The following is a 50,715-nucleotide window of genomic DNA, read 5'->3' as shown; positions in this document are numbered from 1 at the left end:
TCAGCGCCGATGGTAGTCGGGGGCTTCCCCCTGCAAGAGTAGGACATCGCTGGGCACAAGGCCGTCTCCAACCGGAGACGGTTTTTTTGTGTTTGGTTGCCCAGATTCCCTGAATCCGGCGTCTCCGGTATCAGGCAGGGTATTCCGGGCATCATGTTATAATGGGAACCGGAACCTTTACTCTGCAAAGGAGTTTTACATATGTCTGACAGCCAACAGCGGCGTCCGGTGGTCGGGATGCTGGAGGCCTTTGCGAAACGCGGCCCGATCTCCTTTCATGTGCCGGGACATAAGAATGGAGACATTACCGGGCTCCCCGCCGGGATCCGCAGCATTCTCTCCTGGGACGTGACCGAGCTGCCCGGCCTCGACGATCTGCATGCGCCGGAGGAAGCCATTCTCGAGGCTCAGCAACTGCTGGCGGACTGGTCCGGAGCGGCCCGCAGCTTTTTCCTCGTCAACGGTTCAACGACGGGCAATCTGGCCATGATCCTCTCGGTCTGCCGGCCAGGTGACCGTATCCTCGTTCAGCGGAATGCCCATAAGTCGGTGTTCAACGGTCTCTCCCTTGCCGGGGCAAAGCCCGTCTATCTCTCTCCCGAATGGGATGAATGCAGCCTGGCGGCCGGACATGTTCCTGCCGAAATTGTACGGGAAGCGGTTTCCCTGTATCCGGAGGCAAAGGGCGTCATCCTGACGAACCCGACTTATTATGGCGTCGTTTCAACGGAACTTCCGGAGATTTCGGCGATTTGCAGGCAGGCGGGAATCCCCCTCCTCGTCGATGAGGCGCACGGCGCGCATTTTGGAGCCGGGGACGCATTTCCGGTGTCATCGCTCCGTCAAGGTGCAGACATTGTGGTGCAGTCCGCCCATAAGACCCTGCCGGCCATGACGATGGGTTCATACCTCCATATCGCCGAGGGATCACGGGTCTCCCATGAAACGGTTGCCCGCCAGCTCGGCATTCTCCAGTCGAGCAGCCCTTCCTATCCGCTCATGGCTTCATTGGATGATGCCCGTCATTTCATTGCGACGTATCAGCCGGCGGATCAGGAAAGCTTCCTTGCCCGCCGGGCGCAATTCATCCGCGCCCTCGCATCCATCCGATCCCTGAACGTCGTGGAAACGGGTGATCCGCTGAAGCTGCTTGTCCGGTCGGAAGGGCTGACCGGTACGGCCCTGCAGGAGGCTTTTGTCGAAAAAGGGGTACACCCGGAATTGGCCGATCCTTATCAGGTGCTGCTCATGCTGCCCCTTTTAAAGAAGGGGCATGAGGATAATCTTGATGAGGCCGTCCGGCGGATCCGCGAGGCGATGGGCACGATGGGCGAATCCGCCAAGCCCGCTCCGCCTGCACCATCCGGTCATGCCCCGGATATCATGGAAGCGGAACTCCCGCCCGCGGAGGATCCGGGAATTCCCGCCGAATGGATTCAATGGACGGAAGCGGAAGGCCGGATTTCAGCTTCGTCGCTGATCCCCTATCCGCCGGGCATCCCGCTTGTGCTTCCTGGGGAGCGCATCACGGGAGAAACGGTCAGCCGGATCGGCATCCTGCTCGGAGCCGGCGTCCCGTTCCAGGGGCGGCACCGGCTGAAAGAGGGGCTCATCCCCGTCCTATTACAGTCATCGGAGGCATATATTATATGAAGAAAAGTGGATTGTTCGTCACTCTGGAGGGGCCGGACGGTGCAGGAAAAACATCCGTCATGTCCAGGCTCGAGTCACGTCTGAAGGAGAAAGGGATCCGATATACTGCCACACGGGAGCCGGGCGGCATCCGCATCTCCGAGATGATCAGGGAGATCATCCTGGATCCTTCGAACACAGAAATGGACGCCCGGACAGAGGCGCTTCTTTATGCCGCGGCACGCCGGCAGCACCTCGTCCAGGTGATCGAGCCGGCTCTGCAGGAAGGAAGAGTGGTCCTGTGCGACCGCTTCATCGACAGCTCGATTGCCTATCAGGGGGCGGGACGGGGAATTGGCACGGAGGATGTCCGTGAGATCAACCGGTTCGCCATCGGCAATGTGATGCCCGAACTGACCCTGCTGCTGGACCTTCCGGCAGAGGAAGGCCTGGCCAGGATCGAACGGAACCGGGATAAGGGCCGGGAAGTGAACCGTCTGGACGCAGAAAGCCTGGCGTTTCACCGGACTGTCCAAAAGGAATATGCCGCCATTGCAGAAAATGAGCCTGATCGGGTTATTAGGATCGATGCTTCGGGAACATTGGAAGAGACGGCTGAAAAGGCATGGACTGCGTTAAAAAGCCGTCTGCCCTGATGGGTGTTTGTGATATACTATTATAAAAGCAGGCGAGGAGTTGATCCCAATGAAATTGGTCGTAGCGGTCGTGCAGGACCAGGACAGCAACCGTTTATCCGCCGCATTGACGAAAAACGATTTCCGTGCAACGAAGCTGGCGAGTACGGGGGGGTTCCTCCGTTCGGGGAATACGACGTTCCTGATCGGGACAGATGACCCGCTCGTTCCGAAACTGCTCGGTCTGATCCGTGAAAATTGCCGGTCCCGTGACCAAATGGTCGCGCCGGTGTCTCCGATGGGCGGGAATGCCGATTCGTACATTCCGTACCCGGTCGAAGTGGAAGTGGGCGGGGCAACCGTATTCGTCCTTCCGATTGAGCAGTTCCACCACTTCTGATGATTAGCAACAGACGCCCCGTGCCCGGAGTCATTGCCGGACACGGGATTTTTAAAAGAGAGGGGGCATCGGGATGAACATGGGCTATCCGGTCATGGAAACACAGAAAATCGCCGTCGACGGCTTCCGGGCTGCCTTTGCTTCAAACCGGGTTGCCCATGCCTACCTGATTGAAGGGATCAAGGGATCCGGCAAGGAAGCGATCGCCGGGTTCTTCACCCAGCTGCTTCTCTGCCATCACCCCGAAGAGGCTGTCCCGTGCGGGCAATGCCGCAACTGCCGGAGGATCCGGGAGGGCAATCATCCGAACGTGTCGAATATCCATCCGGACGGCCAGGACATCAAGAAAGGGCAGATTGCGGGCCTGATCTATCAATTGAACAAGACCGGACTCGAAGATGGCCGGCAAATCTATATCATCCATGAGGCGGAACGCATGAATACGGCCGCGGCCAATACCCTCCTGAAGTTCCTTGAAGAACCGGAGGGAGAGGTGACTGCGCTGCTTTTGACGGATACCGGATCGGCCATCCTGCCAACCATCCGTTCGCGTTGCCTGGATGTTCTTCTGCAGCCTCCGCCCCGCGAGCAGATCATCGAAGAACTGGTCGCAAAACACGGGCTCACCCGCTCGATGGCCTCCACGGCCACAATGGTGACGGCCGGCCCCGAAGAGGCACTGGAGCTTGCGGGCGGCGAGCAGTTTGGACAGGCCAGGAAAACGGTGTTAAAATTGGTGGAAGCATCGGAAAAAAATATCCAGGAAGCGCTGCTCTTTGTCCAGACGGATTGGGGGCCGGTGTTCAAGGAAAAGGAAGAGGCCGAACTCGGGCTTGACCTGCTCCTGTTTGCCTATCGGGATATTGCGGCAGTCAAGGCGGGCCTCGGAAATGCACTGGCTTATCCGGACCAGCAGGAACTGTGGCAGCAGCTGGCTCTCCGAATGACGTATGGCAGGCTTTCCTCCGTCCTCGGAGCCATTCTCGGCGCAAAACGGAACCTCCACAGCAATATGAACCGCACGCTTCTCATGGAACAGCTGGTGCTCAACATGCAGGAGGTAAAACATGCTCTATAATGTGATTGGCGTCCGCTTTAAAAAAGCGGGTAAAATATATTATTTCGACCCGGGTGAATATGCCTTGCAGAAGGATGACTACGTCATCGTCGAAACGGCTAGGGGCATCGAATACGGAAAAGTCGCGATCCCGCCGAGGCAGATGAGCGGCGACGACGTCGTCCTTCCGCTCCGCCAGGTTGTCCGCCCGGCCACGGCAGAGGACAGCGAGACGGTCTCGGACAACGAGGAAGAGGCGGTCCGGACATTCGGCATTGCGGAGAAGAAGATCGAAGAACACGGTCTCAGCATGAAGCTGGTCGATGTCGAATACACATTCGACCGGAACAAGATCATCTTTTATTTCACAGCCGACGGCCGGGTCGACTTCCGTAACCTCGTGAAGGATTTGGCCTCGGTGTTCCGCACGCGCATCGAGCTCAGGCAGATCGGAGTCCGGGATGAGGCAAAAATGCTCGGGGGCATCGGTCCGTGCGGCCGGATGCTCTGCTGCTCGACTTTCCTCGGTGACTTCGAGCCGGTTTCGATCAAGATGGCAAAAGATCAGAACCTGTCGCTCAATCCCTCCAAGATTTCGGGTCTCTGCGGGCGGCTCATGTGCTGCCTGAAGTACGAAAACGATGAATATGAAGAGGCGAAGCGGCTCATGCCGGATATCGGCAGCCGGATCACGACGCCGGAAGGCACCGGAAAGGTGGTCGGTCTCAATCTGCTCGAACGGATTCTGCAAGTGGAGCTGTCGGGACAGAAAGTGATCGATTATACGCTTGATGAAATCATGCAGTCGGTATAAAGGCTAGGCGATGAGGTGTAGACAATGAAGGACCGGAACTTCTTGGATAAGGTCATGGAATTTGGCCAGCAGCTCGAATCGGCGAACCGCCAGTTTGCGGAACTGAAGGAATCGGTCGCACAGGTGATGGAAGAAAACCATTCCCTCCAGATCGAGAATCACCATCTCCGCCAGCGACTTGAGGAAGTGGAAGCACAAAATGTGAAACGGGCCCAGAAGCCGGGCAAGCGCAAGATGGCGGCGGGAACTGAAATCGGCGAAGGCCACGACAACCTGGCACGCCTTTACAATGAAGGATTTCACGTGTGCAACGTCCATTTCGGAAGTTCGCGGAAAGGTGAGGACTGCCTGTTCTGCCTGTCATTCCTGAATAAACAGAATGGATAAGGGACCGGCCCCGCGCGTGCTGCGGGTTGCGGTCTTTTCTTATGGAAAGGAAGAAGCCTATGGACGGACAACTTGAAGAAAACGAGCGCCTCGATGATCTGCTCGCGGAAGGGCTGAAGATCATCCAGAGCCCGGAGGTCTTCTCGTTTTCCCTGGATGCGGTGCTCCTTGCAAAATTCGCTTACGTCCCGATCCGGAAAGGGAGTGTCGTCGACCTGTGTGCAGGGAACGGGGCCATTCCGCTTTTTCTGAGCGCGCGGACAAAAGCGGACATCACCGCGGTGGAACTGCAGCCGCGGCTTGCCTCGATGGCGGAGCGGAGTGTCCGGCTGAACGGCCTTGACGGCAGGATCCGGATCATCCAGGATGACGTGAAGGGGATCGCCGACCGGCTGGGTCATGAAAAGCACGACACGGTCACGTGCAATCCGCCGTACTTTCCGGCCCATGAGCTCAGCGACCGGAATATGCTCGAAGAAGTCGCAATCGCCCGCCATGAGCTGACCCTGACGCTCGACGAGGCGGTCGCCAATGCGAGCTCGCTCCTCAAGCAGGGCGGAAAGGCCGCATTTGTCCACCGGCCCGGGCGTCTGCTCGATATCGTGACGGCGATGCGCAACAACCGGCTGGAACCGAAGAGGATCCGCTTCGTCTACCCGAAAGCGGGCCGGGAGGCGAACACCCTCCTCATTGAAGGTACGAAAGACGGCAAGCCGGATCTGAAGATCCTGCCGCCCCTGTATGTGTACGGGGAAAACGGCGAGTATACGGCGGAAGTGAAGGAGATGCTGTATGGACCGGACGTCTGAGGAAGCGCATGTTCTCTATGTGCTTGAATGTGCAGACGGATCGTATTACGCGGGCTACACGAACCGGCTCGAACATCGCGTGAAGGCGCACAACGACGGACGTGGGGCCAAATATACCCGCTCGCGGCGGCCGGTCCGGTGCATTTTCCACGAGACGTTCGGGACAAAGCGTGAGGCAATGCAGGCCGAGTATGCATTCAAGCAGCTCAGGCGGGAACAGAAGACGGCCTATATGGACCAAAAGGGAGGATGCGACCGATGAAATCGCAGCGAAGCGTGCAGGACCCGGGAGGAAAGCTGTATCTCGTCGCCACCCCGATCGGCAATCTCGAGGACATGACCTATCGTGCGATCCGGGTGATGCAGGAAAGTGCGGTGATCGCGGCAGAAGATACCCGGAACACGAAAAAACTGTGCACCCATTTCAGCATATCCACCCCGCTCATCAGCTATCATGAGCACAATCTGTCGGCGGGCGGCGACCGGATCCTCGGTATCCTGGAGGAGGGAGGGGATGTGGCGCTCGTCAGCGATGCCGGCATGCCGTGCATCTCCGACCCGGGCGCGGATATTGCCGCAAGGGCGATCGAGGAAGGGTATGCGGTCGTCCCGGTGCCGGGTGCCAATGCAGCCCTGTCGGCATTGATCGCCTCCGGCCTTCCGTCACAGCCGTTCCTGTTCCATGGTTTCCCGGCGAGGAAAAAGGCGGACAGGAAGGCGCTGTTCACCGGGCTCGCGGGGAGACGGGAAACGATTATCTTCTATGAATCCCCCCACAGACTGAAGGAATCGCTCCGAGATATGGAAGAGACATTCGGGCCCGGCCGCCGCATTGCCATCGTCCGGGAACTGACAAAGAAATTTGAGGAGATCCTGAGGGGGACGGTCGGAGAAGCCGCAGCCTGGGCAGCCGGGACCGAACTGAAGGGGGAGTTCTGTCTCGTCGTCGAAGGGACGGACGAGGAACAGCCGGAACCTGAGGATGAGTGGTGGAGCGGGCTCTCTGCAAAGGAACATGTGGAGGGGCTCATGGACCGTGAGGGGCTGCCGCCAAAGGAAGCGGTCAAGGCAGCCGCGAAGGCGCGCGGCGAAGCCAAGCGGGACGTATACCGTGCCTACCATCTGGAAGAATGAAAAACCGGAACGGCATGGGCCGTTCCGGTTTTAGCGTAAAGTCATTGATCAGGCGTGCTGTTTGCTGCCAATGCGCTCCTGGATCTCTTTGACGAGCTGCTCAGCGCCTTCCTGGCTGAGGATCAGCTTGCCGTCGATCAGGCGGAGGTTGTCGTCGGACACGTCTCCCGTGATGGCGCAAGTCATGTTCGGCATGTATTTTTTGAGGATGATCTTCTCGTCGTCCACATAAATTTCAAGCGCGTCTTTTTCTTTGATGCCCAATGTGCGACGGAGCTCGATTGGAATGACTACCCGGCCAAGTTCGTCCACTTTTCTTACGATACCAGTCGATTTCATCTATTACTGCCCCTTTCATCTCCACTTGTTTTCGTCAAAATTCGACATGGAGTATGCCATGTGTCCATCATACCAACAACTCCCATTAGCGTCAATTTGTTTTGATGAAAGTTTTACAGAAACAATCAATTAATTTTCGATAAAGTAGATTTGTGTTAAATAACACCGGCCTCATGCGGGATCTCGATAATGAAGATCAAAAAAGTGTTAATGGGTAAATAGTAACAGATGGAAATACCCGACTGATCTTCGGACATTGAAGAGCCGGCGCCCATCGGCTAAAATGAAAGGAAACGCTTATTCAAAATTGGAGGCTTTGCCATGAGTTCACAGAACACGTTCTACATCACAACGCCGATCTATTATCCAAGCGGCAAATTTCACATCGGAACCGCCTACACGACAGTGGCATCAGATACAATGGCCCGATACAAACGACTCAAGGGATATGATGTCCGTTTCCTGACCGGAATGGACGAACATGGCCAGAAGATCCAGCGGAAGGCAGAAGAGGCAGGCATGGATCCGCAGGCATATGTCGACGGCATCGCGGACGGCGCAAAGAAACTCTGGGACCTCATGGACATCTCCTACGATGATTTCATCCGGACGACGGAACCCCGCCACCAGGAGGGGGTCGAGAAGATTTTCCAGAAGTTCCTCGACAACGGGGACATCTACAAAGGCGAATACGAAGGCTGGTACTGCACGCCGTGCGAATCATATTTCACCGAATCCCAGCTCGTGGACGGAAATTGCCCGGACTGCGGGCGCCCCGTCGAAAAGGTGAAGGAAGAGTCCTACTTCTTCAACATGAAGAAATATGCAGATCGACTCTTGAAGTACTATGAGGAGAATCCCGGCTTCATCCAGCCGGAATCCCGCAAAAACGAAATGATCAACAACTTCATCAAGCCGGGGCTTGAAGACTTGTCGGTTTCCCGGACTTCGTTCGACTGGGGCATCCGTGTGCCGGGAGATCCGAAGCACGTCATTTACGTATGGGTGGACGCCCTGTCGAACTATATCACGTCGCTCGGCTACGGCACGGAAGATGAAACCCTGTTCGACCGGTACTGGCCGGCAGATGTCCACGTAGTCGGAAAGGATATCGTCCGCTTCCACACGATTTACTGGCCGATCTTCCTGATGGCCCTTGACCTGCCGCTGCCGAAAAAGGTATTTGCACACGGCTTTATCATGATGAAGGACGGAAAGATGTCGAAATCCAAGGGCAATGTCGTCTATCCGGAGATGCTGGTCGAGCGTTTTGGCCTGGACGCGACCCGGTACTTCCTTCTCCGCGAGCTTCCGTTCGGGTCCGACGGCGTCTTCTCGCCGGAGGCGTTCGTCGAACGGCTCAACTATGACCTTGCGAACGACCTCGGCAACCTCCTCAACCGGACCGTGTCGATGGTCAACAAATACTGCGGCGGCCTCGTCCCGGTGAATCCGGCGGGCTCTACGGAATTTGACGCGAAGCTGCGGGAAGTCATGGAAGAGACAGTGCGGAAATACGAGCAGAACATGGACAACATGCAGTTCAGCGTCGTCCTCTCGGATATCTGGGCGCTCATCTCCCGGACGAACAAGTACATCGACGAGACAGAGCCGTGGAAGCTGGCAAAAGACGAGACGAAAAAAGGCGATCTTGATTCCGTCATGCGTCATCTTGTCCTCAGCCTCCATGAAGCCGCGGTGCTGCTCCAGCCGTTCATGACGAAGGCGCCGAAAGAGATCATCCGCCAACTGGGTCTCGGAGAATCCGCCCTCGGCTGGGAAACGCTGCTCAGCGAAGAGGCGGTGCCGGAAGGTGTGAAAGTGGCAGAGAAAGGCATCCCGGTGTTCCCGCGCCTCGACCCGGAAGTGGAAATCGCCTATATTCGCGGTGAAATGCAGAAGAGCGTAAAAACCGGAGACCCGCAGGAGGAAGAAGCGGCAGCGGAAGAGGAAAAGCCGGACGAGCCGGAAATCACGATCGATGACTTCATGAAAGTCGATCTCCGTGTGGCGACCGTGACGGCATGCGAAAAGCTGCCGAAGGCCGACAAACTTCTCAAGCTTCAGCTGGATCTCGGCTATGAAACGCGACAGGTCGTGTCGGGCATTGCCAAGTTCTATGAGCCGGAAGCACTCGTCGGTGAAAAGGTCATCGTCGTGGCGAACCTCAAACCCGTGAAACTGCGCGGTGAACTTTCCCAGGGCATGATCCTTGCCGGGGAGAAAGACGGTGTCCTCAAGCTCGCATCCGTCGATTCCGGATTGGCAAACGGAGCGAAGGTAAAATAACAATTTAAATGAAAAGTTGAATCAATATCAGAGAAAAACCGGGAAATTGGTCCCGGTTTTTTCTGTTTTCCAGATTGTGTGAATCAAACCTTTTGACAATTTCAGGTTCTTGAGATACAAATGGCTATGCTCCAAAAGCACTTTATGTTACTGAAGGAAATCAGATATGTAATCTAACTGTAATATGGCTGTGAAATATGAAATTCTTTTTATGTATAGACTTGTAACAATGCTAAGGAGAGTGGCAGACAATGTTGATTGATACTCACGTCCATCTGAATGACAACCAATACGAGGAGGATCTCGATGAAGTGATCCAGCGGGCGCTCGATGCGGGCGTCGGCAAAATGGTGGTGGTCGGTTTTGACCGGCCTACGATCGAACGGGCACTGGAGCTGGCGGATCGATATCCGTTCATCTACCTGGTGATCGGATGGCATCCGGTCGACGCGATCGACTGCACGGAAGAAGATCTGCAGTGGATCGAGCAGCTGGCCGCGGAACACCCGAAAGTGGTCGGCATCGGAGAAACAGGCCTTGATTATCATTGGGACAAGTCACCGAAAGACGTGCAGAAGGAATTGTTCAAAAAACAGATTGCCATGGCAAAGCGCCTTGGACTGCCCGTGATCATCCATAACCGGGATGCCACGGCGGATGTCGTGCAGATCCTCCGCGAAGAAGGGGCGGCCGAAACCGGCGGCATCATGCATTGCTTCAGCGGAAGCGTCGAAACGGCAAGGGAATGCATCAACATGAACTTCCTGATTTCGCTCGGGGGTCCGGTAACATTCAAGAACGCCCGCATGCCGAAGGAAGTGGCGAAGGAAATCGACATCGAGCATCTGCTTGTGGAGACGGACGCCCCCTACCTCGCACCGCATCCAAACCGCGGCAAGCGGAACGAGCCTTCCTATGTGCCGCTTGTGGCAGAGGAAATCGCCCGCCTGAAAGAGATTCCCGTGGAGGAAGTGGCCCGCGCAACAACGGAAAATGCGAAACGGATATATAGATTGGGTGAATAGTTGAGTCGGTTCATTTCCAGACTTCACCCGGAGTCCAACGGTTCCCGTAAGTCGCGAGGGTTGACTTTCCAAAAATGGGACCGATATAATCACTCGGGTGACAAGGAGGAGTTTTTTTGTTAAAAGTTTCAAAGAAAAACATGAATGGCAAGAAAGCCATCATGGCGATCCTGACAGTGGTCCTGTTTGCCGGAGTCATCGGCTATGCCGTATACGAGGGGACAAAGAAGAACGTCTCACTTTCGGCTGACGGAGACAACCAGGAATTCCGCACACATGCAAAGACGGTCGGAGAACTGTTGTCCGAACAGAACATTGCCGTGGGAGAACATGATGATCTGTCCCCCGCCAAAGATGAGGCGCTGGAGGATGGAACATCGATCGAATGGACGAAAGCCCGCCAAGTGACGATAAATGTCGACCAGGAAAGCCAGAAAGTCTGGACGACGGAAAAAAATATAGACGGTCTGCTGAAACAAGCCGGCATTGAATTGACCGAGCACGACGCGGTCGAGCCGGGGCTGGGCAGCGAACTCGGCAGCCTGGACACCGTCAACATTGAGAAAGCGTATGAAGTTGCCATGATCGACGGGGGACAGCAAAGCAAGGTCTGGACCACTTCGACTACGGTCGCTGACTTTTTAAAGAATCAGGGCATTGAACTCGGAAAACTTGACCGAGTGGAACAAAAGCTGGACGAAACGGTCAAGCCGGGTTCTGCGGTGAAGGTCGTCCGGGTGGAAAAGGTCACCGATGTAGTGGAAGAATCGATGAACTTCTCCGTTGAGACGAAAAAAGACGCATCCCTCCTGAAGGGCAGCGAGAAGGTCGTCAAGAACGGAAAAGAAGGAAAAGTGGAACGCACGTACGAAATCGTCAAGGAAGACGGCAAGGAAATTGCCCGCAACATGACAGCAGAGAACGTCAAAGAAAAGCCGGTCAATAAAGTCGTCGCAGTCGGCACGCGCACAGCGGTTGCCGCTGCACCGAAAGCTGCCCCTTCAACTGCTGCCGCCGCACCGGCTGCCAAAAAGCCTGCAGGCAAGGTTGTGCAGGCGTCCAGCAGCAAGTCCGCGGGTGATGCACCGTCCGGCGGCAAAGAATTCTATGTTTCGGCCACAGCTTACACGGCATCTTGCAACGGTTGCTCCGGAATCACGTCCACCGGCATCAACCTGAAGGCCAATCCGAATGCAAAAGTGATCGCCGTGGATCCAAGCATCATTCCGCTCGGCTCCAAAGTCTGGGTGGAAGGCTACGGCTATGCCGTTGCAGGAGACACAGGCGGCGCCATCAAAGGCCATAAGATCGATGTGTTCGTCTCTTCTCAGAGCGAGGCCATGAATTTCGGCCGTAAAAAAGTGAAGATCAAGGTCCTCAATTGACGGACCCCAAGCCCGCAGACATGCTCTGCGGGCTTTTTCATGAGCCGTGCGACAAGTCCTTTATGCGACGCCATTGCAGAATAAGGGCGTCTGCTGAAGAGCAAGGGTGCCGTCTGAAATAAGGAGTGCGGTTGTGATTTAAGGAAGGGCCATTATGCACTAAGGCACGCCGATGATGGACCTCCTTAATGAAATAAGAAGGCCCGTTATGAAATAAGGACATCTGTTGTTGTGGAAGCGTCTGCGCGCCATCAAAGAGAATCAACAGCACAACGCAAATTTCGACAGCATTCTCCAAAAACCGCCCGAATTGGCCGCAGTCGTATCCGCTATCCTGTACATCGCGGCCCGCCCCTTGTAAAATTGGTGAAAACGGACGAAAGAATGGGATCTGACGTGCAAATCGAAGAAATAATTATTGTGGAAGGAAAGTCCGACACGATTGCGGTCCGCCGGGCTGCCGGTGCGGATACCATCGAGACGAACGGCTCGGCCGTCTCACCCGAAACCCTGATGAAAATCCGTCATGCCCAGGAAAAGCGTGGGGTGATCGTCTTTACGGACCCGGATTACCCGGGCCGCCGGATCCGTGCGATCATTGAGGAGCATGTGCCGGGCGTCAAACATGCCTTCCTGCCGAAAGCACAGTCCATTTCGGCGAACGGAAAGAAAGTCGGCATTGAACATGCCACAGATGAAGACATCCGCGCTGCGCTGGCTGCTGTCCGCACGCCCGCCGGTGAACGCCAGGAAGCGCCGGTGACGGATGCAGAACTTGTCCGGCTTCGGCTCGTGGGTCATCCCGATGCCCGGAAACGCCGGAACCGGCTCGGTGAAATCCTGAAGATCGGCCAGACGAACGGCAGAAGCCTCGTGAAGCGGCTGGCGATGTTCCGGATCGGTCGGGATGAATTCATGGCTGCGGTCGCCGCCATTGATGAGGAAGGGGAAAATCATGCATAAAGACATTGCGACACCGGTCAGAACCAAGGAGATCCTGGACAAATACGGCTTTTCATTCAAAAAGAGCCTCGGCCAGAACTTCCTGATCGATCCGAATATCCTGGAGAAGATCACGGGCTTTGCCGAGCTCGACCAGTCATCGGGGGCGATTGAAATCGGTCCGGGGATCGGTGCGCTCACCGAACATCTTGCGCGCAAGGCAGGCAAGGTCGTCGCGTTTGAGATCGATCAGCGGCTCCTCCCGGTGCTCGAAGACACCCTTTCTCCGTACAGCAACGTGACGGTCATCCACTCGGATGTCCTGGAAGCGGACGTCGGGGAAGTGATCAGGCGCGAATTTGAGGGGATGGAGCGGGTCGCCGTCGTGGCGAACCTGCCTTACTACGTCACGACACCGATCCTTATGAAGCTGCTCGAAGCCCGGCTGCCGATCGATTCGATGACCGTGATGATGCAGAAGGAGGTCGCCGACCGGATCAGCGCCCGGCCATCCACGAAGGAGTACGGCTCGCTGTCCATTGCCATCCAGTACTATACGGTTGCGGAGACGGTGATGACCGTGCCGAAGACGGTCTTCATGCCCCAACCGAATGTAGCCTCGGCCGTTGTCCGTCTGAAGATGAGGAAAGAGCCGCCCGTCCAGGTGAAGGACGAGGAATTCCTGTTCAAGGTGACGAAGGGCTCGTTCGTCCAGCGGCGCAAAACGATCCTCAATAACCTGCAGGCTTCCTTGCCGGACGGCAAAGCGCGGAAGGAGGAAATCCTGGCGGCTCTTGGAGAGGCGGGGATCGAACCTTCGCGTCGCGGTGAAACGTTGACGATCGAAGAATTCGGCCGTCTCGCGGACGCGCTTCATCCTGCATTCGGCTGATTTTGATTATAAATTGTTACAGCTTTTTATCAGACGTTTTAAATTTAAAGCAAACTTCACGAAAAACGTTGACATCCAGATTGCTCACTGATAAAATTATAAATTTTAATTGACAGAAATTTATTGGCATGTTATGCTTATACATAGTGAGGTGTAAGCGATATGCCAAAAACATTAGCTGATATCAAGAAGTCGCTGGATTCACACTTGGGGCAACGTCTGCATTTGAAGGCAAACGGCGGCCGCAAGAAGACGATTGAAAGAGCCGGTGTCCTTCGGGAAACGTATCATGCCGTCTTTGTCATTGAGCTCGACCAAGATGAACATGCGTTTGAACGGGTATCGTATAGCTATACCGACGTTCTGACGGAAGCCGTTGAATTGACCTTTTTTAACGGTTCAGAGAAAATGGATTTTGTCGTTAAGTAATCAGCCTTTATTATTTTGGATAGACATCCGGGACTTCCGTTTGGAAGGTATTCCCCGGGTGTTTTTCTTGTTTCCGGCCATACTACGCCTGTCAGCCGAACGAGGAGGAAACCGAATGGCTAGAAACGGCGGAGTAATGTCCCAGCGTCTGAAGGAAGAGATCGCCAAGGAACTTGGGTTTTACGATGTTGTGCAGCAGGAAGGTTGGGGTGGCATCAAAGCTCGAGACGCCGGTAACATGGTGAAACGCGCAATCGAGATGGCAGAACGGGGCGTCAACGGCCAAAACGGCCCGAAATAAACCGGACTCAAAAGACCCGAAATCCAAAAACGGCTGACACCGGAGCAGGCGGATCCCATCCGCCTGCTTTTTGCATGCCTGATCGTAGTCTTTCCCGGTCCATCCCCGGACTTCCCCGCTGGTTTCCCGGTTTTTTCGTTTGGTTCCTACAACCTGATGGGCATGTGGTAAAATAGGGGCACTGAATTTAGATGGGGGTGCCATCCATGCTCCACGAAAAAGCACCGGCGAAAATCAACCTGACCCTTGACGTACTTGGGAAACGGCCGGATGGCTACCATGAAGTCGAGATGATCATGACGACGGTGGATCTGGCCGACCGGTTGTCGATCCGCCCTTCAGAAGACGGGAAGATCCACATTCTGTCCTCGGACCGCTATGTGCCGGATGACCGGCGCAATCTGGTCTGGCAGGCTGCAGATCTACTGCGGAAGAAGGCCGGTATCAGGAGCGGCGTGATGTTTACGCTTGATAAGCGGATTCCGGTGGCCGCGGGCCTGGCGGGCGGCAGCAGTGATGCAGCCGCGGCGCTGCGGGGGCTGAACCGGCTATGGAACCTCGGGCTGTCGCTCGATGAACTGGCCGAAATCGGGGCGGAGATCGGATCGGATATCCCGTTCTGTGTGTTTGGCGGGACGTCGATCGCGACCGGAAGAGGAGAGAAGCTCCGCCATCTGCCCGCCCCGCCGAACTGCTGGGTGATCCTTGCGAAGCCGGCAATCGGCGTTTCGACGGCGGATGCCTACGGCAGACTGAATCTCAAAACGATGGAACATCCGGCAACGGCTGCGATGGAAGCGGCGCTCAAGGCGGGTGACTACGAGGCGATGTGCAGGTCGGTCGGCAATGTCCTGGAGCCGGCAACGATGGGGATGCATCCGGAAGTGGCCATGCTTAAGGACGGGATGAAGCGGTTCGGGGCGGATGCGGTCCTCATGAGCGGCAGCGGCCCGACTGTGTACGGCCTCGTCTCGTCCGAAGCGCGCGTCGCCCGGATTGTCAACGGACTCCGCGGGTTCTGCCCCGAAGTCCATGCGGTCCGGATGCTCGGGGAGATCCCGCTTGCTTAAAGACGGACATTTGTGTTAATCTACAGATAAATCATTCGTGTTTCGTGAGGCCCGGGCTGCAACTGCAGTCGGTAGCCCGGATTGACGATACCAGAGGTGGACATCTTGAAATGGAAGCGCAGTGAACGACTCGTCGACATGACGCAGCATCTGTTGGCAAACCCGCATACCCTCATTCCTCTCACATACTTCTCATCGTTGTATGATGCGGCCAAGTCCTCGATCAGCGAGGACCTGGCCATCGTGAAGGAGACATTTGAAGAGCGGGGCACCGGCCGGCTTATCACGGTTCCCGGAGCGGCGGGCGGCGTCAAATACATACCGGTTGTAGGGGAGCGGGAAGCACGCGACATCATCGGCGGCCTCATCCACTCCCTCGAAGACCCGGACAGGCTGCTGCCGGGCGGTTACCTGTACATGACCGATCTGCTCGGGGATCCGCACCTGCTCGACAGGATCGGCAAGCTGTTCGCTTCCTGGTTCGCCGACCGGCGCGTCGATGCCATCATGACGGTGGCGACGAAGGGAATCTCGATCGCGCATGCCATCGCGCGCCATCTGAATGTCCCGGTCATCGTTGTCCGGCGAGACAGCAAGGTGACCGACGGGCCGACCGTGAGCATCAACTATGTGTCCGGCTCCAACCGGCGCATCCAGACAATGGTGCTTCCGAAGCGCAGCATGAAAAGCGGCCAGCATGTCCTGCTCACCGACGACTTCATGAAAGTCGGAGGGACGATGAACGGCATGAAGAACCTTCTGCAGGAATTCGGCTGTGAGCCGGCAGGTGTCGCCGTGCTCGTCGAATCCGAGGACGTCCAGGAGGAGCGTCTGGTCGAAGACTATCTGTCCCTCGCCAGACTGCGCAAAGTGAATGAGAAAGAACGGACGATTGAACTGATCGAAGGAAACTATTTCACGAAGGGCGGTAACCCACAATGAAAATCATTTCCACCGACAAAGCACCTGCAGCCATTGGACCGTATTCTCAGGGAATCGTGACGGGCGGCCTCGTTTACACATCCGGCCAGATTCCGCTAACGCCGGAAGGTGATCTGGTCGACGGCACGGTCGAGGAACAGACCCACCAGGTATTCCGGAATCTTTCCGCCGTGCTTGAGGCGGGCGGATCTTCCCTGGACCATGTGGTGAAGGCGACCGTCTTCATCTCGGACATGAACAATTTCGGCGCGATCAATGACATCTATGCTTCTTACTTCGGCGACCACAAACCGGCCCGTTCTTGCGTTGAAGCGGCCCGCCTTCCAAAAGATGTAAAGGTTGAAATCGAAGCCATCGCACTTGCCAGGGACTGACAGAGAATCAACCAAAGACGGCAGCAGTTTTCCGGATTCCGGAGAATTGCTGCTTTTTGTGTTGTCCTCAGCATTTTTAAGCGCAAAAATGAATAGTTTAAAAATTTTGTATTGTAAGAAGGAGAATTTCCCTTTATATTGAATGTATATATTTATTGCCGACAGCGAGCGGAAGGTGGTGAAATTATGGAAGTAACTGACGTAAGACTTCGTAGAGTTGAGACTGATGGCCGTATGCGCGCCATTGCTTCCATCACGATCGATGATGAGTTCGTCGTTCATGACATCCGGGTCATCGACGGCAATGACGGCCTGTTCGTGGCCATGCCGAGCAAGCGGACGCCTGACGGCGAGTTCCGCGACATCGCCCATCCGATCAATTCGGGCGCCCGCCAAAAGATTCAGGATGCCGTTCTCGGGGCCTATCATCTTACGAAAGAAGAACCGAAACTTGAGGAGGCGGGAGCCTGATCCCGCAGCAGGCCGTCCCGCTCGGGGGCGGTTATTCTTTTTCCTTGAATCGTTTCTTGATAAGATGGAAAAAGAGAGTAGGGGGATCAGAAGAAATGAAAAAAATCTTGCCGGGAATCCTGTTTCTTTTGTTGCTGGCGGTACTGTCGGCATGCGGAAACAAGGAGACGCCCGAAGAACGGCTTGAAGCATATGTAGGACATTGGAATAAATCCGAATTCACCGAAATGTATCAGGAGTATTTGACGGAGGGAACGAAAACCGCCTATTCCAAAGAAGACTTTGCGGACCGCCAGGAGCAGCTGCAGAAGGACATGGGGGTTGAAAATCTCAAGGTGACCTATACGAAGCCGGAGAAAGGGACCAAATGGGACCAGGATGAGCCGGCCGACTTCACCATCCAGGTCAGCATGGATACCGCTGCCGGTCCGGTGGAGTTTGAAGAGAAGGTGGCGCTTCTCTACGAAGAACAGGAAAAAGAGAAGAACTGGTTCGTCGAGTGGGACCCGTCGTACATCCTGCCGGACCTTGAGCAGGGCGACGAAATCGGAGTCAGCCGGACAAAGGCGAAGCGTGGGGAGATCACGGACCGCAATGGCGTGCCGATCGCCCAAAACGGGACCGGTTACACGATCGGCATCGTCCCGGAAAAACTGACCGACGAATCCAAAAAGCCCGAGATCGCCTCCCTCCTCGGCACGACGGTCGAGGCGATTGACTCGAAGCTGGATCAGGCATGGGTGAAACCGGACCTGTTCGTCCCGATCGGAAAGGCCTCCAAGGACGATGAGGAACGGATCGGAAAACTGGTGGCCATACCGGGTGTCGGTGCCCAGGAAACCGAAATGCGCGTATATCCGTACGGACCGGCGACGGCCCATCTTACCGGTTATATCGGCTCCATTTCAGCCGAACAGCTGGAAAAGCTGAAGGACAAGGGGTATACCCAAACCGACCAGATCGGGCGCCGGGGGCTGGAAAGCCTTCTTGAAGACCGGCTTCGCGGCGAGGACGGGATGAAGATCTTCATCAAAAAGTCGGCAGAGGGCGCGGATCCCGTCACGGTTGCCGAGAAACAGGCGCAGGACGGCGAAACGGTCCGGCTGACGATTGATGCCGTCATGCAGAAGGCGGCCTACGATTCAATGAAGGGCGAACCCGGAACGGCCGCTTCGGTCGACCCTTCAACGGGTGAGGTCCTGGCGCTCGTCTCCTCCCCGGCGTACAATCCGAATGAATTCATCACGGGCATGAGCGGCGATCGCTATAAAGAGCTGGAGGAAGACGAGAAGAACCCGATGTTCAACCGGTTCGCCCAAAGCTATGCGCCCGGTTCCTCCCTCAAGCCGATCACGGCAGCGATCGGAATCGAAGCGGGCACGCTCGACCCGGCGAAGGGACTGACGATCAACGGCAAGACGTGGCAGAAAGATTCGTCGTGGGGAGCCTACCGGGTGTCCCGCCTGCACGAGGATGCCCCGAATCCGATCGATCTGAACAAGGCACTCATTTATTCGGACAACATCTACTTTGCGCAGCAGGCGCTTGCGATGGGCCGGGAGACATTTGCAGAGGGCCTTAAGAAGTATGCCTTCGGCGAAGAGATCCCGCTCGATGCGATGGATCTGACGCCTTCCCAGATCTCCAATGACGGGAAGATCGGATCGGAGGGGCAGCTGGCGGACAGTTCATTCGGACAGGGGCAGATGCTCGTCAACATTCTCCATCTGGCGACCATGTACGAACCGTTCCTGACGAACGGGACGATGTATGAACCGGTCCTCTTCCTCGGTGAAGAGGAACCGAAGGTATGGAAGGAAAACATCCTGTCGGCCGATACCGCGTCGACGATCCGGTCGTTGCTCCGGAACGTTGTCAAGGATGGCTACGCTCAGTCCGCGAATCTGCCGGACATCCCGATCGCCGGTAAAACCGGGACGGCCGAACTGAAGGCGGCAGGAGAGACGAGCGGCAAGGAAAATGGTTATTTCGTTTCATTCAATGCCGACCATCCGTCCTTCATTCTCGCGATGATGGTCGAAAGCGTCGAGGACAACGGCGGCAGCGACTACGTGGCGGCGATGGCCGCGGAGGTATACCGCCAGACGGCCGAGTGACCAAAATGAAAAAGGGCAGGCAGTCCCGTATTTCCGGGGTGCCTGCCCTTTTTTTGAAGGGATGAATTCGGCTGGGATGACTGTTCTGCAGTCCCGGCATCCGGTTTCCGTGCAGGTTTGAAAATGAATCGCAGGGAAAAGTCCTTGTCAAGCTTCCATCCCGAAATTGTTGAAAAAAAGCATGTTTTCGTCTATCGTTAATTAGAAGAAAACGATGATTGGGGACTTGCCTGATGACAAATACATATGCAGTGGTGCTGGCTGCCGGCCAAGGAACACGCATGAAGTCCAAAACGTATAAAGTGCTCCATCCGGTTTGCGGAAAACCGATGGTCAGCCACGTCATTGACCATATAAACGGCCTCGGGGCCGACCGGATCGTCACGGTCGTCGGCTTCGGTGCGGAGCTTGTCGAGGAAGAAATCGGGGACCGCAGTGAGTTTGTCCTGCAGGAGGAGCAGCTCGGCACGGGCCATGCCGTCCAGCAGGCGGAAGGGCTGATCGGCGACCTTGACGGCACGACCATCGTCGTATGCGGGGACACCCCGCTCATCACGCCGGAAACGATGGAGGCGCTCGTCGCCCATCACAACGAGACGGGTGCGAAGGCAACGATCCTGACCGCGTATGCGCAAGACCCGACCGGCTACGGCCGCGTCATCCGCGACGAATCGGGCCATGTGCTCCGCATCGTCGAGCAGAAAGACGCGTCGGAAGCGGAAAAGCAGATCAAGGAGATCAACACCGGGACATACTGCTTCGACAACCGCACGCTGTTCGAGACGCTCCGGAAAGTCAAAAATGACAACGCCCAGGGCGAGTATTATCTGCCTGATGTGTTCGGCATCCTCCAGACCGAGGGCGAGACGATCGCCGCCTACGCGACCGCAGACTTCGAAGAAACACTCGGCGTCAACGACCGGGTCGTGCTGGCGGAAGCGGAACGGGTCATGAAGCAACGCATCGCCGAACGCCACATGAGGAACGGCGTTTCGATCATTGATCCGGCGACCACCTACATCAGCGCGGATGCGGAGATCGGCCGGGATACGGTCCTTCTTCCCGGCACGATGATCGAAGGAAAGACGGTCATCGGAGAAGACTGCACGATCGGGCCGAACAGCCAGATCATGGAGAGTGTCATCGGCAACGGCGCCGTCATCCGGCAGTCGGTCGTCATCGCAAGCAAAATCGGGGAAGATGCGGCAGTCGGGCCGTTCGCCCATATCCGTCCGGACACCGAACTCGGCAGCAGCGTGAAGATCGGCAACTTCGTGGAAGTGAAGAAATCGGTCCTCGGCAACGGCAGCAAGGTGTCCCACCTGAGCTATATCGGCGATGCGGACATCGGCGAACGGGTGAACATGGGGTGCGGCACGATCACCGTCAATTACGACGGCGTGAACAAGTACCGCACGACGGTCGAGGACGATGCATTCGTCGGCTGCAACTCCAATCTCGTAGCGCCGGTCACTGTCGGAAAAGGCGCTTATGTCGCGGCCGGATCGACGGTGACAAAAAATGTTCCGGAAGAAGCCCTTGCAATTGGCCGTTCCAGGCAGGAGAATAAGGAAGGCTATGTCCAAAAACTGAACAAGAAGCGATCAGGAGGAGCAAACTAACAAATGGCGAATCATTATCCGAACGACAAACTGAAGATCTTTTCGTTGAACTCCAACGAATCATTGGCGCGGGAAGTGGCAGAAGAGATCGGCCGCCCGCTCGGAAAATGCTCGGTCAACCGTTTCAGCGACGGCGAAGTCCAGATCAACATCGAGGAAAGCATCCGCGGCTGCGACGTGTTCATCATCCAGTCCACGTCCGCACCGGTCAACGAGAACCTGATGGAGCTGCTCATCATGGTCGATGCCGTGAAGCGCGCATCAGCCCGCACGATCAACGTCGTCATGCCGTACTACGGCTATGCACGCCAAGACCGGAAGGCACGCGCCCGCGAACCGATCACCGCGAAGCTCGTCGCAAACCTGCTCGAGACGGCCGGTGCGAACCGCGTCATCGCGCTTGACCTGCACGCCCCTCAGATCCAGGGCTTCTTCGATATCCTGATCGACCACCTTGTCGCTGTGCCGATCCTGTCGGATTACTTCAAAGACAAAGAGATCAACAATGAAGAACTCGTCATCGTCTCCCCTGACCATGGCGGCGTGACACGCGCCCGCAAGATGGCCGACCGCTTGAAGGCGCCGATCGCCATCATCGACAAGCGCCGTCCGCGCCCGAATGTTGCCGAAGTGATGAACATCGTCGGGAACGTCGAAGGCAAGACGGCCATCCTGATCGATGACATCATCGACACGGCCGGCACGATCACAATCGCTGCCAACGCCCTCGTCGAAAGCGGCGCAAAGGAAGTATACGCATGCTGCACGCATCCGGTCCTTTCCGGCCCGGCCATCGAGCGCATCGACAATTCCAAGATCAAAGAGCTCGTCATCACCAATTCGATCGAACTGTCGGATGACAAGCATTCTCAAAAGATCAAGGAACTGTCCGTCGCCCCGCTTCTCGCCGATGCCATCATCCGCGTCTTCGAGAACAAATCCGTCAGCACGCTCTTCAACTGATCATGTAAAGATCCATCCGGCCGGGCAGGCCAAACTGCCCCGGCCGGATTTTTTTTGTGCATTCAAGTTTTTAACACCATCCAGGGGTTCCGAGTGAGGAGAGTTGGAGCTCGAGTGAGGAGAGTTTGGGTCTGAGTGAGGCGAGTTGCGGACCAGCCGGCCGGACGCTTTTCTCAGGCAAGGTTTGATCCTCCTCGCTCGCTGGCGCCTCAAGACTCATGCTTTCCCGCAGGAGTCGCCGCCCTTCGCTTCCGTCAATCATCAATCAGGTTAAGTTTTGTTTGGAGCGCCCGCAGCAAAAATTACCACGCTCCAACGCCAACCATCCGCATCCTTTCGGCTGTCCGCCGGTTTTATTCAAAGCGGTCGTTCATCACAAGTTTTCCTGAAATGTTTGAACTCTTTCAGATTGGGGTATACAGATTGTCAGAGAATAAATGGGATGGTGACTTGAATGGTACAGACGATCAAAGCAGAACGCAGAGAGAGTTCCAAACGGTCAGATCTATCGGCATTGAGGAATGGTGGGTACATACCGGCCGTCGTTTACGGATATCAGCTCGACAATGTCCCGGTGGCGGTCAGCGAACGTGACCTGATGATGACACTCCGTGAAGTGGGCCGGAACGGCGTCATCCGCCTCGAGGTGGAAGGGAAGCCGGTCAATGTAATCCTCAACGATTATCAGGCCGACGTGCTCAAGGGCGACATCCGCCACGCGGATTTCCTCGCCATCAACATGGACACCGAGATGGAGGCGGAAGTGACCGTCACGCTCAGCGGGGACGAGAACGCGCCGGGCGTCAAAGAAGGCGGAACGATCAACCAGCCGCTCTGGACGGTGCACGTCAAAGCGAAACCGTCGGACATGCCGGAAACGCTTGAAGTCGATGTGTCCGGCCTGCAGGTCGGCGAGACCCTCACTGTCGGTGACGTCAAGGAGAAATGGGGAGTGGAGGTCGCAGACGAGGATGACACGGTGCTCGTCACGATCACGGCTCCGCGCACGCAGGAAGAGCTCGACTCCCTCGATGAGGCGCCTGCCGAGGCCTCCGCAGAACCGGCATCTGCCGGCAATGAAGAAGAGTCCGGGGACGAATAAGGAAATTAGACGAGGCTGCCCTTTGCCGGCAGCCCTTTTTGTCTGCCTTCCCGGTTCAATATGCTAAAATGGTAAGCATCATGGTCACAGAGGAAGATGAGGATGAAAATGATCGTCGGGCTCGGAAATCCGGGCCGGCAATATGAACGGACGCGCCACAATATCGGCTTTGATGCCGTCGATCTGCTTGCAGACCGCTGGGGCGCTCCGCTGAATCAGACCAAATACAACGGCATGTTTGCAACCGTACACCGGCCGGAAGGCAAGGCGCTGCTCGTCAAGCCGCTCACCTACATGAACCTTTCCGGGGAATGTGTCCGTCCGATGATGGACTACTTCGATATCGCGGAGGAAGACCTGGTCGTCATCTATGATGACCTCGATCTGCCGCCCGGAAAGCTGCGGCTCCGCCAGAAAGGGAGCGGCGGCGGCCACAACGGCATGAAATCGATCATCCGGCATCTCGGTACGCAGGAATTCAACCGGATCCGGGTCGGCATCGGCCGTCCGGATGGTCCGATGGCCATCACGGACTATGTGCTGTCCCGGTTCACGAAAGAGGAAGAGCCGGTCATGCAGGAAGCCGCCGGTCATGCGGCGGATGCATGTGAGGCGTTCCTCTCGCGGGAGTTCCTCGACATCATGAATGAATTCAATGCGCGCTGAGCATAACCCCGCCTTTTCCCGCCTATACTGACGGAAAAGGAAGGAGGGGCCGCCCGAGATGGCAATCCGTTATCACTGCCGGCACTGCGAGACGGAAGTCGGCCGGCTCCCGTTCGGTTCAGCCGGAGAGGTGCAGGCCCTGCACCGGCTCGCGGACGGGGAAGCGGAAGATTTCATCACCGAAGGGGAGGACGGCGAAGTGACGGTGCGGTGCATCTGTGAACACTGCCAGGAGTCGCTCGGCCAATTCCCCGACTACTACGCACTGCAGAAATGGCTGCAATGAGCCGTTGCTTTGGCACCTGAGGGTGTCCAAGGCTTTTTCTGTTTTCTCGAAAGGATGGAACGAATGAAAGAGATACTCGATGTTTTGGCAGAGGGCGGGGAAATCCCCGAACTCCTCGGACAGCTGAAGGCCGGCAGGGACCGGCAGCTCGTCACGGGGCTTGCCGGCGGCGCAAGGCCCGCACTTTTTGCCCTTGCCGCCCGCGAACTGGGGGCCCCTCTGCTCATCATTGAACCGAATATGCTTCAAGCCCAGCGGACTTATGAGGACCTGGCCAGGCTCGCCGGGGAAGAGCGGGTCCACCTGTATCCTGCGGATGAACTGACGGCCGCGGAACTGTCCGTTTCAAGTCCGGAGCTCCGGGCCCAGCGGATTGATACGCTCGACAGGCTGCTCCACGGGGAGACGGGCGTCTTCGTCACGCCGATTGCCGGTCTGCGGAAGCTCCTGCCGGCACCCGGGGAATGGTCGGCCTCCATCCTGACGGCCAAAACAGGGGATGAAATCGACCCTGCCGGATGGGCGGCGCGGCTCGTGGCCATGGGCTACTCCCGCCAGCCGATGGTGACTGCACCCGGGGAGTTTTCGCTGCGCGGCGGAATCCTCGACATTTACAGCCTCGACCGGGATGAACCGGTCCGGATCGAACTGTTCGATTCGGAAGTCGATTCCATCCGGACGTTCTCGGCGGAGGACCAGCGCTCGACCGGCAGGCTGGAGGACATCCGGATCCTGCCCGCTTCCGAGTTCACCTGGACGGAGGACCGGCTGTCCCTTCTTGCTGACCGGCTCGAGGAAGAACTCGGCAACAGCCTGAAAAAGCTGAAGGACGAAACGGCAAAGGAGATGCTCCTGTCCAATATCCGGGAAACGATCGCGCTGCTGCGGGACGGGGATATCCCGGATTCCGTCAACCGGTTTGCCTCACTCGTTGGAGCGGACTCGTTCCTCGGGGATTATTTCTCCGCCGACGGCATCGTCTTCTATGACGAGGCGGGCCGCATCCTGGAAGTCGCCGAATCTCTTGAACGGCAGGAGGGCGAATGGCAGATGGATATGCTCGCGGAAGGCAAGACGGTCCACGCCGCACGCATCAGCCATTCGTTCAAGGAGATCGAGGCGATGACCCGCCAGCGCAAGGCCTATCTTTCCCTGTTCGCCCGCTCGATGCCGGGCGTTGTGCTGAAGGAGACGATCCAGATTTCCTGCAAGCCGATGCAGCAGTTCCACGGACAGATGAACCTGCTGAAATCCGAGGCGGAGCGGTGGCAGATGGCGGGCTATACGGTCCTGATCACCGCAGACGGGGAAGGCCGCCAGGAAAAGGTCCGGGCCATCCTCGAAGATTACGGGATGGAGGCGGATGTACCGGAAGCCGGCAAAGTGCCGGGTCCCGGCATCCATATCATCGAGGGCGACCTCTCGTCCGGCTTCGAGCTGCCGCAGCGAAAACTGGCGCTGGTCACCGATTCGGAGCTGTTCCGTCAGAAAGCCCGGCGCAAGTCCCGGCCCCAGAAGCTGTCGAACGCCGAACGGATCAAAAGCTATTCCGAGATCAAGCCCGGTGATTATGTGGTCCATGTCCAGCACGGCATCGGGAAGTATCTGGGCATCGAAACACTTGAAGTCAACGGCACTCATAAGGATTATCTCCATATCAATTACCGCGGGGATGACAAACTGTACGTGCCGGCGGACCAGATCGACCTCATCCAGAAATATGTCGCATCCGAGGACCGCGAGCCGAAGATCCACAAGCTCGGCGGGACCGAATGGAAAAAGACGAAAAGCAAAGTTTCCAAGGCGGTCAGGGATATTGCCGACGACCTCATCAAGCTGTACGCAAAGCGCGAAGCCGAACGGGGGCACGCGTTCCCGGCCGACGATGACATGCAGCATGCATTCGAATCCGCATTCCCGTACGATGAGACCGACGACCAGCTCCGCTCGATCGAAGAGATCAAGCGGGACATGGAGAGCATCCGTCCGATGGACCGGCTCCTGTGCGGGGACGTCGGATACGGCAAGACGGAAGTCGCCATCCGGGCCGCGTTCAAGGCCGTTTCGGACGGCAAGCAGGTCGCGTTCCTCGTGCCGACGACGATCCTCGCCCAGCAACACTTTGAAACGATGAAAGAACGGTTTTCCGGTTTTCCGGTGGAAGTCCGGATGCTGAGCCGGTTCGGCACGAAAAAGCAGCACACCGAGACAATCAGGGGACTCAAGGACGGCACGGTCGATATCGTTGTCGGCACGCACCGCCTGTTGTCAAAAGACATTGAGTACCAAGACCTCGGCCTCCTCATTGTCGACGAGGAGCAGCGCTTCGGGGTCACCCACAAAGAGAAGATCAAGAAGCTGAAGACGAATGTGGACGTGCTCACCCTCACGGCGACGCCGATCCCGCGGACGCTCCATATGTCGATGATCGGGGTGCGGGATCTGTCGGTCATCGAGACGCCGCCGGCGAACCGCTTCCCGGTTCAGACGTATGTCATGGAAAGCAACGGGGCGATTGTCCGGGAGGCGATCGAGCGTGAAATGGCGAGGGGCGGCCAGGTGTTCTACTTGTATAACCGCGTGGAGGACATGGCGAGGAAAGCGGAAGAAATCAGCATGCTCGCCCCGGATGCGCGGATTGCGACAGCCCACGGCCAGATGTCGGAGTCGGAGCTCGAAGGGGTCATCCTGGCATTCCTCGAAGGGGAGTATGACGTGCTCGTCACGACGACGATCATCGAAACGGGCGTCGATATTCCGAACGTCAACACGCTCATCGTCCATGATGCCGACCGGATGGGGCTGTCCCAGCTTTATCAGCTCCGGGGACGCGTCGGCCGGTCGAACCGGATCGCGTATGCGTACTTCCTTTATCAGCGAAATAAGGTTTTGACGGATGTGGCCGAAAACCGGCTGCAGGCCATCAAGGAATTCACGGAACTCGGGTCCGGCTTCAAGATCGCGATGCGAGACCTGTCGATCCGAGGCGCAGGCAATCTGCTCGGGGCCCAGCAGTCCGGGTTCATCGACTCGGTCGGCTTCGATATGTATTCCCATATGCTCGAGGAGGCGATTGCCGAACGGCGCGGCGAACGGACCGAAGAGGAAGCCCGGGACCTTGAAATCGTGCTGCACGAAGACGCCTATATTCCCGATTCATATATTCCGGACGGATTCCAGAAGATCCAGATGTACAAGCGCGTCAAGGCGATGTCCGCCGAGTCGGATTACTCGGAGCTCGTCGATGAGATGTCCGACCGTTTCGGGGATCTCCCGCTTGAAGCCGAACAGCTGCTGAAGATCGGCCGGATGAAAGTCTGGGGCCGGCAGGCCGGAGTCGAGTCCATCAAGCAAAAAGGGGACCGTCTCATCATCTCGCTTTCCGAACAGGGGACCGGGCAGGCGGACGGCCCGAAGATCATGGAAGAGACCATGCGCTTTGGCCGCGCGGTCGGCTTCCATATGGAAGGCGGCCGGCTGCTTTTAACGATCGACTCGAAAAAAACCGGCAAGATGAAAGCCTTCGATGTGCTGGAGGCGGTCATGGAGCTGTTGCCCAAAGCAAGAAAAGAAGCTGCCTGATTTCGTGATTGCATAAATTGGCGATTCGTGATGCATACTAACCCCGCGGGCACATAATCGAACTGTCGAAAGCGAGGCATCACGAATGAGAGCAACCGGAATTGTCCGGCGGATCGACGACCTTGGTAGGATCGTCATCCCGAAGGAAATCAGACGGACGATGCGAATACGGGAAGGTGACCCCCTCGAGATTTACACGGACCGGGACGGGGAAGTCATCCTGAAGAAATACTCTCCGATCAGCGAACTCGGCAACTTTGCCCGAGAATATGCAGACACGCTTTATGAAACGCTCGGCACACCGGCGCTGATCAGCGACCGGGACGAAGTGATTGCAGTGGCGGGCCTTTCCAAGAAAGACTACCTCGGCAAGCGCATCTCGCCGGATTTGGAAGATTTGATGCTCGGACGGACGCCCGTCGTGGAAAAAAACGAAAAAACGCTGGAGTGGGTGCAAGGCCAGGTCGAACAAGTGAAATCCTCCTGTATCTGTCCGATCATTTCGGGCGGAGACCCGATCGGGGCCGTCTACCTGCTGTCAAAAGTACATTTTATCGGTGAAGCTGAACTGAAAACGGCTGAAACGGCTGCACATTTTCTCGGCAAGCAAATGGAACCATGATAGAGACAGGCGGGAAGGGCCGCCACGCGAAACCGGACGATTCCGGGCGCGTGGCGGCCCTTCCCGGTTTTGCATGGAGCGGCATGTTATAATGGGGCCAATCCCGCCAACAGAAGGAAGCAGACCAAGCATGCAACAGCAATGGAACATGAAAACGTTCATGAAAGGCGCGGCCATGCTGGCCGCCGCCGGAATCATCGTCAAGATCCTGAGCGCGGTTTACCGTGTGCCGTTCCAGAACCTTGTCGGTGACAAAGGCTTCTACATATACCAGCAGGTGTATCCGTTCATCGGAATCATGACCGTCTGGACATCATCCGGGTTTGCGGTCGCCATTTCCAAGATCCTGGCAGACCGGGACCGTGAGGAGGCAGGGGGAGTCATGCGGATCGCCCTCCTTTACCTGGCTGCCGTGTCCGGTCTGTCGTTCCTGGTCCTGTTCGCCGGCGCCGGGACGATCACCGGATGGATGGGCGACCGGGCTCTGGCACCGCTGCTCCGGACCGGATCGGTCGTCATCCTGCTCATGCCGCTGCTGGCTCTTTTGAAGGGGGCATTCCAGGCGCAGGGGAGGATGGGCCCCGTCGCCGGAGCGCAGATTGCGGAGCAGGCGGTCCGCGTCCTGGTCATCCTGGCCGGGACATGGATCGCCGTTTCCGCCGGCGCGTCGCTTTACCGGGCGGGCGAGGCTGCGATGTGGGGGACCGTGATCGGCGAGTTGGCCGGTGTCATCCTGATCCTGGTGTTGTACCGGAGATGGGAAGGCCGGCCCGATCTGCGTTCCCGGGTGGCGGTTCCGTTCTGGCCGGTTGCCAGGGAACTGACGGCAGTGAGCCTCGCTGCAAGCCTGAGCTCGCTCATCCTCCTGTTTTTCCAGCTGATCGATTCGTTTACGATGTTCAACCTGATGACCGCGTCCGGTTCGTCGCGCGAGGCGGCCATGGAGGCGAAGGGGGTCTATGACCGGGGCCAGCCGCTCGTGCAGATGGGCATCCTGATCGCTTCGACGCTGTCTCTCACGATGGTTCCCCTTGTGGCTGCGCATATCGGGAAAAAGTCGGGCCGGACTGCCGAGCCGTTCGTCCAGCTGGCCTGGAGGGCCGCGTTCCTGTTCGGCTGGGCCGCGTCGCTCGGGCTGATTCTCGTCATGCCGTATGTGAACGAGATGCTCTTTGAGACGCGGAGCGGTTCCGGCGCACTGATGATCTTCTGCCTCCAGATATTCTGGCTGTCGCTCATCCTGCCGCTCATGGCGGTCTTGCAGGGGCTTGGCCGCGTGAAGATTCCGGCGCTGATTTTATTCGGCGGGCTCGTGCTGAAGGGGCTGGCGAATATGCTGCTCATCCCGGACATGGGCATTACGGGCGCGGCGATCGCGGGCAATGCCGGATTCGCCGCGGCGACGGCCGGACTCCTCGTTTATTTCAAGCGGGTCTGGACGGTCCGCCTGGCGGACGGGAAGTTCTACCGCGCCGTCATCGGTGCATCGGTCCTCATGGCGGCCGTCCTCATCCCCTGGATGGGGCTTTCCGACAAGTGGCTGTTCGCCGGCCTGCCTTCCAGGACCGGGGCGATGCTCACCGGCCTGTCCGCTGTGGCGATCGGTGCCCCGCTGTTTCTGGCGGCGATCGCGAAGTCCCGCATCTTATCGGAAAAGGAATGGTATCTCCTGCCTGGCGGCAGACGCCTTGCGGGAATGCAGTTATATTTGAACAAAAACCGGAAAAGTGAGGGATCCGAATGAATGAACTGACTGTGATCGGCCTCGGAGCGGGTGATTTCGACCAACTGCCGATCGGGATCTACCGGAAACTGAAGCAGGCCGGAAAATTTTATGCCCGGACCGCCGATCACCCGGTATTGGACGAATTACGGGCGGAAGGGCTGGAGATTGAGACATTCGACTCCGTCTATGAGAAGCATGACGAGTTCCCGCCCGTCTATCGGGAGATCGCCGATACGCTGATCGGGCTGGTGAAAGAGGAACCGGTGCTGTATGCGGTGCCCGGCCATCCGCTTGTCGCCGAGCAGACGGTCGCCCACCTGGTCCAGGCGGAGAAGGAAGGGAAGATCCGGCTGAACATCGAAGGCGGACAGAGTTTCCTGGATGCGGTGTTCGGTGCCCTGCGCATCGACCCGATCGACGGATTCCAGCTCATTGACGGGACCTCTTTCCGGAGGGATGACGTCAACATGTCCCATCATGTGCTCATTGCCCAGGTGTACGACCAGTTCAGCGCCTCCGAAGCGAAGCTCACCCTCATGGAGAAGTACGCTTACGACCATCCGGTGACGATCGTGTCCGCCGCCGGGTCGGCCGGGGAATCGCTCGTCACCGTGCCGCTGTTTGAGCTGGACCGGTCGGTGAAAACGGACAATCTGACGACGGTGTACGTCCCGCCTGTCGCCGGCCTCGGGGACAAGCTGAAGGAATGGGCCGCCTACCGGGAGATCATCCGTATCCTGCGCAGTCCGGACGGCTGCCCATGGGATCGCAAGCAGACCCATGAATCGCTCAAGAAGTACATGATCGAAGAAGCCCATGAACTCGTACAAGCCATCGATTCCGGCGACGACGAGGCGATCATCGGTGAACTCGGTGACGTGCTCCTCCAGGTTTTGCTGCACGCGCAGATCGGAGAGGATGCGGGCTATTTCTCGATGGAAGATGTGCTGGAATCAGCCGGCGAGAAAATGATCCGGCGGCATCCGCATGTATTCGGCGATACCAAAGCAAAAGACGCGGATGAAGTCGTCAGGAACTGGCAGGCGATCAAGGATGCGGAAAAGGAGGCATCCGGATCGATCCTGGACGGCCAGGATCGGATCTCCTCATCGCTCCTGACATCGTTCAATTATCAGAAGGAAGCGGCGAAAGCCGGTTTTTCCTGGCCGGACGCCGGTGGAGCGAAAGAGAAGTTCGAGGAAGAATGGCAGGAATTTCTCGAAGCGTGGGCGAATGGGGAAAAAGAGGAGATGACGGAGGAGTTCGGCGATGTATTGTTCACGCTCGTGAACATCGCCCGCTACTGCAGCATCTCGCCAGAAGAGGCGATGACGGGCGCCAACCGGAAGTTCAGGCGGCGATTCGCCCATGTTGAGGAACGGGCCGCGGCCGGCCGCGGGGGATTCGGCAACTACACGCTTGAAGAGCTCGACGGGTTCTGGAACGAGGCGAAAAGAATGGAGAGAGAACGATGAGACTCGATAAATTTTTGAAAGTGTCCCGGCTGATCAAGCGCCGCACGCTGGCCAAGGAAGTGGCGGACCAGGGGCGCATCACCGTGAACGGCAAGACCGCCAAGGCATCCACCGTTGTGAAGGAAGGCGATGAGCTCGCCATCCGGTTCGGGCAAAAACTCGTGACGGCGCGCGTGGATATGCTGAAGGACAGCGTCAAGAAAGACGAAGCGGACTCGATGTTCACCATCCTGAAAGAAGAAAAGCTGGAGAAGGTCGACCCGGCCTTCATTGACGACGAAGATTGATCCGGATACCGCCTGCTGCCCGTCCATGTGACGGCACAGGCGGTTTTTTATGGGCCATCGGAATGGGCGTCCCGGCATGAGGGCGGTCCGCCTTCCCGTCCCCCTGTCATGTTTCCGCCGCCCGGCTCATACAATGCGGTGAACGGACAAGGACAAGCAAAGGGGGAACGATCTATGCAATTCCAGCAAACGGACAACCCGTCGCCAACATACGCCATCCCTTCCGGAGACCATGTGGTCACGATGCGCAACCGGAAGCGGATGGACCTCACATCCGTCAAGACGATCGACCGGTTCGACCAGGAGGAGTTTCTCGTCCGAACTTCACAGGGACAGCTCCAGATCCGCGGAGAAGAACTCCGTATTGTCCATCTTGACGTGGACAAGGGTCTTCTGACACTTGAGGGGAACGTGAAAACGCTCCATTACGATGACGAAGACGGCCATTCCCGCAATATCCTCACCAAACTGTTCGGATGATCGTCTCCCAGCAGCTGCTCGGGCTTCTGGCCATGCTCGCAACAGGTGTCCTTGCCGCGGCTGCCATCGATGCCGTCCGGACTGCAGCGGGAGGCACGCGGGCGGGGATCTTCATGGAGCTGGCCGCATGGCTGCTGCTCGGGATTGCAGCCTATGGGGTGCTGTTCACCGTGCGGGACGGTGAGTGGCGTTTCTATGATCTCCTCGCTCAATTCTCCGGGCTTCTGCTTTATGAATCGGTTTTCAGGAAACCCTTCCGTTTTGCCGGCCGCCTCGTGCGGATCCTTATCCTGAGGCCGGTGTTTCTGATTTTGCGTGGAATCATCAGACTCGTATTATTTGTCGTCGCAATTCCGTTCCGCATCATCCTCTTCATCTTGAAGTTAATTTCGAGGCCGTTCCGGCGTCCTTACCGGGCCGTCCGGCGCCGTTTAGGTGCCAGAGCAAGAAAAATCCGGAAATCGCTCCCCCGAAACCCTTTAAAAAAACGCTCCGCCTGATGTATAATGGATAAAACATGCGATCCGCAGATCAGGCAGGGGGACCAGGGATGGAACAACGAAACAGGCAGTCAAAACCGGCACGGCGGCCCGTCACTCCGATCCAGACTGACTACGTCCGGGCCAAGGAACGCAAGGAACAGATCCGGCAGGCCAGGAAGACCCGGCTGTACCGCCGGCTCGCCGTGTTCGGGCTCATCGTGCTGCTCACGTTCGGCTGGATGACTTGGTCGATCGTGGAAAAGAACAAGGTGCTCGCGGCCAAGCAGCAGGAGAAGGAAGCAGCGCTTGCCGAACTGGAAAAGCTGGAAGAGGAAGGGCACGACCTGAAACTGCAGCTGGAAAAGCTGGACGATCCGGAGTACATCGCCAAGCTGGCCAGGAAGGAATACCTGCTTTCCGAAGAGGGGGAAATCATCTTCACCCTGCCGGACGACAAAGACAAGAAAAAAGACGATGGCAGCAAAGAAGATAAAAAAGAAAAGGGCGGCGAGGACTACGACTCCGGCAAGTGAACAGGCCGGACACCGCCCACCACGGCCTGCCGGACACCGGGCAGGTTTTTTATTTGCGGAAAACTGCGGGCCGGGCCCCCGGTCCCCGGGAAGAACGGCGCTTTTGACACCGGTGGGCCATTTGGTCAGTTTCAGACCTGCGGATGGAGCAAACCCGCTCTGTTCCGGGCGGAATGCCGGCCGGGCCCGAACGGTAAATTGGAAGCTGTCCTCAAATAACATGAGCCTTTGGTCATGCAATCAATTCCAGCCATTTTATTGACACTCTTTTTTTGTAAGTTATAATGAAGTATAAGGGACTTGAAGGGTCAAGACCCCGAATATGCATATGCACGGCTGCAAAGCAGCCCGCTTAATCTTTAAGGAGGAGCATTTTTTTTATGTCAATTGAAGTCGGCAGCAAGGTACAGGGAAAAGTAACAGGCATCACAAACTTCGGGGCGTTCGTCGAGCTGCCTAACGGGAAGACCGGACTGGTCCACATCAGTGAAGTGGCAGATCACTACGTCAAGGATATCAACGATCTTCTGAAGGTCGGCGACACCGTTGAAGTAAAAGTGATGAACATCGGGACTGACGGGAAGATCGGCCTGTCTATCCGTAAAGCGAAGCCGGAAGCCGAACGTCCGCAGCGTCCGGAGCGTCCGTTCCGTCCTCGCGGAAATCGCGATGCCGGCGGGCACGGCCGCGGTGCCCGTCCAGAGAATTTTGAACAGAAGATGGCCCGGTTCCTTAAGGACAGTGAAGACCGCCTTTCCACGCTCAAGCGTGCGACCGAATCAAAACGTGGCGGCCGGGGTGCGAGAAGAGGCTGACTTGCTGGCTGCTTCGACGGAAAAAAATGATCTCGATATATCGTTCTATGACGGCTTTCCGGATGATCATCCGGAAAGCCGTTTTTACTGTTCCGGTCGGGCCGCCGGCAGTGTCGAACGGAGGTTGTTTCATGTGGAACATCCGCGAAAAAAGGGGGAGCATGCCTTTTGGACGTTGCGGGATGGCGGCCGAAAGCACCACTGTGCGAACGGAAGGACGCCGTCTTCTTTTTTGTGGAAAAAGAATAGTTGAGTTTCCATTGAACGACAAAAAACCCGGCAGCCGGATGGACCGGATGCCGGGTTTTCGTGATGGCGGCAGAGGGGATCGAACCCCCGACCTTACGGGTATGAACCGTACGCTCTAGCCAGCTGAGCTACGCCGCCATGTCAGAAGACACTCCAATATCATAACCGCGCCCCGGCCCCGTGTCAATCGGTTTTTTGAAGCAGGGCTGATTCCCTCCGATTCCGTCGAAAAGTTTTGCCGCCCGGACGCCATGAACAGACAAACTTTCGTCCAACACCCCGGTATACTCGACACACTGATCCGAACGAGGGGGAATCGAGATGAGGGTGTTGGGTAGTGAGTCTCTGACAAATGCCGTCTGGCCTTTCCGGAAGTGGCTTGAGACGTTCGGCAAACGAAAAGTGAAGTGGAGTTTTTCAGTGTTTTTCCTGGTTGCATCGTTCTTCCTGTCGCGCGCTGTGCTGTTCGGGGCGGCGGTGCCGTTCCTGTTGCCGATCTGGGCAATCGCTTCAATCCGTTACCGTGCATACTTGCCGCTCGTCATCATCGGGGGCGGCCTCGGAAGCCTGACAGGGGGACCCGGACAAGCCGTCATCCATGTTCTGCAGGTTCTCTTGTTCCAGGCGGTGATCCGGTTCAAGCCGGCGAGGAAATGGGTGCCGCTGACAGTCGCCGTTTCGGTGCTGCTTGTCCAGTCCGGCTGGCAGTTCGTTTCCTATGCGGGCAAGGTACCGGGAGATATCTGGTTCTTCATCGGCTGCGAGGTGCTGCTCACGCTGTTCATGGGCATGTTCCTGTTTGCGGTCCTCACACCGGTTCACAGGTTTCTGCATGAACGCTGGACGGCAGAGCGCGCGGGGGCGGCGTTCATCGTCGGAGCATTCATCATCACGGGCATGGGGGGAGCGGTGTTCGGATACTTCTCGCTTCCTGCCGTGCTGATCCACTTCGCCATCCTGTTTGCCGTTTCGGTGGGAGGCCTCACTGCGGGGACTGCGGCGGCACTCGTGATCGGGTCGATCGTGAGCGTGTCGGAGCTTTCATTCAGCGGGATGATCGCACTTTATGCGTTGACCGGTTTTTGTGCGGGTGCCGCCTCCCGGCTCGGCAAGGTCGGGATTGCCCTGGCAGCGCCGCTCGCATCGCTGTTCTTCTATATGTATGATGCCACCCTTCCGCTGGATGCGGTCCATTTCATGTCGCTGGCCCTTTCGACCCTGATGTTCCTGGTCATCCCGCAGCGGTGGATCGACGAGTGCCGGAACCGGATTTATCCTGACCGTACCGGGCAATCCGAACGCAGGCGGCGCTGGCTCGAGGAGAAAATGGACAGCCAGCTCCATGATTTCCATCAGTTCGCCCATTTCATGTCCCGCCTCGTCGGAGAACATGCGGACGACCAGGATACCGGCATCCGGCATGAGCCTCCGTCGATCTGCCACACGTGCTTCCGCAAGGATAAATGCTGGGGGGGCGATGCAGAGGGGATCGTGCCGGCGATCGATGACTGGATGGCCGCCCAGGCGTCGCCTTCGCGCGGGGCGAGGATCCGTGCCGAAGAGCGGCTCGGCTACAAGTGCGTCCGTTCCCAGGGGCTCATCCGCCAGCTGGAGGAGGATTACTCCGCGGCCGTCCTGAACAGCCAGCTCCATCACGGAAGAAAGATGCTTGCCCTCCAGCTCCGGGACATGAGCAGGCACCTGAACGATATGATGATGAATATGAAAGAAGAGATTAAATCATTCCAACCCGAGGAAGAAGAGCTCTCCGGACGCCTCCATGAACTCGGCATCCCGCATTTTCAGGTCGATATCCTGTCGGAGGAGCAGGGTGCCAGGAAAATTGTCCTCTCGCTCCCGGAACAAAAAGCGGAATGGGAAACCGAGCGGATGGTCGCCGAACGGCTGGTCATGCCGGTCCTTCAGGAGATGTACGCAGAACCGTTCGAAGTCGAAAAGTCCGTCTGGCTGGAAGAGCCCTTCCCCCATCTGCAGGTGACCTTCATCTCGGCCGTCCGGTTCACAATGGATTATGCGGTCGTCTCCTCTTCCAAGGAAGGGACGTTCCATGCGGGGGATGCCCATGAAGTGTTCCATCTGCACGACGGGCTGGCGGCCGTCATCCTGTCGGACGGGATGGGATCGGACATCCATGCCTACCGGGAGAGCCGGAAGGTGATCCGGCTCATGAGAGAGTGCCTGAACCGCCGGATGGACCCGGAGACGGCGATGCATACGCTGCACTATGTCATGTCTCTGAAGGGCGGCGATATGTACGCGACGGTCGACCTCGCGCTCATCGATCTGCAGGACGGCCGGCTCTGGTCGTGGAAGGCCGGCTCGATGACGACCTATATCAGCCGGGGCGGCCGTCTCATGAAGCTGGAAGGGTCCACGGCGCCGTTCGGATTCCTGCCGTCCTTCTCGATCGATGCGAAACGCCACGGCCTGAAGGCAGGCGACACGATCGTCATGATGACGGACGGGATGTTCGCGCCGGGCACGGAGCCGGCCCAGCAGGAGCGGGTGCTCGGGTCGATTCTCGCCAAGTGCGAGGACGCCGGCCCGGACCAGACGGCGGACATGGTGATGCAGGAACTGGCAAGGAAATTCCGCCTGCCTGCGGACGACCGGACCGTCATCGCCATCAAAATCGAGCACACTGTCCAGAAATGGTCTATTTTCAAGCCAAATCCGAAGGTTACCGGGAGGGAAACGGTGGTAAGATAGAAGGAAAGCTGGATGCCGGGTCAGTTGATGACTTGGTCGGCTCCGGTAGCGGGGGAGGTGCGGCGATGGACAGGATGGAACGGGAGGCGCAGGACTTTTTCATGGACAGCGGGCTCGACACGGAAGGGAAACGTCTGCTCGTTGCCTGCTCGGGAGGACCCGATTCCATCGCCCTTCTTCATTTCATGGCCGCGAGGGGCCCGGCGCTCGGTCTTCAGATCGGCTGTGCCCATGTCGACCATATGCTGCGCGGCGAGGAGTCTGCGGAAGATGCGCGCTTTGTCCGTGCGGCCTGTGCGGATCTGGGCGTGCCTTTCCATGGAACCGCCATCCCGGTCGGAGACCTTGTGCGGGAGCAGGGCGGCAATGTCCAGGACGTCTGCAGGTCGGAGAGGTACCGGTTCTTCGAACGGGTGATGGAATCGGATGGCTATGACCTGCTGGCGACGGCGCACCATGCGGACGACCTCCTTGAAACGGTCCTGATGAAGCTTGCGCGCGGCACTTCCGAACCGGCTCCGGGAATCCCGCCCGTCCGGACGTTCGGCCCGGGCCTTCTCCTGCGCCCGCTCCTGATGGCCGGCCGGCCGGATATCATGGACTATGTTGCGGCGAATAATCTGGCGTTCCGCACGGATCCGTCCAATGCCAAGCCGGCCTATACGAGGAACCGGTTCCGGCACCGGATCGTCCCGCTCCTGCTTGAAGAGAACCGGGAGGCCGCCCGCCATTTTGCCGCGTGGGACATGGAAAGGCGGGAGGATGATGAGCTGCTCCGCCGGCTTGCGGAGGAGCACGCCGGATCGTTTTCCGAACGGCTCCCCGAAGGCGGCGCAGCCGTCGACACGGCGAAGTTTTCCGGCATGCCATCTGCTTTACAACGGCGATTCATTCCCATACTATTAGACTATCTGTACCGACCGGGACCGCCCCCTTCAAACAGGCGGCTCGCGGCGCTGATCCGGAGCGAACTGCTCAAAGCGGAAGGCAGCGGAGCAGTGGACCTGCCGGACGGATGGGTGCTGGAACGGACCTATGCCAGGGCGGTATTCAGAAGGCATGCCCCACGGGAACCGCAGGGCGGGACGGAGTCCATCCCCTTTCCGAAAGACAGCTGGGTGCAGGCGGGCAACGGACTCCGGCTTTACTGGTCAGAGTGCGGAACCGCTCCCCGGATCCGTGCGGGCGGCGGGACGGAGGTTCTTTATTTCGATGAAGGGCCTGCGTTTCCGCCGGCCGGCATCAAAGTTCCGGAAGAGGGGGATCGGCTCCTTCTCCCGAACATGGAGAGTCCGAAGCGGGTCTCCCGGATCTTCATTGACGAGAAAATTCCGCGGCACAGACGGGCGGATTGGCCGCTCGTCACCGGCCGGGACGGTCGCATCATCGCAGTGCCCGGCATTCGATACGGGGCCGGGTTCACGCGTGATGCAGACGCCGGCTGCCGGTACATATTCATCGTGGAAAACGCAGCAGGTGCGGTCCACGCACAGGAGGATTCAAAATGATTGGCAAGGATATTGAAAAGACCCTCATCTCCGAGGAGCAGATCCAGGAGAAAATCCGTGAGCTCGGCGCGGAACTGACACAGGAATATGAAGGCAAGTTCCCGCTGGCCATCGGCGTCCTGAAGGGTGCGCTCCCGTTCATGAGCGATCTTATCAAGCAATTTGACGGCTACATTGAAATCGACTTCATGGACGTGTCGAGCTACGGGAATGCGACCGTCTCGTCGGGTGAAGTGAAAATCATCAAAGACTTGAACACGAGTGTCGAGGGGCGCGATGTCCTCATCATCGAGGACATCATCGACAGCGGCAAGACGCTGAGCTACCTTGTCGACCTGCTGAAGTACCGGAAAGCGAAGTCGATCAAGATCGTCACGCTGCTCGACAAGCCGACAGGCCGTAAAGTGGACCTGAAGGCGGACATGGTCGGATTTGAAGTGCCGGATGCATTCGTCGTCGGCTACGGACTGGACTACGCGGAGAAATACCGGAACCTTCCGTACATCGGTGTACTGAAAAAAGAAATCTATTCATTCTGAGGAAAAATTAGGTACCGGAAGCGCCTGCCGGTACCTTTTCCAAAACAGAGCCTTTTCCTTTGGCGGGCGTGAATTCGTGTGATAAGATTTACTATAGTTTTCTTTTATGGTGAGGAGGCTCGGGATGAACCGAATATTAAGGTATACCATCTTGTACGGCCTGATTTTCCTCGTGATCATGGGGATTTTTGGATCGTTCAATAACCCGAATACCAAAACGGACAATCTGACGTACAATGATTTCCTTTCATCACTTTCCAGCGGCGAGGTCAAAGAAGCGACCATCCAGCCGAATCAGCTGGTTTATGAAGTCAGGGGGATGATGAAGAACGCCAAGGAAGGCGAGACATTCATCGTCAACATCCCTCCGGACAATGAACAACTTATGAATGAGATCGATCGGGTTGCGGACCAGACCGACACGAAGATCACGTTCCTGCCCGCTCCTCAGTCGAGCGGCTGGGTCCAGTTCCTCACGGGGCTCATTCCATTCATCATCATCATCATCCTCTTCTTCTTCCTCCTGAACCAGGCCCAGGGCGGCGGGAACAAGGTCATGAACTTCGGGAAAAGCAAGGCGAAGCTCTATAATGAAGAGAAGAAGAAAGTCACGTTCGATGACGTGGCGGGTGCCGACGAAGAAAAGGCGGAACTCGTCGAAGTCGTTGATTTCCTGAAGGATCCGCACAAGTTCGACAACATCGGGGCCCGGATTCCGAAGGGGATCCTCCTCGTCGGACCTCCGGGTACCGGTAAAACCCTCCTCGGCCGTGCAGTTGCCGGAGAAGCGGGCGTTCCGTTCTTCTCCATCTCCGGTTCGGACTTCGTCGAGATGTTTGTCGGGGTCGGGGCATCCCGTGTCCGCGACTTGTTCGAAACGGCCAAGAAAAATTCACCGTGCATCATTTTCATCGATGAAATCGACGCGGTCGGCCGCCAGCGCGGCGCCGGTCTCGGCGGCGGGCATGACGAGCGCGAGCAAACGCTCAACCAGCTCCTCGTCGAGATGGACGGATTCGGCGAGAATGAGGGCATCATCATCATCGCCGCGACAAACCGTCCGGACATCCTTGACCCGGCACTTCTCCGTCCGGGCCGGTTCGACCGCCAGATCACGGTCGGCCGTCCTGACGTCAAAGGCCGTGAAGCCGTGCTGAAAGTCCATGCACGCAACAAGCCGCTTGCCGACAGTGTCGACCTGAAGGCGATCGCTGCGCGCACACCGGGCTTCTCGGGCGCGGATCTTGAGAACCTTCTGAACGAGGCGGCACTCGTCGCTGCCCGCCGCAACAAGAACCTGATCGATATGCTCGACATTGACGAGGCGACAGACCGCGTCATCGCCGGGCCGGCCAAGAAGAGCCGTGTCATTTCCGAGAAGGAACGGAACATCGTCGCCTTCCACGAAGCGGGCCACGTCGTCATCGGCCTCACGCTCGATGAGGCGGAGATGGTCCACAAAGTGACCATCGTGCCCCGCGGCCAGGCAGGCGGCTACGCAGTCATGCTGCCGAAGGAAGACCGGTACTTCATGACGAAGCCGGAACTGTTCGACAAAGTGGCCGGCCTCCTCGGCGGCCGCGCCTCCGAGGAAATTGTCTTCGGTGAGGTGTCGACCGGTGCGCACAACGACTTCCAGCGTGCGACCGGCATCGTTCGCCAGATGGTCACCGAATACGGGATGAGCGACAAGCTCGGCCCGATGCAGTTCGGACAGAGCCAGGGCGGCAATGTCTTCCTCGGACGCGACATCGGCTCGGAGCAGAACTACTCCGACAAGATCGCCTATGAGATCGACCAGGAAATGCAGTCCATGATCAAAGAACAGTACGAGCGGACGAAGAAGATCCTGACAGAACGACGCGACCTGCTCAACCTGATCGCCACGACGCTCCTCGAGAAAGAAACGCTCGATGCGCGGGAGATCAAGCATCTGGAAGAGCATGGCCGTCTGCCGGATCCGCTGCCGGTCGACAAAGAAATGGAAGCGGACGCCGACGTGACACCGGACTCGACCGGTGCGCCGACGGACCCGTCCGCAGGTGACCTTCCGCAGGAGGAGTCGGGCGATGAACCGCTCGGCCCGATCCGCGAAGACCGCCGCTGATCCAACCTAAATGAAACCGTCCGTCCCATCCGGGGCGGACGGTTTTTTCGTTAGGACATCCCGGGCGTGCCCGGGGAAAACTCAACGGAGATTGGGGGGAAACTCGGCGTGGTTTGAGGAAAGCTCAACGTGGTCCGGGTAAAACTCGACGTGGTGAAGGGAAAACTCATCGCGTGTCACGGACTGAGTAAAACTCCACGTGGTTGAAGGTAAACTCGAGATGGTTAAGGGAAAACTCATCGCGGCCACGGACTGAGTAAAACTCGGCGCGGTTTAAGGAAAACTCAACGTGGTCCAGGTAAAACTCGACACGGTGAAGGTAAAACTCAGCGTGGTCACGGATTGAGTAAAACTCAACGTGGTTGAAGGAAAACTCGGGATGGTTAAGGGAAAGCTCATCGCGGCCACGAACTGAGTAAAACTCGACGCGGTTTAAGGAAAACTCAGCGTAGTCCGGGTAAAACTCGACACGGTGAAGGTAAAACTCATCGTGGTCACGGTCTGAGTAAAACCCGTCGCGGTTTAGGAAAACTCAACGTGGTCCGGGTAAAACCCGACACGGTGAAGGTACAACTCATCGTGGTCTGAGAAAACTCAACCTGAATAAGACAAATCTCGGCGCACCCCGGGTAAATTCAAGGCGAAAGAGGGGAAACTCACTATAACCGCCTCACCCGCGCCGGGCCCGCACTGCGAAGCAGACACCGCGCCGAGGACCGGTTTATGCCTGCCGAGTCAGTGCGGTCCGCTCTGCTTTTATCCGGTCATCTCCTTGTGGTATGATGTTTTGGAAACTGGGAGAAGTGAGGAATTGGCCATGATTCTGGTGATGGATACAGGCAACACGAATATCGTTCTCGGCGTCTATGACGGCGATGAGCTGAAATATCAATGGCGGATGGGCACAAACCGCCACAAGACCGAAGATGAATTCGGGATGCAGGTGAAGGCGCTTTTTGAACATGCCGGCGTTGGAATGCATGAAGTCGAAGGGATCATCATCTCGTCCGTCGTGCCGCCGATCATGTTTGCACTTGAGCACATGTGCGAGAAGTACTTCGGTCTCAAGCCGCTCGTCGTCGGACCCGGGGTCAAGACGGGCCTGAACATCAAATACGAGAATCCGCGCGAAGTCGGTGCGGACCGGATCGTCAACGCGGTGGCCGGCATCCAGGAATACGGGAGCCCGCTGATCATCGTCGATTTCGGCACGGCCACAACCCTCTGCTATATCAACGAGCGGAATGAATACATGGGCGGCGTCATCGCGCCGGGCATCGGCATATCCACCGAAGCCCTGTTCGAACGGGCGTCCAAGCTGCCGCGGGTCGAACTCGTCCGGCCCGAGCAGATCATCGGGAAAAACACGGTTGCCGCCATGCAGGCGGGCATCGTGTTCGGCTACGTCGGCCAGGTCGAAGGCTTGATTGCCCGAATCAAGGCAACCGCCCTCACTGAACCGAAGGTGATTGCGACGGGCGGATTGGCTCCGCTCATCGCAGCGGAAACGGACAGCATCGATGTAGTGGACGGCCAGCTGACACTCAAGGGACTCAAGCTGATTTACGATAGAAATCAATAACGGATGGAGAGGGATACAGATGGCTGATTATATTGTCAGAGGGTTGGCGTTTGATGGAACGATCCGGGCCATGGGAGCACGGACGACCGATACGGTCGGGGAGGGCCAGCGACGTCACGGGACGTGGCCGACGGCAAGTGCCGCACTCGGCCGTGTGATGACAGGAACGGTCATGCTTGGCGCCATGTTGAAGGGTGATGACAGCATCACCGTCAAAGTGGAGGGAGACGGCCCGGCCGGCCCGATCCTCGCCGATGCAAATGCCCACGGAGAAGTGCGCGGCTACATCACTCATCCGAATGTCCACTTTGATCTGAATGAACAGGGGAAGCTCGACGTCCGCCGCGCAGTCGGGACGAACGGAATGTTCTCCGTGGTGAAGGATCTTGGGCTCCGTGACTATTTCACAGGGCAGGTTCCGATTGTCTCCGGTGAAATTGCGGAAGACTTCACACAGTATTTGACGGTCTCGGAACAGGTGCCTTCCGCAGTCAGCCTCGGCGTGCTGGTCAATCCGGACAACTCCATCCTCGCTGCAGGCGGATTCATCATTCAGGTGATGCCGGGCGCTTCTGACGAGACGATCACCCTGCTTGAGCAAAAGCTTGCCGCGGCCCGTCCGGTTTCCCGTCAGATCGAAGCCGGCCTTACGCCGGAGGAGATCCTCCAGGAAGTGCTCGGTGAAGAAAATGTCGAATTCATCGACCGGCTGCCGGTCGCTTTCCACTGCAACTGTTCAAAGGAGCGCTTCGGCAATGCGATCGTCGGCCTCGGCGCCCAGGAGATCCAGGAAATGATCGACGAAGACGGCGGAGCGGAAGCCCAGTGCCATTTCTGCATGGAGACGTACCAATTCTCGAAAGAAGAACTGGAAGGGTACTTGAAGGATGCGCAGGGCGGGGAATGAATCTGAGCGGCCGCTTGCGAAACGCCGCCTGAAGACGAAACCTGTCCTTGTCATTCTGACCATCCTGCTTGCGGGCAATCTGTTCTGGTTCACCCTGTGGGTGACGAAGGGCGGATCGTCTTCGGCTGAGGGAAGCGAGCAGGTGGCGTCCGTCGGCAAACAATCGATCAGCCGGGAAGACTGGATGGCGGCGATGGAAAAACAGTACGGCCGGGAGACGCTGCGCGAGCTGGTCAACCGGTCGGTCATGGACGCCGCCGCCAAAAAGTACGGCATCAAGGTATCGGATGCCGAGATCGACATCGAGCTGGCGCTTCTCCGCTCTGAAGGAGAAGGGACCGGTGATGCCTACGGAGATCCGGATGATGATTCCATCGCAGAGCAGGTGAAATCCCGGCTCATCCTGGAAAAGGTGCTGACCAAAGATGTCATCGTCGAGGACGAGGACATCAAGCGCTATTACGAGGAGAACGAGGCGCTTTATGATGTAAAGACGTCTTACCGGACGTCCGCTATCATACTTCCGGGCCAGGAAGAGGCGGAACAGACGCTCAAGGAGCTGAAAAACGGCTCTTCTTTCGGCGTATTGGCCAGGGAGCGGTCGACTGATGCGGCATCCGCCAGCCTTGGGGGAGACATCGGCTATGTGAGCAAGTCGTCGGAAAACGTCGACCCGGCGATCATCGACGCGGTCGTGGGAATGAAAGAAGGAGAAACGGCCGGCCCGGTTGCCCTTGCTGACGGCACCGTTGCCCTTCTCCACGTACCGGGTGTGTATGAAGGCCGGTCGTTCAAGTTCAAGGAAGTGAAGGACCAGATCCGCCGTGAGCTGGCATTGGAGCAACTGACCCAGTCCGTCACGCCGGAAGCATTCTGGGACGAATTCGGAGCTGAATGGTTCTACGGCAAACAATGAATGGATAGCATGCCTTCGGGTGTGCTTTTTCTGTATGCACCTTTCGTTTCCGGTCATACCGGGAGCGGCACGGCCATCCTGGCCGGAGCAGAGACCATCCAAGATCGGCCGGGTTCACCGCATCATCAGCCAGGCGTGATAAAAATTGACCGGATCTGATGAGGGCCGCCGCCAAGAAAAGAGTATTGCCCCGAAAAAGGGGAATAAGAAAGGTATGCGTCCGTTTCGGATTGACAGCCGGCGGCATACATTGATAAGATGGCAATATTAAAACCTATTAGAATAATAGGGATTAGGAGTGAACGAGGATGAAGACGAGAGTCGGGAATACGATTACAGACTTGGTCGGGGGGACGCCGCTCGTAAAGGTGAACCGTCTGACGGGAGCCAACGACGCGGACATTTACCTCAAGCTGGAGTATTTCAACCCGGGCAGCAGCGTCAAGGACCGGATTGCACTCGCCATGATTGAAGCCGCCGAGAAGGAAGGCAAGCTGAAAGAAGGCGATACGATCATCGAGCCGACGAGCGGCAACACCGGGATCGGCCTGGCCATGATCGCTGCGGCCAAAGGCTACAAATCGGTCATCGTCATGCCGGACACGATGAGCATGGAGCGCCGCAACCTGCTCCGGGCATTCGGTGCGGAGCTCGTCCTCACTCCGGGTGCGGAAGGCATGAAGGGCGCCATCGCCAAAGCGGACGAACTGGCCGGTCAGAACGGCTGGTACATGCCACAGCAGTTTGAAAACGAGTCGAATCCGGAGTATCACCGTCTGACGACAGGGCCTGAGATTGCAGATTCCCTTGACCAGGTGGATGCGTTCGTCTCCGCCATCGGCACCGGCGGCACCATCACGGGCGTCGGTGAAGTGCTGAAGGAGCGATTCCCGGATGTGAAGATCGTCGCGGTCGAACCGACAAAGTCACCGGTCCTTTCCGGGGGCCAGCCGGGCCCGCATAAGATTCAGGGCATCGGCGCCGGATTCGTCCCGAAAGTGCTCGATACCGACATCTATGATGAGATCATCCAGGTGTCCGACGAAGACGCGTACGACACGGCACGGAGAGCCGCACGCCAGGAAGGTGTTCTCGGCGGAGTATCCACGGGGGCGGCCATCTTCGCTGCGCTCGAGACGGCGAAGAAGCTCGGCAAGGGCAAGACCGTCGTCGCGATCGTCCCGTCGAACGGCGAACGCTACCTGAGCACGCCGCTGTACCAGTTTGATGAGCAGTGAATCGATCCATCCGAAGAGTGCCGAGTGCACTCTTTTTTTATTTCACCGGCGATTTTCCGGTTTTAATGGAAACCTGCTGACTGATGGCGATAAAATAGACTGGAGCAGGCGGCATTGTCCGTCTGGAATGGAGGGTTTTCATGGAATTCAACGGTTCGGACGGCCGCTACCAGATCGGCGGCACGTCTTTTGATCTAAATAAAGAAACGGTCATCATGGGCATCCTGAACGTGACACCGGATTCGTTTTCCGACGGAGGCCGACATGGCGGAGTCGGGGATGCGGTCCGGCATGCCCGGAAAATGCGTGATGAAGGTGCGAAGATCATTGACGTCGGCGGCGAGTCGACGCGGCCGGGCCATCAGGTCATTTCCGTCGATGAGGAACTGTCCAGGATTGTCCCCGTCATCGAGCGGCTGAAGGATGAGGAAGGGATGTGCCTGTCAGTCGATACATACAAGGCCGAAGTGGCGAAGGGGGCGCTTGACGCAGGGGCCCATATCATCAATGACATCTGGGGGGCCAGGCGCGAGCCGGCAATTGCAGGGCTTGCGGCGGAGCGCGGAGTACCGATCATCCTCATGCATAACCGGGAAAAGGCCGAATACGGCGATTTCTGGCCGGAGGCAAAGGCCGATCTGGAAGAAAGCCTGCGGATCACGAAGCGGGCAGGCGTCGAGGACGGCCAGATCTGGCTAGACCCCGGCATCGGTTTCGGCAAGACGACGCACCATAATATCCTCATGATGCAGCATCTCGGCGACCTGGTGGAGATGGGCTACCCGGTCCTTCTCGCGACGTCGCGCAAGCGGCTCATCGGCAACGTCCTCGGCCTGCCGGTTGACGAGCGCCTGGAAGGAACGGGCGCGACCGTCTGCTACGGCATCCAGAAAGGATGCGGGATGGTCCGCGTGCACGACGTGAAGGAGATCGCGCGGATGGCCAGAATGATGGATGTGCTGACCGGCAGAATGGAGTATGAAGGAGAATGAAAAAAATGGACTTTATCCATCTTCATGACATGGAGTTTTATGGCTATCACGGGGTGCTGCCGGAAGAGACGAAGATCGGACAGCGGTTCCGGGTCAACCTGTCGCTGGCAGTCGATCTGGCAGGGGCAGGCCGGACGGATGACCTTGAGCTCACGGTGAACTATGCGGAAGCCTACACGCTCGTCAGGGACATCGTGGAAGGACAGCCGGTGAAGCTCATCGAGACGGTGGCCGAACGGATTGCCAAAGCGGTGCTCGGTGGATTTGCGGGGAAAGTGTCGGGCTGCCGGGTCCGGGTCCTGAAACCGGATCCGCCGATCCCCGGCCATTACCGCGCAGTGGAGGTCGACATCACAAGGGGGCGGTTCTAATGAATACGGCCTATCTGTCAATCGGGACGAACATGGGCGACCGGGAGGCCCATCTGCGGGAAGCGGTCCGGATGCTTGACGCCCTTCCGGGAACGGGGGTGGACGGGGTGTCTTCCATTTATGAAACCGACCCGGTCGGATTCGAGGATCAGCCGGCTTTTCTTAACATGACCGTCCGGCTGAAGACGGAACACCCTGCGGAAGTGCTGCTCGGCCACTGCCAGGAGATCGAGTCCGGGCTCGGCCGCGTGCGCACTGTGCGCTGGGGCCCCCGCACGGCAGACCTTGACATTCTGCTGTTCAATGATGAAAATATGGAGTCGGAAAAACTGACGGTGCCGCATCCGCGCATGCAGGAGCGGGCGTTCGTTCTCGTTCCGCTCCTGGAGATGGATCCGGGGCTCCGTCCGGCGCTTGAAAAGCGTTTTCCGGGTTTCCCGGCAGTGGATCTGGATCAGGGAATCCGGCTATGGAAGCCGGTCGGAGGGCCGTCAGCGTTTATGGCAGGGGAATGAATCCCCCAGCCCTTTTGAGCAGCAGGAGTCAAAGGAAGCAGGAGGATCATATATGGCGGCAACGGACAAGCCATTCGAAATTGGCGGCATCAAGATGGATAACCGGGTTGTCCTCGCCCCGATGGCGGGGGTATGCAACTCGGCGTTCCGGCTGACGGTAAAGGAGTTCGGCGCCGGACTTGTATACGCCGAGATGATCAGCGACAAGGGCATCGTCCAGCGGAATTCGAAGACGATGGAACTGCTTTATATCGACGAGCGGGAATATCCGCTGTCTCTGCAGATTTTCGGCGGGGACAAGGAGACGCTCGTCGAAGCGGCCAAGTATGTCGACAAACAGTCGAATGCCGATATCATCGACATCAACATGGGCTGCCCGGTGAACAAGATCATCCGCTGCGAGGCGGGGGCGAAGTGGCTGCTCGACCCGGACAAGATCCATGAGATGGTGTCCGCGGTCGTGTCCGCAGTCGACAAGCCGGTCAGCGTCAAGATGCGCATCGGCTGGGATGATGAGCATCTGTTCGGTGTGGAAAATGCGAAGGCGGCAGAAGCAGCCGGCGCTGCGGCAATTGCCGTCCACGGCCGGACCCGTGTACAGATGTATGAAGGAAAGTCGGATTGGGACTGGATCCGCAGGATGAAGGAAGCGGTCGATATTCCGGTGATCGGGAACGGGGATGTCGAGACGCCCCAGGATGCGAAGCGCATGCTTGAGCAGACGGGCGTCGACGGAGTCATGGTCGGCCGCGCCGCACTCGGAGATCCCTGGATGATTTACCGGACGGTCAGATATCTGGACACCGGCGAACTGATCGGACAGCCGACGCTTCGGGAAAAGATTGACGTGTGCCTTCTTCACTTCAAACGGCTCGTGGAGCTCAAAGGCGAGTACACCGCAGTGCGCGAGATGCGGAAGCATGCCTCCTGGTACATGAAGGGGATCCGCGGAAATGCGAAGATCCGCAAAGCGATCAACCAGGCTGAATCCGCGGATGAGCTGACGGCTTTGCTGAATGAGTTCACCGTCGAGATGGAAAGCCTCGGACTTGCGGAAGCACCGAGCGCGGTATAGGAAAGGACAGGGCTGCCGCAGATGCGGCGGCTTTTTTAAATCCGGGGAACGGATGTCCGGGACTGCAGGGGCAAAATGAAGTGAACAACCGGGCAGGATTGTGTACAATGAAGGCATGACTGTAAATCGGCCCACGGAAGATAAAGGAGAGGAAGACAATGTCGCATCTGGATGAATTGAACGATCAGCTCGTGGTGAGACGCGAGAAAATGTCGGAAATGAGGGAGAACGGACTGGATCCGTTCGGCGGCCGTTTTGAGCGCACGCACCTCACTGCCGGGATCAAGGACGAGTTCGGCGAAAAGTCGAAAGAAGAGCTCGAGGCCGAGGAGCATGAAGTGACCATCGCCGGCCGCATCATGACGAAGCGAGGAAAAGGAAAGGCGGGCTTTGCCCATATCCAGGACCTTGACGGCCAAATCCAGATCTACGTCCGCAAAGATGATATCGGGGAAGCGGCATATGAGCTGTTCCTGTCCGCGGACCTCGGCGACATTGTCGGCGTGAAGGGAATGGTGTTCCGGACGAAGGTCGGGGAACTGTCGGTGCGTGCGAAAGAGTTCACCTTCCTCACAAAGGCGCTCCGTCCCCTGCCGGACAAGTTCCACGGCCTGAAGGACGTGGAACAGCGTTACCGCCAGCGCTATCTGGACCTGCTGACGTCCGAGGAAAGCAAGGAAACGTTCCTCACGCGCAGCCGGATCATCCGTTCCATCCGTCATTATCTCGACGGACAAGGCTTCCTGGAGGTCGAGACACCGATGCTCCACAGCATCGCCGGCGGTGCGGCGGCACGTCCGTTCATCACCCACCACAACACACTCGACATGGAGCTTTATATGAGGATCGCCATCGAGCTGCACTTGAAGCGGCTCATCGTCGGCGGTCTTGAAAAGGTATATGAGATCGGGCGGGTATTCCGAAACGAAGGGATTTCTACGCGCCATAATCCTGAGTTCACGATGCTTGAGCTGTATGAGGCATATGCCGACTTCCAGGATGTCATGGAACTGACGGAGAACCTGATCTCCCATGTGGCACAAGAAGTGCTCGGAACATCCAAGATCATGTACGGGGGAGAAGAGATCGACCTGTCCCCGGGCTGGAAACGGCTCCACATGGCAGATGCCGTCAAAGAATACACAGGCGTCGACTTCTGGAAGCAGATGACGAAGGAAGAAGCGCATGAGCTTGCAAAGGAACACGGGATCGAAGTGAAGCCGACGATGGAAGCCGGCCACATCCTCAATGAATTCTTCGAGCAGAAAGTCGAGGAGCAGCTTGTCCAGCCGACATTCATCTTTGGCCATCCGGTGGAAATCTCCCCGCTTGCCAAGAAGAATCCGGAGGACGGCCGCTTCACAGATCGCTTCGAGCTGTTCATCGTGCGCCGCGAACACGCGAATGCCTTTACGGAACTGAATGACCCGATCGACCAGCGCCAGCGTTTTGAGGCCCAGCTCGTTGAGAAAGAGCAGGGCAATGACGAGGCACATGAAATGGACGAAGACTTCATCGAAGCACTCGAGTACGGCATGCCGCCGACCGGAGGCCTCGGAATCGGCATTGACCGGCTCATCATGCTGCTCACTGATGCGGCATCGATCCGGGACGTGCTTCTGTTCCCGCAGATGCGTTCCCGCGACTGACGGAAACCATCAAAAATAACAGCCGCCCGTTCCCGTCCAGGGAGCGGGCGGCTGTTCGATTTACCGGGTTGTGCAAGCAAGTCAGACAGCAAGCGAAAGTGAAGATTCCGACTATGCAAGAAAGGCTTGCGCGGAAGTTTGCCCGGTGGTATATTAATCAACGTTGTGATTTTAACCGATCACAGCCGCGAGAAAAAAGAATGAAAAAAGTTGTTGACTCGGACAGCTGGCGGTGCTATACTAATAAAGTCG

General features: G+C 57.5%; 49 protein-coding genes and 1 tRNA gene. 48 read left to right on the top strand and 2 right to left on the bottom strand.

Going from position 1 to position 50,715, the window contains the following annotated elements:
- Positions 1 to 201 precede the first annotated feature (201 nt).
- From B0B07_RS14875 to rsmI, 9 genes are all read left to right on the top strand, one after another.
- Complete coding sequence (locus B0B07_RS14875) at positions 202 to 1,653, top strand: aminotransferase class I/II-fold pyridoxal phosphate-dependent enzyme (RefSeq protein ID WP_076760185.1); 1,452 nt, start codon at positions 202 to 204, stop codon at positions 1,651 to 1,653.
- Complete coding sequence (gene tmk, locus B0B07_RS14870; RefSeq protein ID WP_076760183.1) at positions 1,650 to 2,288, top strand: dTMP kinase; 639 nt, start codon at positions 1,650 to 1,652, stop codon at positions 2,286 to 2,288. The genes B0B07_RS14875 and tmk overlap by 4 nt, the downstream gene beginning before the upstream one ends.
- A gap of 49 nt (positions 2,289 to 2,337) precedes the next feature.
- Positions 2,338 to 2,667, top strand: coding sequence for a cyclic-di-AMP receptor (locus B0B07_RS14865; RefSeq protein WP_076760181.1), 330 nt, complete (start codon positions 2,338 to 2,340; stop codon positions 2,665 to 2,667).
- A gap of 79 nt (positions 2,668 to 2,746) precedes the next feature.
- Complete coding sequence (gene holB, locus B0B07_RS14860) at positions 2,747 to 3,745, top strand: DNA polymerase III subunit delta' (RefSeq protein ID WP_407643883.1); 999 nt, start codon at positions 2,747 to 2,749, stop codon at positions 3,743 to 3,745.
- Positions 3,735 to 4,538: a PSP1 domain-containing protein gene (locus B0B07_RS14855; RefSeq protein ID WP_076760178.1), complete on the top strand. Its 804-nt coding sequence runs from the start codon at positions 3,735 to 3,737 to the stop codon at positions 4,536 to 4,538. Before holB ends, B0B07_RS14855 begins: the two co-directional genes overlap by 11 nt.
- A gap of 24 nt (positions 4,539 to 4,562) precedes the next feature.
- Positions 4,563 to 4,925, top strand: a complete 363-nt coding sequence (gene yabA / locus B0B07_RS14850) for a DNA replication initiation control protein YabA (protein ID WP_076760177.1) — start codon at positions 4,563 to 4,565, stop codon at positions 4,923 to 4,925.
- A gap of 59 nt (positions 4,926 to 4,984) precedes the next feature.
- On the top strand, positions 4,985 to 5,734 hold the full coding sequence (locus B0B07_RS14845; protein WP_076760175.1) for a tRNA1(Val) (adenine(37)-N6)-methyltransferase: 750 nt from the start codon (positions 4,985 to 4,987) through the stop codon (positions 5,732 to 5,734).
- Positions 5,718 to 5,996: a GIY-YIG nuclease family protein gene (locus B0B07_RS14840; protein ID WP_076760173.1), complete on the top strand. Its 279-nt coding sequence runs from the start codon at positions 5,718 to 5,720 to the stop codon at positions 5,994 to 5,996. Before B0B07_RS14845 ends, B0B07_RS14840 begins: the two co-directional genes overlap by 17 nt.
- The gene (gene rsmI / locus B0B07_RS14835) at positions 5,993 to 6,868 is read left to right on the top strand and encodes a 16S rRNA (cytidine(1402)-2'-O)-methyltransferase (RefSeq protein ID WP_076760171.1); all 876 of its coding nucleotides are present in this window, start codon (positions 5,993 to 5,995) and stop codon (positions 6,866 to 6,868) included. Before B0B07_RS14840 ends, rsmI begins: the two co-directional genes overlap by 4 nt.
- 48 nt (positions 6,869 to 6,916) lie before the next feature.
- On the opposite strand, the gene B0B07_RS14830 is transcribed toward rsmI, so the two are convergent.
- Positions 6,917 to 7,207 carry an AbrB/MazE/SpoVT family DNA-binding domain-containing protein gene (locus B0B07_RS14830; protein ID WP_076760169.1) on the bottom strand — a complete coding sequence of 97 codons (291 nt, stop codon included), beginning with the start codon at positions 7,205 to 7,207 and terminating at the stop codon, positions 6,917 to 6,919.
- 321 nt (positions 7,208 to 7,528) lie between these two features.
- On the opposite strand from B0B07_RS14830, the gene metG reads away from it, so the two are divergent.
- The 26 genes from metG to B0B07_RS14700 all read left to right on the top strand — a co-directional run bounded on the left by metG (position 7,529) and on the right by B0B07_RS14700 (position 34,085).
- Positions 7,529 to 9,496, top strand: a complete 1,968-nt coding sequence (gene metG, locus B0B07_RS14825; protein WP_076760168.1) for a methionine--tRNA ligase — start codon at positions 7,529 to 7,531, stop codon at positions 9,494 to 9,496.
- Positions 9,497 to 9,747: 251 nt separating this feature from the next.
- Positions 9,748 to 10,521 (top strand): TatD family hydrolase, encoded by a 774-nt coding sequence (locus tag B0B07_RS14820; protein ID WP_076760166.1) that lies wholly within the window; start codon positions 9,748 to 9,750, stop codon positions 10,519 to 10,521.
- Between the two features lie 140 nt (positions 10,522 to 10,661).
- Positions 10,662 to 11,906, top strand: coding sequence for a G5 and 3D domain-containing protein (locus B0B07_RS14815; protein ID WP_076760191.1), 1,245 nt, complete (start codon positions 10,662 to 10,664; stop codon positions 11,904 to 11,906).
- Between the two features lie 396 nt (positions 11,907 to 12,302).
- Positions 12,303 to 12,869: a ribonuclease M5 gene (rnmV, locus tag B0B07_RS14810; protein WP_076760190.1), complete on the top strand. Its 567-nt coding sequence runs from the start codon at positions 12,303 to 12,305 to the stop codon at positions 12,867 to 12,869.
- Positions 12,862 to 13,740: a 16S rRNA (adenine(1518)-N(6)/adenine(1519)-N(6))-dimethyltransferase RsmA gene (gene rsmA / locus B0B07_RS14805; protein WP_076760165.1), complete on the top strand. Its 879-nt coding sequence runs from the start codon at positions 12,862 to 12,864 to the stop codon at positions 13,738 to 13,740. Before rnmV ends, rsmA begins: the two co-directional genes overlap by 8 nt.
- A 162-nt stretch (positions 13,741 to 13,902) precedes the next feature.
- A complete protein-coding gene (veg, locus tag B0B07_RS14800; protein WP_076760164.1) occupies positions 13,903 to 14,169 on the top strand; it encodes a biofilm formation stimulator Veg in 267 nt (88 codons plus the stop codon).
- Between the two features lie 115 nt (positions 14,170 to 14,284).
- Complete coding sequence (locus B0B07_RS14795) at positions 14,285 to 14,470, top strand: small, acid-soluble spore protein, alpha/beta type (protein WP_040224488.1); 186 nt, start codon at positions 14,285 to 14,287, stop codon at positions 14,468 to 14,470.
- Positions 14,471 to 14,676: 206 nt separating this feature from the next.
- Positions 14,677 to 15,540: a 4-(cytidine 5'-diphospho)-2-C-methyl-D-erythritol kinase gene (gene ispE / locus B0B07_RS14790; protein WP_076760162.1), complete on the top strand. Its 864-nt coding sequence runs from the start codon at positions 14,677 to 14,679 to the stop codon at positions 15,538 to 15,540.
- Positions 15,541 to 15,645: 105 nt separating this feature from the next.
- On the top strand, positions 15,646 to 16,482 hold the full coding sequence (purR, locus tag B0B07_RS14785; RefSeq protein WP_076760160.1) for a pur operon repressor: 837 nt from the start codon (positions 15,646 to 15,648) through the stop codon (positions 16,480 to 16,482).
- Complete coding sequence (locus B0B07_RS14780) at positions 16,479 to 16,856, top strand: RidA family protein (RefSeq protein WP_076760159.1); 378 nt, start codon at positions 16,479 to 16,481, stop codon at positions 16,854 to 16,856. Before purR ends, B0B07_RS14780 begins: the two co-directional genes overlap by 4 nt.
- A gap of 186 nt (positions 16,857 to 17,042) precedes the next feature.
- Complete coding sequence (spoVG, locus tag B0B07_RS14775) at positions 17,043 to 17,327, top strand: septation regulator SpoVG (protein ID WP_076760157.1); 285 nt, start codon at positions 17,043 to 17,045, stop codon at positions 17,325 to 17,327.
- Between the two features lie 95 nt (positions 17,328 to 17,422).
- The gene (locus tag B0B07_RS14770; protein WP_076760155.1) at positions 17,423 to 19,444 is read left to right on the top strand and encodes a penicillin-binding transpeptidase domain-containing protein; all 2,022 of its coding nucleotides are present in this window, start codon (positions 17,423 to 17,425) and stop codon (positions 19,442 to 19,444) included.
- Between the two features lie 233 nt (positions 19,445 to 19,677).
- Positions 19,678 to 21,066, top strand: a complete 1,389-nt coding sequence (gene glmU, locus B0B07_RS14765; protein WP_076760188.1) for a bifunctional UDP-N-acetylglucosamine diphosphorylase/glucosamine-1-phosphate N-acetyltransferase GlmU — start codon at positions 19,678 to 19,680, stop codon at positions 21,064 to 21,066.
- 3 nt (positions 21,067 to 21,069) lie between these two features.
- A complete protein-coding gene (locus tag B0B07_RS14760) occupies positions 21,070 to 22,029 on the top strand; it encodes a ribose-phosphate diphosphokinase (RefSeq protein WP_076760153.1) in 960 nt (319 codons plus the stop codon).
- Between the two features lie 454 nt (positions 22,030 to 22,483).
- Positions 22,484 to 23,131 carry a 50S ribosomal protein L25/general stress protein Ctc gene (locus B0B07_RS14755; RefSeq protein WP_076760152.1) on the top strand — a complete coding sequence of 216 codons (648 nt, stop codon included), beginning with the start codon at positions 22,484 to 22,486 and terminating at the stop codon, positions 23,129 to 23,131.
- Between the two features lie 102 nt (positions 23,132 to 23,233).
- On the top strand, positions 23,234 to 23,797 hold the full coding sequence (pth, locus tag B0B07_RS14750; protein ID WP_076760150.1) for an aminoacyl-tRNA hydrolase: 564 nt from the start codon (positions 23,234 to 23,236) through the stop codon (positions 23,795 to 23,797).
- 58 nt (positions 23,798 to 23,855) lie between these two features.
- On the top strand, positions 23,856 to 24,083 hold the full coding sequence (locus B0B07_RS14745; protein WP_076760149.1) for an anti-sigma-F factor Fin family protein: 228 nt from the start codon (positions 23,856 to 23,858) through the stop codon (positions 24,081 to 24,083).
- 63 nt (positions 24,084 to 24,146) lie between these two features.
- Positions 24,147 to 27,665 (top strand): transcription-repair coupling factor, encoded by a 3,519-nt coding sequence (gene mfd, locus B0B07_RS14740; RefSeq protein WP_076760147.1) that lies wholly within the window; start codon positions 24,147 to 24,149, stop codon positions 27,663 to 27,665.
- 85 nt (positions 27,666 to 27,750) lie between these two features.
- On the top strand, positions 27,751 to 28,287 hold the full coding sequence (gene spoVT / locus B0B07_RS14735; protein ID WP_076760146.1) for a stage V sporulation protein T: 537 nt from the start codon (positions 27,751 to 27,753) through the stop codon (positions 28,285 to 28,287).
- A gap of 130 nt (positions 28,288 to 28,417) precedes the next feature.
- Positions 28,418 to 30,031, top strand: a complete 1,614-nt coding sequence (locus B0B07_RS14730) for a putative polysaccharide biosynthesis protein (RefSeq protein WP_076760145.1) — start codon at positions 28,418 to 28,420, stop codon at positions 30,029 to 30,031.
- Positions 30,028 to 31,488: a bifunctional methyltransferase/pyrophosphohydrolase YabN gene (gene yabN, locus B0B07_RS14725; protein WP_076760143.1), complete on the top strand. Its 1,461-nt coding sequence runs from the start codon at positions 30,028 to 30,030 to the stop codon at positions 31,486 to 31,488. The genes B0B07_RS14730 and yabN overlap by 4 nt, the downstream gene beginning before the upstream one ends.
- Positions 31,485 to 31,775 (top strand): RNA-binding S4 domain-containing protein, encoded by a 291-nt coding sequence (locus tag B0B07_RS14720; protein WP_076760141.1) that lies wholly within the window; start codon positions 31,485 to 31,487, stop codon positions 31,773 to 31,775. Before yabN ends, B0B07_RS14720 begins: the two co-directional genes overlap by 4 nt.
- A gap of 174 nt (positions 31,776 to 31,949) precedes the next feature.
- On the top strand, positions 31,950 to 32,255 hold the full coding sequence (gene yabP / locus B0B07_RS14715) for a sporulation protein YabP (protein ID WP_076760139.1): 306 nt from the start codon (positions 31,950 to 31,952) through the stop codon (positions 32,253 to 32,255).
- Positions 32,252 to 32,755, top strand: coding sequence for a spore cortex biosynthesis protein YabQ (gene yabQ, locus B0B07_RS14710; RefSeq protein WP_076760137.1), 504 nt, complete (start codon positions 32,252 to 32,254; stop codon positions 32,753 to 32,755). The genes yabP and yabQ overlap by 4 nt, the downstream gene beginning before the upstream one ends.
- 50 nt (positions 32,756 to 32,805) lie before the next feature.
- Complete coding sequence (locus B0B07_RS14705) at positions 32,806 to 33,270, top strand: septum formation initiator family protein (protein WP_076760136.1); 465 nt, start codon at positions 32,806 to 32,808, stop codon at positions 33,268 to 33,270.
- 380 nt (positions 33,271 to 33,650) lie between these two features.
- On the top strand, positions 33,651 to 34,085 hold the full coding sequence (locus tag B0B07_RS14700) for a S1 domain-containing RNA-binding protein (RefSeq protein WP_076760134.1): 435 nt from the start codon (positions 33,651 to 33,653) through the stop codon (positions 34,083 to 34,085).
- A 313-nt stretch (positions 34,086 to 34,398) separates the two neighbouring features.
- Here the strand turns inward: B0B07_RS14700 and B0B07_RS14690 are convergent.
- Positions 34,399 to 34,472, bottom strand: a tRNA-Met gene (locus tag B0B07_RS14690).
- A 183-nt stretch (positions 34,473 to 34,655) separates the two neighbouring features.
- Between B0B07_RS14690 and B0B07_RS14685 the strand changes: the two genes are divergently transcribed.
- From B0B07_RS14685 to lysS, 13 genes are all read left to right on the top strand, one after another.
- Positions 34,656 to 37,064 (top strand): SpoIIE family protein phosphatase, encoded by a 2,409-nt coding sequence (locus B0B07_RS14685; RefSeq protein ID WP_076760132.1) that lies wholly within the window; start codon positions 34,656 to 34,658, stop codon positions 37,062 to 37,064.
- Between the two features lie 65 nt (positions 37,065 to 37,129).
- Positions 37,130 to 38,572, top strand: a complete 1,443-nt coding sequence (tilS, locus tag B0B07_RS14680; RefSeq protein WP_076760130.1) for a tRNA lysidine(34) synthetase TilS — start codon at positions 37,130 to 37,132, stop codon at positions 38,570 to 38,572.
- Complete coding sequence (gene hpt, locus B0B07_RS14675; protein WP_076760128.1) at positions 38,569 to 39,111, top strand: hypoxanthine phosphoribosyltransferase; 543 nt, start codon at positions 38,569 to 38,571, stop codon at positions 39,109 to 39,111. The genes tilS and hpt overlap by 4 nt, the downstream gene beginning before the upstream one ends.
- A 124-nt stretch (positions 39,112 to 39,235) precedes the next feature.
- A complete protein-coding gene (ftsH, locus tag B0B07_RS14670; protein ID WP_076760126.1) occupies positions 39,236 to 41,218 on the top strand; it encodes an ATP-dependent zinc metalloprotease FtsH in 1,983 nt (660 codons plus the stop codon).
- 817 nt (positions 41,219 to 42,035) lie between these two features.
- Positions 42,036 to 42,800, top strand: coding sequence for a type III pantothenate kinase (locus tag B0B07_RS14665; protein ID WP_076760124.1), 765 nt, complete (start codon positions 42,036 to 42,038; stop codon positions 42,798 to 42,800).
- A gap of 19 nt (positions 42,801 to 42,819) precedes the next feature.
- Entirely contained in the window at positions 42,820 to 43,707 is an 888-nt protein-coding gene (hslO, locus tag B0B07_RS14660) for an Hsp33 family molecular chaperone HslO (RefSeq protein WP_076760122.1), read from the top strand.
- A complete protein-coding gene (locus B0B07_RS14655) occupies positions 43,688 to 44,623 on the top strand; it encodes a peptidyl-prolyl cis-trans isomerase (RefSeq protein WP_076760120.1) in 936 nt (311 codons plus the stop codon). The genes hslO and B0B07_RS14655 overlap by 20 nt, the downstream gene beginning before the upstream one ends.
- A gap of 308 nt (positions 44,624 to 44,931) precedes the next feature.
- On the top strand, positions 44,932 to 45,861 hold the full coding sequence (gene cysK, locus B0B07_RS14650) for a cysteine synthase A (protein ID WP_076760119.1): 930 nt from the start codon (positions 44,932 to 44,934) through the stop codon (positions 45,859 to 45,861).
- A gap of 140 nt (positions 45,862 to 46,001) precedes the next feature.
- Positions 46,002 to 46,853: a dihydropteroate synthase gene (gene folP, locus B0B07_RS14645; RefSeq protein WP_076760117.1), complete on the top strand. Its 852-nt coding sequence runs from the start codon at positions 46,002 to 46,004 to the stop codon at positions 46,851 to 46,853.
- 5 nt (positions 46,854 to 46,858) lie between these two features.
- Positions 46,859 to 47,224, top strand: a complete 366-nt coding sequence (gene folB, locus B0B07_RS14640) for a dihydroneopterin aldolase (protein ID WP_076760186.1) — start codon at positions 46,859 to 46,861, stop codon at positions 47,222 to 47,224.
- Positions 47,224 to 47,739 carry a 2-amino-4-hydroxy-6-hydroxymethyldihydropteridine diphosphokinase gene (gene folK, locus B0B07_RS14635; protein WP_076760116.1) on the top strand — a complete coding sequence of 172 codons (516 nt, stop codon included), beginning with the start codon at positions 47,224 to 47,226 and terminating at the stop codon, positions 47,737 to 47,739. The genes folB and folK overlap by 1 nt, the downstream gene beginning before the upstream one ends.
- 52 nt (positions 47,740 to 47,791) lie before the next feature.
- Complete coding sequence (gene dusB, locus B0B07_RS14630; RefSeq protein ID WP_076760114.1) at positions 47,792 to 48,814, top strand: tRNA dihydrouridine synthase DusB; 1,023 nt, start codon at positions 47,792 to 47,794, stop codon at positions 48,812 to 48,814.
- Positions 48,815 to 48,972: 158 nt separating this feature from the next.
- A complete protein-coding gene (gene lysS, locus B0B07_RS14625; protein ID WP_076760113.1) occupies positions 48,973 to 50,463 on the top strand; it encodes a lysine--tRNA ligase in 1,491 nt (496 codons plus the stop codon).
- Positions 50,464 to 50,715: the final 252 nt, after the last annotated feature.

This window comes from Edaphobacillus lindanitolerans, from assembly GCF_900156305.1.
Lineage (GTDB): Bacteria > Bacillota > Bacilli > Bacillales_A > Planococcaceae > Bhargavaea > Bhargavaea lindanitolerans.
Note: the sequence above shows the minus strand (reverse complement) of the source record. Positions and strands in the feature narration are given on the sequence as shown.

Excerpts from the sequence above, each read along its gene's own strand:
- spoVT (WP_076760146.1), top strand. The coding sequence starts at position 27,751 with ATGAGAGCAACCGGAATTGTCCGGCGGATCGACGACCTTGGTAGGATC.
- hslO (WP_076760122.1), top strand. The coding sequence starts at position 42,820 with ATGGCTGATTATATTGTCAGAGGGTTGGCGTTTGATGGAACGATCCGG.
- tmk (WP_076760183.1), top strand. The coding sequence starts at position 1,650 with ATGAAGAAAAGTGGATTGTTCGTCACTCTGGAGGGGCCGGACGGTGCA.
- B0B07_RS14815 (WP_076760191.1), top strand. The coding sequence starts at position 10,662 with ATGAATGGCAAGAAAGCCATCATGGCGATCCTGACAGTGGTCCTGTTT.
- glmU (WP_076760188.1), top strand. The coding sequence starts at position 19,678 with ATGACAAATACATATGCAGTGGTGCTGGCTGCCGGCCAAGGAACACGC.
- cysK (WP_076760119.1), top strand. The coding sequence starts at position 44,932 with ATGAAGACGAGAGTCGGGAATACGATTACAGACTTGGTCGGGGGGACG.
- folB (WP_076760186.1), top strand. The coding sequence starts at position 46,859 with ATGGACTTTATCCATCTTCATGACATGGAGTTTTATGGCTATCACGGG.
- hpt (WP_076760128.1), top strand. The coding sequence starts at position 38,569 with ATGATTGGCAAGGATATTGAAAAGACCCTCATCTCCGAGGAGCAGATC.
- yabN (WP_076760143.1), top strand. The coding sequence starts at position 30,028 with ATGAATGAACTGACTGTGATCGGCCTCGGAGCGGGTGATTTCGACCAA.
- B0B07_RS14795 (WP_040224488.1), top strand. The coding sequence starts at position 14,285 with ATGGCTAGAAACGGCGGAGTAATGTCCCAGCGTCTGAAGGAAGAGATC.
- B0B07_RS14665 (WP_076760124.1), top strand. The coding sequence starts at position 42,036 with ATGATTCTGGTGATGGATACAGGCAACACGAATATCGTTCTCGGCGTC.
- B0B07_RS14780 (WP_076760159.1), top strand. The coding sequence starts at position 16,479 with ATGAAAATCATTTCCACCGACAAAGCACCTGCAGCCATTGGACCGTAT.
- B0B07_RS14700 (WP_076760134.1), top strand. The coding sequence starts at position 33,651 with ATGTCAATTGAAGTCGGCAGCAAGGTACAGGGAAAAGTAACAGGCATC.
- tilS (WP_076760130.1), top strand. The coding sequence starts at position 37,130 with ATGGACAGGATGGAACGGGAGGCGCAGGACTTTTTCATGGACAGCGGG.
- holB (WP_407643883.1), top strand. The coding sequence starts at position 2,747 with ATGGGCTATCCGGTCATGGAAACACAGAAAATCGCCGTCGACGGCTTC.
- B0B07_RS14705 (WP_076760136.1), top strand. The coding sequence starts at position 32,806 with ATGGAACAACGAAACAGGCAGTCAAAACCGGCACGGCGGCCCGTCACT.
- B0B07_RS14820 (WP_076760166.1), top strand. The coding sequence starts at position 9,748 with ATGTTGATTGATACTCACGTCCATCTGAATGACAACCAATACGAGGAG.
- B0B07_RS14865 (WP_076760181.1), top strand. The coding sequence starts at position 2,338 with ATGAAATTGGTCGTAGCGGTCGTGCAGGACCAGGACAGCAACCGTTTA.
- B0B07_RS14875 (WP_076760185.1), top strand. The coding sequence starts at position 202 with ATGTCTGACAGCCAACAGCGGCGTCCGGTGGTCGGGATGCTGGAGGCC.
- rsmI (WP_076760171.1), top strand. The coding sequence starts at position 5,993 with ATGAAATCGCAGCGAAGCGTGCAGGACCCGGGAGGAAAGCTGTATCTC.
- yabQ (WP_076760137.1), top strand. The coding sequence starts at position 32,252 with ATGATCGTCTCCCAGCAGCTGCTCGGGCTTCTGGCCATGCTCGCAACA.
- metG (WP_076760168.1), top strand. The coding sequence starts at position 7,529 with ATGAGTTCACAGAACACGTTCTACATCACAACGCCGATCTATTATCCA.
- B0B07_RS14755 (WP_076760152.1), top strand. The coding sequence starts at position 22,484 with ATGGTACAGACGATCAAAGCAGAACGCAGAGAGAGTTCCAAACGGTCA.
- pth (WP_076760150.1), top strand. The coding sequence starts at position 23,234 with ATGAAAATGATCGTCGGGCTCGGAAATCCGGGCCGGCAATATGAACGG.
- B0B07_RS14770 (WP_076760155.1), top strand. The coding sequence starts at position 17,423 with ATGAAAAAAATCTTGCCGGGAATCCTGTTTCTTTTGTTGCTGGCGGTA.
- B0B07_RS14845 (WP_076760175.1), top strand. The coding sequence starts at position 4,985 with ATGGACGGACAACTTGAAGAAAACGAGCGCCTCGATGATCTGCTCGCG.
- rsmA (WP_076760165.1), top strand. The coding sequence starts at position 12,862 with ATGCATAAAGACATTGCGACACCGGTCAGAACCAAGGAGATCCTGGAC.
- spoVG (WP_076760157.1), top strand. The coding sequence starts at position 17,043 with ATGGAAGTAACTGACGTAAGACTTCGTAGAGTTGAGACTGATGGCCGT.
- folP (WP_076760117.1), top strand. The coding sequence starts at position 46,002 with ATGGAATTCAACGGTTCGGACGGCCGCTACCAGATCGGCGGCACGTCT.
- yabP (WP_076760139.1), top strand. The coding sequence starts at position 31,950 with ATGCAATTCCAGCAAACGGACAACCCGTCGCCAACATACGCCATCCCT.
- mfd (WP_076760147.1), top strand. The coding sequence starts at position 24,147 with ATGAAAGAGATACTCGATGTTTTGGCAGAGGGCGGGGAAATCCCCGAA.
- B0B07_RS14655 (WP_076760120.1), top strand. The coding sequence starts at position 43,688 with ATGCGCAGGGCGGGGAATGAATCTGAGCGGCCGCTTGCGAAACGCCGC.
- B0B07_RS14760 (WP_076760153.1), top strand. The coding sequence starts at position 21,070 with ATGGCGAATCATTATCCGAACGACAAACTGAAGATCTTTTCGTTGAAC.
- dusB (WP_076760114.1), top strand. The coding sequence starts at position 47,792 with ATGGCGGCAACGGACAAGCCATTCGAAATTGGCGGCATCAAGATGGAT.
- B0B07_RS14840 (WP_076760173.1), top strand. The coding sequence starts at position 5,718 with ATGGACCGGACGTCTGAGGAAGCGCATGTTCTCTATGTGCTTGAATGT.
- B0B07_RS14685 (WP_076760132.1), top strand. The coding sequence starts at position 34,656 with ATGAGGGTGTTGGGTAGTGAGTCTCTGACAAATGCCGTCTGGCCTTTC.
- B0B07_RS14855 (WP_076760178.1), top strand. The coding sequence starts at position 3,735 with ATGCTCTATAATGTGATTGGCGTCCGCTTTAAAAAAGCGGGTAAAATA.
- B0B07_RS14745 (WP_076760149.1), top strand. The coding sequence starts at position 23,856 with ATGGCAATCCGTTATCACTGCCGGCACTGCGAGACGGAAGTCGGCCGG.
- yabA (WP_076760177.1), top strand. The coding sequence starts at position 4,563 with ATGAAGGACCGGAACTTCTTGGATAAGGTCATGGAATTTGGCCAGCAG.
- lysS (WP_076760113.1), top strand. The coding sequence starts at position 48,973 with ATGTCGCATCTGGATGAATTGAACGATCAGCTCGTGGTGAGACGCGAG.
- veg (WP_076760164.1), top strand. The coding sequence starts at position 13,903 with ATGCCAAAAACATTAGCTGATATCAAGAAGTCGCTGGATTCACACTTG.
- B0B07_RS14830 (WP_076760169.1), bottom strand. The coding sequence starts at position 7,207 with ATGAAATCGACTGGTATCGTAAGAAAAGTGGACGAACTTGGCCGGGTA.
- B0B07_RS14720 (WP_076760141.1), top strand. The coding sequence starts at position 31,485 with ATGAGACTCGATAAATTTTTGAAAGTGTCCCGGCTGATCAAGCGCCGC.
- ftsH (WP_076760126.1), top strand. The coding sequence starts at position 39,236 with ATGAACCGAATATTAAGGTATACCATCTTGTACGGCCTGATTTTCCTC.
- B0B07_RS14730 (WP_076760145.1), top strand. The coding sequence starts at position 28,418 with ATGCAACAGCAATGGAACATGAAAACGTTCATGAAAGGCGCGGCCATG.
- ispE (WP_076760162.1), top strand. The coding sequence starts at position 14,677 with ATGCTCCACGAAAAAGCACCGGCGAAAATCAACCTGACCCTTGACGTA.
- folK (WP_076760116.1), top strand. The coding sequence starts at position 47,224 with ATGAATACGGCCTATCTGTCAATCGGGACGAACATGGGCGACCGGGAG.